This window comes from Nitrospirota bacterium, assembly GCA_020851375.1.
Taxonomy (GTDB): domain Bacteria; phylum Nitrospirota; class 9FT-COMBO-42-15; order HDB-SIOI813; family HDB-SIOI813; genus RBG-16-43-11.
On the sequence record JADZCV010000026.1, the window covers coordinates 1 to 57,671 of the forward strand.

Annotated in this window: 42 protein-coding genes, 1 tRNA gene and 13 pseudogenes (1 of these 56 running past the window's edge); 39 read left to right on the forward strand and 17 right to left on the reverse strand. The window is 47.4% G+C overall.

The annotated features are described in order from the left end of the window. The first annotated feature begins 637 nt into the window (after positions 1 to 637). Together IT393_05920 and IT393_05925 are read left to right on the forward strand one after the other, a co-directional pair. A complete protein-coding gene (locus tag IT393_05920; GenBank protein MCC7202191.1) occupies positions 638 to 1,006 on the forward strand; it encodes a hypothetical protein in 369 nt (122 codons plus the stop codon). A 12-nt stretch (positions 1,007 to 1,018) separates the two neighbouring features. After that, entirely contained in the window at positions 1,019 to 2,065 is a 1,047-nt protein-coding gene (locus IT393_05925) for a sensor domain-containing diguanylate cyclase (GenBank protein ID MCC7202192.1), read from the forward strand. 9 nt (positions 2,066 to 2,074) lie between these two features. Here the strand turns inward: IT393_05925 and IT393_05930 are convergent, their stop codons facing one another. Beyond that, the gene (locus tag IT393_05930) at positions 2,075 to 2,233 is read right to left on the reverse strand and encodes a hypothetical protein (protein MCC7202193.1); all 159 of its coding nucleotides are present in this window, start codon (positions 2,231 to 2,233) and stop codon (positions 2,075 to 2,077) included. Positions 2,234 to 2,358: 125 nt separating this feature from the next. Here IT393_05930 and IT393_05935 point away from each other — a divergent pair, with 125 nt between their 5' ends. From IT393_05935 to IT393_05945, 3 genes are all read left to right on the forward strand, one after another. Further along, the gene (locus IT393_05935; GenBank protein ID MCC7202194.1) at positions 2,359 to 4,617 is read left to right on the forward strand and encodes a phosphatase PAP2 family protein; all 2,259 of its coding nucleotides are present in this window, start codon (positions 2,359 to 2,361) and stop codon (positions 4,615 to 4,617) included. 242 nt (positions 4,618 to 4,859) lie between these two features. Further along, positions 4,860 to 5,819, forward strand: a complete 960-nt coding sequence (locus IT393_05940; GenBank protein MCC7202195.1) for a glycosyltransferase family 2 protein — start codon at positions 4,860 to 4,862, stop codon at positions 5,817 to 5,819. Continuing rightward, a complete protein-coding gene (locus IT393_05945) occupies positions 5,816 to 6,718 on the forward strand; it encodes a flippase-like domain-containing protein (GenBank protein MCC7202196.1) in 903 nt (300 codons plus the stop codon). Before IT393_05940 ends, IT393_05945 begins: the two co-directional genes overlap by 4 nt. Before the next feature lie 21 nt (positions 6,719 to 6,739). Here the strand turns inward: IT393_05945 and IT393_05950 are convergent, their stop codons facing one another. Then, entirely contained in the window at positions 6,740 to 8,293 is a 1,554-nt protein-coding gene (locus IT393_05950) for an NCS2 family permease (GenBank protein MCC7202197.1), read from the reverse strand. Positions 8,294 to 8,320: 27 nt separating this feature from the next. Continuing rightward, positions 8,321 to 8,524 carry a hypothetical protein gene (locus tag IT393_05955; protein ID MCC7202198.1) on the reverse strand — a complete coding sequence of 68 codons (204 nt, stop codon included), beginning with the start codon at positions 8,522 to 8,524 and terminating at the stop codon, positions 8,321 to 8,323. A gap of 54 nt (positions 8,525 to 8,578) precedes the next feature. Here IT393_05955 and lipA point away from each other — a divergent pair, with 54 nt between their 5' ends. The 7 genes from lipA (at position 8,579) to IT393_05990 (ending at position 14,167) form a co-directional block, all read left to right on the forward strand. Continuing rightward, entirely contained in the window at positions 8,579 to 9,472 is an 894-nt protein-coding gene (lipA, locus tag IT393_05960; protein ID MCC7202199.1) for a lipoyl synthase, read from the forward strand. A gap of 103 nt (positions 9,473 to 9,575) precedes the next feature. Beyond that, complete coding sequence (locus IT393_05965; GenBank protein MCC7202200.1) at positions 9,576 to 9,821, forward strand: rubrerythrin; 246 nt, start codon at positions 9,576 to 9,578, stop codon at positions 9,819 to 9,821. Between the two features lie 27 nt (positions 9,822 to 9,848). Next, positions 9,849 to 10,817 carry a thiamine pyrophosphate-dependent dehydrogenase E1 component subunit alpha gene (locus IT393_05970; protein MCC7202201.1) on the forward strand — a complete coding sequence of 323 codons (969 nt, stop codon included), beginning with the start codon at positions 9,849 to 9,851 and terminating at the stop codon, positions 10,815 to 10,817. Positions 10,818 to 10,994: 177 nt separating this feature from the next. Beyond that, a complete protein-coding gene (locus IT393_05975; GenBank protein MCC7202202.1) occupies positions 10,995 to 11,969 on the forward strand; it encodes an alpha-ketoacid dehydrogenase subunit beta in 975 nt (324 codons plus the stop codon). 3 nt (positions 11,970 to 11,972) lie between these two features. Then, a complete protein-coding gene (locus tag IT393_05980) occupies positions 11,973 to 13,229 on the forward strand; it encodes a 2-oxo acid dehydrogenase subunit E2 (GenBank protein ID MCC7202203.1) in 1,257 nt (418 codons plus the stop codon). Then, on the forward strand, positions 13,213 to 13,887 hold the full coding sequence (lipB, locus tag IT393_05985) for a lipoyl(octanoyl) transferase LipB (protein ID MCC7202204.1): 675 nt from the start codon (positions 13,213 to 13,215) through the stop codon (positions 13,885 to 13,887). Before IT393_05980 ends, lipB begins: the two co-directional genes overlap by 17 nt. Continuing rightward, positions 13,868 to 14,167 (forward strand): hypothetical protein, encoded by a 300-nt coding sequence (locus IT393_05990; protein MCC7202205.1) that lies wholly within the window; start codon positions 13,868 to 13,870, stop codon positions 14,165 to 14,167. Before lipB ends, IT393_05990 begins: the two co-directional genes overlap by 20 nt. A gap of 3 nt (positions 14,168 to 14,170) precedes the next feature. Here the strand turns inward: IT393_05990 and IT393_05995 are convergent, their stop codons facing one another. Then, the gene (locus tag IT393_05995; protein MCC7202206.1) at positions 14,171 to 16,483 is read right to left on the reverse strand and encodes a PAS domain S-box protein; all 2,313 of its coding nucleotides are present in this window, start codon (positions 16,481 to 16,483) and stop codon (positions 14,171 to 14,173) included. Next, positions 16,480 to 18,432, reverse strand: a complete 1,953-nt coding sequence (locus IT393_06000) for an ABC-F family ATP-binding cassette domain-containing protein (protein ID MCC7202207.1) — start codon at positions 18,430 to 18,432, stop codon at positions 16,480 to 16,482. Before IT393_06000 ends, IT393_05995 begins: the two co-directional genes overlap by 4 nt. A gap of 322 nt (positions 18,433 to 18,754) precedes the next feature. Between IT393_06000 and IT393_06005 the strand changes: the two genes are divergently transcribed. Continuing rightward, positions 18,755 to 19,393: an SUMF1/EgtB/PvdO family nonheme iron enzyme gene (locus IT393_06005; GenBank protein ID MCC7202208.1), complete on the forward strand. Its 639-nt coding sequence runs from the start codon at positions 18,755 to 18,757 to the stop codon at positions 19,391 to 19,393. A 3-nt stretch (positions 19,394 to 19,396) separates the two neighbouring features. Here IT393_06005 and zwf read toward each other — a convergent pair whose 3' ends face one another. The 12 genes and pseudogenes from zwf to typA all read right to left on the reverse strand — a co-directional run bounded on the left by zwf (position 19,397) and on the right by typA (position 35,558). Further along, positions 19,397 to 20,917 (reverse strand): glucose-6-phosphate dehydrogenase, encoded by a 1,521-nt coding sequence (gene zwf / locus IT393_06010; GenBank protein MCC7202209.1) that lies wholly within the window; start codon positions 20,915 to 20,917, stop codon positions 19,397 to 19,399. Then, on the reverse strand, positions 20,914 to 22,338 hold the full coding sequence (gene gndA / locus IT393_06015) for an NADP-dependent phosphogluconate dehydrogenase (GenBank protein ID MCC7202210.1): 1,425 nt from the start codon (positions 22,336 to 22,338) through the stop codon (positions 20,914 to 20,916). Before gndA ends, zwf begins: the two co-directional genes overlap by 4 nt. A gap of 43 nt (positions 22,339 to 22,381) precedes the next feature. Continuing rightward, on the reverse strand, positions 22,382 to 24,076 hold the full coding sequence (gene glgP / locus IT393_06020) for an alpha-glucan family phosphorylase (GenBank protein MCC7202211.1): 1,695 nt from the start codon (positions 24,074 to 24,076) through the stop codon (positions 22,382 to 22,384). Positions 24,077 to 24,247: 171 nt separating this feature from the next. After that, positions 24,248 to 26,175: pseudogene (locus tag IT393_06025) on the reverse strand (agmatine deiminase family protein). 245 nt (positions 26,176 to 26,420) lie between these two features. Next, the gene (locus IT393_06030) at positions 26,421 to 27,596 is read right to left on the reverse strand and encodes a hypothetical protein (protein ID MCC7202212.1); all 1,176 of its coding nucleotides are present in this window, start codon (positions 27,594 to 27,596) and stop codon (positions 26,421 to 26,423) included. Between the two features lie 4 nt (positions 27,597 to 27,600). Beyond that, complete coding sequence (locus IT393_06035; protein MCC7202213.1) at positions 27,601 to 28,098, reverse strand: cytochrome c; 498 nt, start codon at positions 28,096 to 28,098, stop codon at positions 27,601 to 27,603. Continuing rightward, entirely contained in the window at positions 28,095 to 28,598 is a 504-nt protein-coding gene (locus tag IT393_06040; GenBank protein MCC7202214.1) for a DUF3341 domain-containing protein, read from the reverse strand. The genes IT393_06035 and IT393_06040 overlap by 4 nt, the downstream gene beginning before the upstream one ends. Continuing rightward, a complete protein-coding gene (gene nrfD / locus IT393_06045) occupies positions 28,599 to 29,924 on the reverse strand; it encodes a polysulfide reductase NrfD (GenBank protein MCC7202215.1) in 1,326 nt (441 codons plus the stop codon). A gap of 14 nt (positions 29,925 to 29,938) precedes the next feature. Continuing rightward, complete coding sequence (locus IT393_06050) at positions 29,939 to 30,697, reverse strand: 4Fe-4S dicluster domain-containing protein (GenBank protein ID MCC7202216.1); 759 nt, start codon at positions 30,695 to 30,697, stop codon at positions 29,939 to 29,941. Next, a complete protein-coding gene (locus tag IT393_06055; protein ID MCC7202217.1) occupies positions 30,694 to 32,949 on the reverse strand; it encodes a molybdopterin-dependent oxidoreductase in 2,256 nt (751 codons plus the stop codon). Before IT393_06055 ends, IT393_06050 begins: the two co-directional genes overlap by 4 nt. 17 nt (positions 32,950 to 32,966) lie before the next feature. Continuing rightward, positions 32,967 to 33,473 (reverse strand): cytochrome c3 family protein, encoded by a 507-nt coding sequence (locus IT393_06060; protein MCC7202218.1) that lies wholly within the window; start codon positions 33,471 to 33,473, stop codon positions 32,967 to 32,969. 273 nt (positions 33,474 to 33,746) lie between these two features. After that, positions 33,747 to 35,558, reverse strand: coding sequence for a translational GTPase TypA (typA, locus tag IT393_06065; protein ID MCC7202219.1), 1,812 nt, complete (start codon positions 35,556 to 35,558; stop codon positions 33,747 to 33,749). A gap of 205 nt (positions 35,559 to 35,763) precedes the next feature. On the opposite strand from typA, the pseudogene IT393_06070 reads away from it, so the two are divergent. From IT393_06070 to IT393_06195, 26 genes and pseudogenes are all read left to right on the forward strand, one after another. After that, positions 35,764 to 36,858 (forward strand): annotated as a pseudogene (locus tag IT393_06070) (SBBP repeat-containing protein). Between the two features lie 3 nt (positions 36,859 to 36,861). Beyond that, positions 36,862 to 37,074, forward strand: a pseudogene (locus tag IT393_06075) (SBBP repeat-containing protein). A 102-nt stretch (positions 37,075 to 37,176) separates the two neighbouring features. Then, positions 37,177 to 37,476: pseudogene (locus IT393_06080) on the forward strand (SBBP repeat-containing protein). A 126-nt stretch (positions 37,477 to 37,602) separates the two neighbouring features. Further along, positions 37,603 to 38,226: pseudogene (locus tag IT393_06085) on the forward strand (SBBP repeat-containing protein). A 1,065-nt stretch (positions 38,227 to 39,291) separates the two neighbouring features. Next, a pseudogene (locus IT393_06090) lies at positions 39,292 to 39,729 on the forward strand (hypothetical protein). Between the two features lie 195 nt (positions 39,730 to 39,924). Continuing rightward, positions 39,925 to 40,395: pseudogene (locus IT393_06095) on the forward strand (hypothetical protein). An 84-nt stretch (positions 40,396 to 40,479) separates the two neighbouring features. Further along, positions 40,480 to 40,977, forward strand: a pseudogene (locus IT393_06100) (M4 family metallopeptidase). Between the two features lie 312 nt (positions 40,978 to 41,289). Next, a pseudogene (locus tag IT393_06105) lies at positions 41,290 to 41,688 on the forward strand (thrombospondin type 3 repeat-containing protein). Between the two features lie 312 nt (positions 41,689 to 42,000). Next, a pseudogene (locus tag IT393_06110) lies at positions 42,001 to 42,450 on the forward strand (putative metal-binding motif-containing protein). A gap of 462 nt (positions 42,451 to 42,912) precedes the next feature. Continuing rightward, positions 42,913 to 43,158 (forward strand): annotated as a pseudogene (locus IT393_06115) (putative metal-binding motif-containing protein). Between the two features lie 177 nt (positions 43,159 to 43,335). Beyond that, a pseudogene (locus tag IT393_06120) lies at positions 43,336 to 43,680 on the forward strand (thrombospondin type 3 repeat-containing protein). A 677-nt stretch (positions 43,681 to 44,357) separates the two neighbouring features. Then, positions 44,358 to 45,530: an aminotransferase class I/II-fold pyridoxal phosphate-dependent enzyme gene (locus IT393_06125; protein MCC7202220.1), complete on the forward strand. Its 1,173-nt coding sequence runs from the start codon at positions 44,358 to 44,360 to the stop codon at positions 45,528 to 45,530. Further along, positions 45,530 to 46,840 (forward strand): homoserine dehydrogenase, encoded by a 1,311-nt coding sequence (locus tag IT393_06130; protein ID MCC7202221.1) that lies wholly within the window; start codon positions 45,530 to 45,532, stop codon positions 46,838 to 46,840. Before IT393_06125 ends, IT393_06130 begins: the two co-directional genes overlap by 1 nt. Positions 46,841 to 46,853: 13 nt before the next feature. After that, entirely contained in the window at positions 46,854 to 47,909 is a 1,056-nt protein-coding gene (locus tag IT393_06135; GenBank protein MCC7202222.1) for a threonine synthase, read from the forward strand. Positions 47,910 to 48,039: 130 nt separating this feature from the next. After that, entirely contained in the window at positions 48,040 to 49,275 is a 1,236-nt protein-coding gene (locus tag IT393_06140) for a cofactor-independent phosphoglycerate mutase (protein MCC7202223.1), read from the forward strand. A 4-nt stretch (positions 49,276 to 49,279) separates the two neighbouring features. Then, complete coding sequence (locus IT393_06145; GenBank protein ID MCC7202224.1) at positions 49,280 to 50,506, forward strand: aspartate kinase; 1,227 nt, start codon at positions 49,280 to 49,282, stop codon at positions 50,504 to 50,506. Between the two features lie 12 nt (positions 50,507 to 50,518). Beyond that, on the forward strand, positions 50,519 to 52,096 hold the full coding sequence (locus IT393_06150; GenBank protein ID MCC7202225.1) for a citramalate synthase: 1,578 nt from the start codon (positions 50,519 to 50,521) through the stop codon (positions 52,094 to 52,096). Next, entirely contained in the window at positions 52,097 to 52,522 is a 426-nt protein-coding gene (locus tag IT393_06155) for a SoxR reducing system RseC family protein (GenBank protein MCC7202226.1), read from the forward strand. 52 nt (positions 52,523 to 52,574) lie between these two features. Next, on the forward strand, positions 52,575 to 52,874 hold the full coding sequence (locus IT393_06160; protein ID MCC7202227.1) for an integration host factor subunit alpha: 300 nt from the start codon (positions 52,575 to 52,577) through the stop codon (positions 52,872 to 52,874). After that, positions 52,871 to 53,185 carry a MerR family transcriptional regulator gene (locus tag IT393_06165; GenBank protein ID MCC7202228.1) on the forward strand — a complete coding sequence of 105 codons (315 nt, stop codon included), beginning with the start codon at positions 52,871 to 52,873 and terminating at the stop codon, positions 53,183 to 53,185. Before IT393_06160 ends, IT393_06165 begins: the two co-directional genes overlap by 4 nt. A 6-nt stretch (positions 53,186 to 53,191) precedes the next feature. Beyond that, positions 53,192 to 53,268 (forward strand) — tRNA-Pro (locus IT393_06170). A gap of 4 nt (positions 53,269 to 53,272) precedes the next feature. Continuing rightward, complete coding sequence (surE, locus tag IT393_06175; GenBank protein ID MCC7202229.1) at positions 53,273 to 54,046, forward strand: 5'/3'-nucleotidase SurE; 774 nt, start codon at positions 53,273 to 53,275, stop codon at positions 54,044 to 54,046. A 148-nt stretch (positions 54,047 to 54,194) separates the two neighbouring features. Next, positions 54,195 to 54,839 (forward strand): protein-L-isoaspartate(D-aspartate) O-methyltransferase, encoded by a 645-nt coding sequence (locus IT393_06180; GenBank protein MCC7202230.1) that lies wholly within the window; start codon positions 54,195 to 54,197, stop codon positions 54,837 to 54,839. Between the two features lie 346 nt (positions 54,840 to 55,185). Then, positions 55,186 to 56,676 carry a cysteine--tRNA ligase gene (locus IT393_06185; protein MCC7202231.1) on the forward strand — a complete coding sequence of 497 codons (1,491 nt, stop codon included), beginning with the start codon at positions 55,186 to 55,188 and terminating at the stop codon, positions 56,674 to 56,676. Then, entirely contained in the window at positions 56,673 to 57,422 is a 750-nt protein-coding gene (gene rlmB, locus IT393_06190) for a 23S rRNA (guanosine(2251)-2'-O)-methyltransferase RlmB (protein ID MCC7202232.1), read from the forward strand. The genes IT393_06185 and rlmB overlap by 4 nt, the downstream gene beginning before the upstream one ends. 119 nt (positions 57,423 to 57,541) lie before the next feature. Then, a pseudogene (locus IT393_06195) lies at positions 57,542 to 57,671 on the forward strand (type II toxin-antitoxin system HicA family toxin) (it continues 41 nt past the right edge of the window).

Sequence of the window (57,671 nt, forward strand, 5' to 3'; positions counted from 1 at the left end):
ACAGATCCAGAGACTGTCGTCCTGCCATTAGACGATCCCCCAGTTTTAGTTGTTTTCGCTGAAAAATGCGGGGTACCCATTGCGCCGAAGGCAAATGCAATGGGTCCTGCGGCGTCAGGACTTAAGATTTGAGCTCCAACGTACAACACAGTACGCCTCAGCTCAAATCTTAAGTCCTTCCTTGCACCTGGGCATTTTTGAGCTAAAACTGTATTGTTGCTGTATGCTCATACTTACCGTCCAGCCATTCTCAGGTTATGACTTTACAGAAAAAATGCTTTTGTGTCAATAGTTGAAAGACTATCTGTAGATCTACCACAAGCACGGTATAAGAACTTTCCCACAAGGATAGTGGATAACCTGTGGATAACACGCCTCCTGATGCCATTCAGCCCTCTTGTATGTTGACCTGCATGGTCAGTGCACATATTTTAAGCAGGTCAATTATCCTGTATTATCAAATAGATGCAAGTTTTCAACAAGGAGTGAAATTGAAACATCCAACATATGGGTGTCTTCATATTTTCTCCACAAGATACTTTCTGAAACGTTCAAATACAGTTATTTATTTTTAATCTGAGGTGTGATAAACTACCCCCACTTTTTGTATATGCAACCCGGGTAAGGAGTAAAATTTATGCGGCTGATCACAAGAAGTTTTGACAATGCGCCTGCTGATTCACTTGGTTATTCTGTTTTTGCCATTTCCACAACAAGACCTCAGCGGCACAGGGATGTAACGATCCTTTGGCTTTTTACCCCAACCTTTGATGTACAGATTGAATACAATAAGACAAGGGATTCTGAAAAACTAAATGAAAGGATGTCGGCCATTCTGAAACAGCGTGCTTCAGCAGTTGAGGAGTGGGTAAAATCCAATGCAAACGCCAGGGTATGCCTGCTCTGTTGGGAGAATGTAAATTCCTGTCACAGGAAACTTGTGGCAGAGGCCATTAGGGATGCAGGTGAAAAGGCAGGTGTGCCTGTATCAATAGATATTGCCTGATAAACAGTACGAATGGAAAGCAGAGTCAACAGTAACGAAGATGATTTGCTGGACATAATCCTGAATGTCAATAAATCCCTGTTCTCCACACTCGAAACCAGAGATTTATTGTTTCTAATCGTTCAGAAAATATCTGAGGTAATCCCTGTCACGCGGTGTTCAATAGTGAATGTTGAGGCGGACAGGAATGTTGGAAATGTCCTTGCTACATACGAAGATCCATCCCTTGATTCCATAACATTAGACCTTGAAAAATATCCTGAGATTTCGAGGTCTGTAATTGACAATGATATCGTATATATCGGAGAAGTAGAAACAGATCCTATTCTTGACGGAGTCAGGGAAAAGATCCTCTCTTTAGGCATAAAATCAATCGTTATCATGCCTATACGTTATTATGAAGGCGATAGGGGGTCACTTTTCCTGCGGACGTCAAGCAGGGGGAGCCGTTTCAGTGATAATGAGCTTAAACTGTTTCAGATCATAATAGAAGGTGCATCTGTGGCCCTTAAGAATGCCCATATGTTTAATGTAATGAGACAGGAGAAACTATCCCTTGAAAAAATGGTAATAACAGATGACCTGACACGATTATACAATCACAAATATTTTGTAAGGAGACTCGGCGAGGAGTTTAAACGCACAAAAAGATACAGCGGTTCACTCTCCTGTATGATGATTGACCTCGATAATTTTAAGCGGATTAATGATACTTATGGACATCAGGCAGGTGATAAGGTCTTAAGGGATGTGGCAAAGGTGCTAAAGAAGAGTGTCAGGGAAACTGATGTCATTGCAAGGTATGGAGGCGAAGAGTTCGGTGTAATCCTGCCGCATAGTATAAGAGAGGATGCCCTGAGGCTGGCAGAGCGCATCAGGACTTCAGTCAGAAGCTTTAAATTTGACAGTGTTAAAGAGGGGGAGGTGATAACTGTCAGTATTGGTGTTACAACATACCCGCATCCTGAAATAACCGACAATGACGACCTTGTCCGAAAGGCTGATAAAGCGTTGTATAAAGCCAAGGAGGGTGGGAAGGATCAGGTTGTCAGTTTGTGACACAAATCATTATTTTCCTTCGGCCGCTGCCTCCTTTTTTGCAGCTTCTTCTCCAGATTTATAGATATCAATTATGCTGATTACTTTGATATTAGCAGTTTCAAGGGCCTTTTTTATCTGAGCCATCTTTGCGTCTTCCACCTTTACTATATAATTAATTGTTGCCATTCAATCGCCTCCGTATGGAATAATAATTTATGATGTTGTAGAATGTAGCAATATTAGTAGTGGTTGTCAACCAATAATGGTAATGCGCAGCAGGTATCCGTACCTGAATGAATATTATTAACTGAATGAAAGTTATCATACCTTTAATCTTAGTCTTGCTGTTTTTTACTGATAATCGCGCGGCCGGTTTAGCAGAGTTATTTAATAATTCTTTAATGAAAGACTTCATGTCATGGATGAGTTACCTCGGTCTGGGGTGGATTCAGGTTTTGTTTTGTTTTGTTATTATATTAATTGGTTTGATCATAAAAAGAGATGAAAAGATAATTGATGCAGGGAAAAAGGGCATTTATGCCATTGCTGCATCAGGCGTGCTGGTTCAGATCATCAAACATATTATTGGCAGGCCCCGTCCAGGGGTGATGAAGGAATTTGGATTTACCCTTGGTCCATCCATTATACCGGGATATGATTCTTTTCCATCAGGGCATGCCACCTCGGCTTTCGCATTTGCATACGCCTTGTCCAAATTCTTCCCATGGATGAGATATCTCCTGTACAGTTATGCCATCCTTGTTTGCGTTTCAAGGATTTATGTAGGCGCCCACTTTCCGTCTGATGTCTTTGCAGGGATTCTGCTTGGCACATGGACAGGGCATGCAGTGGTTAATAAAGGGATGGGGTATCTCAGGGAAATTGTCAGGAAATATGGTGTGCCAATTGGTATTGCTGCACTTAGCTTTTTCATCTTTTTCTACAATCTTGACAACACCGGCCTTTTTGATGTTGATGAGGCAGTCTATGCTGAGGCTTCGAGGGAGATGATAGAGACTGGAGATTTTATAACACCACAATATAATTACACAAACCGGTATGACAAGCCGGTCTTCTATTACTGGCTAATGTCAGCGGCGTTCAGGGCCTTCGGTGTTACGGAGTTTGCCGCACGTCTGTGGTCTGCTGTCTTCGGTGTCCTGCTTACATTAATGTGTTACTATGTAATCCGCCGCATCGGGCATCCTGCCTGGGGTGCTATATCTGCCCTCATATTTGTTACATCTCTTGAGGTGATTGTGCTTGCACATGCCTCTATTACTGACATGACGCTTACTTTTTTTATTACGTCCTCCCTGTTCTGCTTTTTCCTCGGTTATGCAGGAGTTCGTAATGCGGTTAATAAAGCATCACACAGTATAAATTGGTGGTATATTGGTTTTTATGTAAGTCTGGCCTTTGCTGTTCTTACAAAGGGGCCTGTTGGAGTAGTACTGCCAGGCGCCATTATATTTATATTTCTTGTTATTAAGGGGGATTTTCTTAAGACATTTAAGAACCTGCACATCGTCTCAGGTATGATCATATTTCTTGCCGTTGCCCTTCCATGGTATCTGACAGAGATTAGTATTAATGGATGGGAATACATAGATGCCTTTTTCCTGAAACACAATGTCACCAGATTTACAGGTGTTGTCTCGGGACACAGCGGCCCTGTCTATTATTTCATTCCTGTCATCCTGATTGCCTTTTTTCCCTGGAGCGCCTTTCTGCCGCAGGCGTTATACAAATATTTCCCGCGATCAGGGCATAGGGGCAGGAATGAGCCTGCTGTGTCAATCACAATATTCTCTGTGATATGGTTTCTGGTAATTTTCATATTTTTTTCTGTATCAAAGACCAAGTTGCCTGGATATATTGGCCCTCTGTCAGCGCCGCTTGCCATTATGATCGGCAGATTGTGGTATGATTATGCTTATCCTGATATTGCCGGTGTGGAACAGTCAGATAGAAAGGGAATAAGGTTCTCCTTAGTCTGCCTGGTTATACTATCACTGATAATTGCCGCAGGAGCCGTGATATTGCCGGCCTGCTTATCCGGCTCTGCCATAATGCTGAGGCAGTTTCAGTGGCCCGTAGAACTGGGAAATGGATTCTACTATATAGCTGCGGTTATAATTGCAGGGATGTCTATATCTCTCCTTGCACTCTGGCGGGAGAGGAGGGGCGTTGCTATTGGCATATTGACAGGTATGGCTGCGGTTGTATCTTGTATACTATTCTCCTCTGTAATCCCACTTGCTGATAAACATCTTCAGTCAACATTAAGGGATTTCTCAAGGATTGCATCTGCCCAAATGGATGCGCATGACAAACTTGTTGTCTTTGGCCTTAATAAACCAAGCATATTGTTTTATGCTCAGCGTCCTGCTACCATAATGTTGTCGCGTGAGAGGGACAAATTGACTGAAATGATAGAGTCACAGGATAGGGTTTTCATAATTTCAAAGACATCAGCGATAGAAGATTTATCCGGACATCCTCATCTGTATGTCCAGTATGAGAAGGGTGGATACACCCTTGCAACTAACAGGCCTGTTAACAGGTGAGCCGTCATGAGCCGGTGGCTGACAAGGGGTTATGAAAACGTCATTCCCGCGTAAGCGGGAATCCAGACCTATGGCCTGGTTCTGGATTCCACTTCCGTGGGAATGATGTGTAGACAGGAGCATTTTAAGGTGAGAGTCTGTAATGAAGGCAGCGCCGGTACTGATGGCCTGCCTTATGTGGCAGATACCCGCCATTTCAGGGCGAAGGAGGCAGGTTGAAAATACAGGAAGGGAAAGTGGAACTGGTTAAGGATAAACCATATTTATCTGTTGTCATCCCTGTCTACAACGAGGCAGATAATATCCCGGGATTGAACTCGTCTATTATGGATGTCCTCTTTAAGACAGGACAGATATTTGAGATTATTTATGTGGATGATTGCAGCACAGATGAGACCTTTTCCATACTCAGGAAGATTTGTGCTCAATATGGATATGTGAGGGCCGTTAGATTAAGGAGGAACTTCGGACAGTCTGCCGCCATGTCAGCAGGGTTTGATTTTGCAAGGGGAGAGATAGTAGTTGCCATGGACGGTGATATGCAGAATGACCCGGCAGACATACCTGCATTGCTGACTAAGCTGAATGAAGGATATGACGTTGTTAATGGGTGGAGAAAGGACAGGAAAGACCGTCTGTTTTCAAGAAGGATCCCGTCTGTGATTGCAAACTGGATAATCGGGAGGACTACAGGAGTAAGATTGCACGACTATGGTTGTTCACTCAAGGCCTACCGTGCAGAGGTCATCAAGAACGTGCCGCTGTATGGCGGGTTGCACCGTTTTATACCTGCCCTTGCAAGCATCTATGGGGCAAGGATTACTGAGATGGCTGTAAACCACCACCCAAGGCTTCATGGAAAGAGCAAGTACACCATCTCCCGTGCATTCCGGGTTCTGATAGACCTCATTGCAGTTATTTTCCTCAAGTTCTTCCTTGAAAGGCCTCTCCATATATTCGGGTGGTCAGGCATCGTATTATTACTGAGCGGCACACTGATTGATGGTTACCTGGCTTTTCAAAAGATATTCCATGCTGCCAGTCTGTCCAACAGGCCATTGCTGCTGTTCGGAACCCTGCTTATCCTGGCAGGCCTTCAGTTATTCAGTATGGGGATACTTGCAGAGATACAGGTGAGGACATATTATGAATCGCAGGGTAAACCTATTTATAGTGTACGGGACAGGATTAATCTCGAATGAAAAAGGTCATAATTACTTTGCTGAAGGCGGGTGTCAGCATTGCCATCATTGTCTACCTCTTCAGGACTATAGACTTTGCCGAGGTCTGGCAGCTATTTAAAAATGTGCATGTTGAATATCTTATTTTTGCCCTCTGTCTTTATCTGGCAGGGCAGGTGTTATGTGTCTACCGCTGGAAACTGGTGGCATCCCTGATGGGATTTCATAACAGTTTCAGAGAGTTCTTTATTTACTATTTTATAGGTATGTTCTTCAACCTGTTTCTGCCGACAGCTATAGGAGGGGACGTCGGCAAATGTATTTATCTTGCCAGGGGAAACAAAAAGGTCCTTAGGGCAGCCGTATCTGTCCTTGCAGACAGGGGGGCTGGACTTATAGTGATGGTAGCAATTGCCGGCGTTTCACTTATGCTGATCAACGGGATTTCACTCCCATCATCCCTGCCTGCAGGCATATTAGTGGGGAATGTTGCTATGGTGGTAGGGCTTTTCACACCCCTGTTTGCAGGTAAATTGCTCTCAAGGCTTGGAGAGAAGGTCAATCTCCTTTTAACATACTGGAAACAACCGGCGCCGCTGATAAAAGCAATCGGGATATCTGTAATCTTCCATGCACTGATTATAATAATCCATATCCTGATAGGGATGTCTCTTGACATGTCTATCCCGTGGAAATTCTATCTTCTGGTAGTACCCCTGGTTGTTTTAGTGAGCATGATTCCTGTCAGTTTAAGCGGCATAGGTTTGAGGGAAGGGGCATATGTCTTTTTTCTCGCATTTGTAAATGTACCCAGGACAGAGGCTCTTACATTTGCATTTGGATGGTTTACGATATTGATAATCTCAAGCCTTGCCGGCGGCATTGTTTTTGCCATACATTCATTTGTCAGTAAAAAGTAGCACCGTCCTTTATAACGGGCATTACGCCCTGCTCCTTACCTGAAGAAGGAGCAGTAAAATTCCGACAGCCGCGTAGCATAAAGCAAACTCTCCTGCCGCCCCCGGTCCGAACCTGTTTGTGATGCCGGTTGGTGTAAGCGTATAGGCATGTATTATCCCGAAGTAGGATAGTATTGCGGCGCTGAATGCCCACAGTGATGCCTTCCAGTAGTATCTTTCTATGACATGTACTGACATTGCTGCAAGGATCATGGATGTGAATATGAACCCCTGGCTGAGTGAAATGGCGCCGGTAATCGGCAAAATTCCCTGAAAAGAGCCACTGGTAACAGTGTTGTAGAGATTGGTGCCTGCTGCCCGCAGGCCTGTGTCAACCATATTCAGTCCCCACGATGCAAAGGCCGGGAACAGTCCCATGGCGACTGCAAGGGCGTGCTGTTTAGGCGTTTCCTGAAAGGCCTGTGCTGCGATAACAATACCTATCCATAACAGGATGCCTATGCCTGCCTCAATAGGTATTATCCTGAGGACGGAATCCATTGTGCCTGTGAGGCATATTGCCACGATGAATATGCCGTTTAAAATCGAATATCCGGTGCGTGCGCCAAGGGCCTTCCACCCGGGATGCCCGATGTAGATGGTAGTTGGAAAGCAGCTCCCGAGGAATGAAGCAAGGATGCTGCCGAGGCCGTTGGCAAGGAGTGATGACGATGTGTCATATTTGTCACCGGCTGCCTCAGCGCTCTCGAGGTTCTGTAAAGAGCCGACTACATTAAACAGTCCCATAGGGATTATGACAGACATGTAGCGCCAGACATATTCACTTGTGATGAGGCTAAATATACTGTCAACCACAGGGATTGGAAGGTGGAGACTCACCTCTATACCCTTGCTCCAGTCTGGATCAAAGTAACCGCTGATCCCTGATAGTTTGAGGAGCCATGCAACTGCAGTTCCTGTAATGATGGCAAGCAGTCCCCCTGGTAGTCCTCCCGGCATCCTGACATGAGACATGTAATAGAAGAGTATGATGGCCATTGGGACAAAAGTCAGGGCTGGCTTTGCAAATATCTGGAATGTGAATTCCATCGAAATAAAGGTTACTGCAATACCGGCGAGTGTCGATAGCAGGGCGGCCCTTGGCGTAACCTTGCGTATCCAGCCTCCGACCAAAGCGCCTGCAGTCTCAATAATGCCGCTGAACAGACAGGCAACGAGTCCTATCTTCCAGGTAAAGACCGGGTCTTTGGTCTCGTTATATACGGGCGCCATTATAAAGAAGATGTAAGCGAAGAGGCTTACCGTGTTGATCCCGTAGGGGAGTGCGGTCACGTCATCCCTGCCTGTTCTCATAGCGAGTTTACGCGCCTGTATTGAGTAGAAGATGTTGCCGCTTATGATAGAAATGGCAGCCCCGGGCAGGATATATTTAAATATGATGTCTTCAGGAATTCCGGCTACCCTGTTTGTCAGGGTAACGATCAGCATCAACTGGATCAGATTGTCAATGGCAAGACCAAAGAAACCGTCGAGGTCTTTTCTGACAAACCACGGATATGATGGGTGCGAGGCCATGTTCAGGCGATAGTTATAGCACAGTTGTCATTTTTCTTCCAGACTGTCAATCCTGACATTGAAACCTGTGACGCAAATCTTCATGTCAAAACCAAATATAGAACTACTGATGCAGACAAGAGAGTTTCGTGCACTTACCCCAGGTCCGGCGAGGATTGCAGCCATTTTAAAATTTGTGTAGATGGGAAACCAGTTTAGAAGGCTGAAATTCTTCAGTATATCGTCGGACATTTGTGTCAATTCCGGAATTGTCCCATCTGCCCAATTTTGCTATAGTATATACAAATGCAACAGCACAAATATCAAAGAAGGCCTGAATGGCTTAAGACAAGGTTGCCGGTTGGTGACAATTACAACGATATAAAGAGACTGCTCAGGTCATCAGAACTCCATACGGTTTGTGAAGAGGCAAATTGCCCGAACATAGGTGAGTGTTTCAGTCAGAGGACTGCCACATTTCTCATCCTTGGGAGTGTCTGTACCCGTGGCTGCAGGTTTTGTAATGTAGATAGCGGGATGCCCCTGCCCCTTGATAGTGAGGAGCCTGAGAGGGTTGCAAGGGCGGCAAAAGAGATGGGGCTTAAGCATATAGTCGTGACCTCTGTTACGAGAGACGACGTTCCTGACGGCGGCGCGGCTATGTATGCAATGACAACATCAGCGATCAGAAGGCATAGCCCTGACAGCACAATCGAAGTCCTGATTCCGGACTTCAAGGGATCTGATGATGCATTATATACCGTCGTTAGGGAAAGGCCGGATGTAATAAACCATAATATTGAGACCGTCCCGCGGCTTTATACGACTGTCAGACCCGGTGCTGTCTATGAGCGGTCGTTAAGGCTCCTTAAGACCGTAAGCGGGAGCGGTTATAAGATCACTGTTAAGGCCGGTTTAATGGCAGGGCTGGGGGAGGAATTTCAGGAGATAGTTGAAGCTATGAGAAATATCAGGGATACCGGATGTGAAATACTGACGATAGGTCAGTACCTGAGTCCGACAAGAAACCACCTGCCTGTCCTGCGGTATTATCACCCTGATGAGTTTAAAGAGCTAAAGGCCATTGGCCTGGAACTGGGATTCAAATATGTAGAATCAGGGCCGCTGGTAAGGAGCTCGTATCATGCAGTTAAACAGATGCAGATGAAGGTCTCTCCGGAAGGGCAGAATGGGAGCTGAAGCTCCGGGTATAATGATAAATTGTTCTATTTGACAACAGGTATTGCAGCTGTTATTCTGATATTCAGTTTCAAATCATGCCAGATAAGAGGAGGTTCGATCAATGAACGGTTCCGGTGCCTCTGAAAGTGTTACCCTGATTGATATAGTCAGGGAGGCAATTCAAAAAGAGATAGATTCATACAACTACTATTATAATGCTGCATCAGTTGCTGTTAAGCCTGCTGCAAAGAGGATGTTCCTGAAACTCGCTGCCATGGAAGAGGGGCATGCCGCCGAGCTTGGGAAACACCTGTCAGATCTTGAAGCGCAGTTGCATATAGATAAAGCCATATCATCAAGCTTCTAATCTCCTTTCCCTTTTCACGGAGGGCATATGGATATAGAAAAAGCAGACCTGCTCAGATTATACCATTTCCTTAAACTGACCCGCCGCTTTGAAGACCGGATAACTGCGCTGTATCGTCAGGGCAGGATACTTGGCGGTGTATGGACCAGTAATGGGATGGAGGCCATATCCGTAGGTTATGCCTGTGCCCTGGACAAGGATGATGTCATTGCGCCATATTTCAGGGACATGGGGGCGTATATTGTCAGGGGAATTACCGTTAACAGGATTATGGCGCAATATTTTGGGAAAAAGACAGGTGTTACAGGCGGCAGGGAAGGCAACGTGCATGTAGGTGACATCAATCTTGGTGTCCTCGGCTACCCAAGCCATCTGGCGGATAATTATCCGGTTGCGGCCGGCGTTGCCCTTTCATTCAAGATCAGGGGAGAGCGGCGTGTTGCAGCAGCATGTACAGGCGACGGCGGCACGAGCAGGGGGGACTTTCATGAGGCAATGAACATGGCCTCAGTATGGAAGGTGCCTGTTGTATTTGTCTGCAACAACAATCAGTACGCCTATTCCACGCCCTTAAGCCTGCAGATGGCCATCAATAATGTTGCGGAAAGGGCCCTCGCCTATTCTATACCGGCTGAGACCGTTGATGGCAATGATGTGATTGAGGTCTTTTTGGCAATGAAACGTGCATGTGAGAGGGCCAGAGAAGGGAATGGACCATCGTTTATCGAATGCAGGACCATGCGAATGCATGGACACTCGGAGCATGATGCAGCTAAATACGTCCCGCGGGAGTTGCTTGAGGAATGGAAAAAGAAAGACCCGGTTATACGAATGGAAAATTATCTGTTGTCAAATAATGTGGCATCTCAGAAAGATTTGTCTGATATTGACGCAGGGATAATGAAGGAGATTGCAGAGGCTGAGGAGTTTGCTGAGAAGAGTCCTTTGCCGGAAGGAGAGGATGCCGTAAAAGGAGTTTACGCTACTCCTGTATGAAGGGGATTTCAAGGTGAACCGTCATGAGCCCTTCGACTGTTCGACAAGCTCACAGCTCACAGCTCAGGGCTCACAAAGGCAGATGAAAATCCCCCTTGGTCCCCCTTTACAAAGGGGGAAATCAGTTCCCCCCTTTAGTAAAGGGGGGAGAGGGGGGATTTGAATGGAGATTTTCAGATGAGTGAAATAACTTACTTACAGGCTATTCATGATGCACTTGATGAAGAGATGTCTGATAACAAAGATGTCTTTCTTATGGGTGAAGACATCGGATACTATGGCGGTGCATTCAGGGTTACAGAAGGATTATATGATAAATACGGGCGTTGGCGGGTTATAGACACCCCCCTGTCAGAGTCCGGATTTACAGGGGCTGCAATAGGGGCATCGCTTATGGGAATGAGGCCTGTTATTGAGATGCAGTTTGCTGATTTTATCTCCTGTGCCTTTGACCAGATTGTTACAGTAGCTGCAAAGAATTACTTCCGGTGGGGAGGGAAGACCCCGATTGTAGTCAGGTCACCGTTTGGCGGCAATGTGCATGGAGGCGCCTTTCATTCTCAATGCCCTGAAGGGTGGTTCCTGAATGTTCCCGGCCTTAAGATAGTAGCCCCGTCAAATCCATATGATGCCAAGGGGTTGCTTAAGTCTTCTATCCGTGATGATGACCCTGTCTTATATTTTGAACACAAATTCCTCTACAGGCGGATAAAGGGAGATGTCCCTGATGAAGACTACACAGTACCCATAGGTAAATCGAGGATAACAAGGGAAGGAAAAGATTTAACTGTTATTACCTATTCTGCAATGGTTCATGTTGCGTCAGAGGCTGCTGAGATACTTGAAGGGGAGGGGATAAGCACAGAGATAATAGACCTGCGGACACTGATGCCATTGGATAAGGATGGGATTCTTGCTTCTGTAAAAAAGACAAATAAAGTGATTATACTTTATGAGACACCCAGGACAGGCGGGATAGGGGGAGAAATAGCCGCACTGATCTCTGAAGACGTCTTTGACTATCTTGACGGACCAATTATAAGGATCGGGGCTAAGGATACGCCGGTCCCATACAGCCCGCCGATGGAAGAATGCTATTTGCCAAATGTTGATGATGTGGTTGTTGCAGCCAGAAAGTTAATAGCCTATTAAATCATGACTACCAAAGTAATAATGCCGCAGATGGGGGAGAGTGTTGCTGAGGGGACTATCCTCAAATGGCTGGTAAATGAAGGGGACAGGATAGAGAAGGACCAGTCCATAGTCGAGATAAGCACAGATAAGATTGATACTGAAATCCCTTCACCTGTGAGCGGGGTCCTGACAAAGATTCTTCATGCGGTTGATGAAACGGTGCCTGTTGGCAGCATTATTGCTGAAATCCGTGAGGAGGCCAGAGGGACTGCAGATGAAAAAACAGGTGAGGTTAAGACGCCTGCGATGGAGCCTCCGTCAACAGTTAAGTCAGAGGGAAAGGCCATTCAGGTTGAAGGTGAGAAACGGTATTCCCCCCTTGTGAAAAAGCTTGCACGGGAATACGGGATAGACCTGCAGAGTGTAAAGGGATCAGGAATAGGCGGGAGGGTGACAAAGGAGGATTTGGCCGTTTACACCGGGGGCAGGAAAGATAAGATGGTGCCTTTGGCAGCGGAAGGAAAAAGGTCTTTAGAGGACGAGAAGACGAGGGAAGTGATGGTTCCGCTTACACCTGCCAGACGAATAATAGCCGAACGAATGGTTCAGAGCATAAAGACTTCTCCTCATGTAACAACTACGTTTGAGGTGGATATGTCGGAAGTTGCAAAGTATCGTGAGACTAACAGGGAGGTTGTTCAGAAGGGGCAGGGTGTGCACCTGACATATCTGCCGTTTATTATCATGGCAGCAGCGTCAGCCCTCCGGGAAAATCCCCGGCTCAATTCATCATGGTCTGATAATGGCATAGTTATAAAGAAATATATAAATATCGGTATCGCAGTGTCTCTGGAAGATTCCCTTATTGTACCGGTAATCAGGAATGCTGATACAAAGAATCTTATCGGGCTTGCCAATGAGAGTCAGTCTCTGGCTCAGAAGGCAAGGGACAAGAAATTAAAGCCTGAGGACGTACAGGACAGCACATTTGCAATTACTAATTATGGCATCTCCGGGAGTCTGTTTGGCACGCCGATAATCATGCCCCCGCATGCGGGTATCCTTGGCATTGGGGCCATTGCTAAAAGGCCGGTCATAATTAATGATGCTATTGCAATAAGGCATATGGCATATATAAGCCTTTCATTTGACCACAGGATAATTGACGGCGCACAGGCTGATAAATTCCTGTCAGGGATAAAGGATTTTCTGGAGGGATGGGGAACTAAAAGTGAAAAGGTGCATGTTACTGAAGCCGGGTTTGGTGGAGTATGGTAGGGCGTGGTCTCTGCAAAAAAGGCTTTTTGATGAGCGTCTGAACAACAAAATGCCTGATGTACTGATAATAATTGAGCACCCTCCGACTTATACATTTGGCCGCCGCAGTATTATGAAACAGCGTGAATTCAGTGAGGATATCAGAGAAGCAGCGTCCTTCGATGTTGACAGGGGGGGAGGCGCTACATATCACGGTCCGGGACAACTTGTTGCATATCCTATCCTGGGCCTCAGATCATATACCCAGGATTATCACAATTATCTTAGGATGCTTGAGGAAGTGATAATTTTGACACTTGAGGACTTCGGTATCATGGCTGAGAGAGCCCGGAACTTTACAGGGGTATGGGTAGACGGAAAGAAGATAAGCTCAATTGGTGTCAGGATCATAAAGGGAATTACAATGCATGGGCTTTCACTAAACATCAATAATGACCTGACCCCTTTTAACAGGATTATACCATGTAATATTCATGGAGTTGAGATTACCTCAATGTCTGAAATTGCTGGTACTGAATTAAGTATGCTTGAGGTTGAAGAAAATTTCGTGGATAACTTTTCCAGTGTGTTTGAAGTTGAAATGGGTGAATTCATGATGTACAATATACCTCCTGAACATCAAATAGGAGGATTCTTCAATGCATTTGGTTTTTCTTGAAAAAGAGCTCAGTGACGGCAAGTTTGAGATAACAATCAGACAGGGGAGGGATGAGCTTAAGAGGTTAATCGGCAGGAAGTATACCTTCCCTGAGAAACTGGTCCTTACGAAGCAGCAGAGGGAGGAGAATAAGGATTGTATGAAAGACATCCTTACCGGCGCCTTCTGCCTGCAGGAGCACGAGGGTATTTCCTTTGTTGTAAAGAATGAGAAGGGTGATACGATAGAGGATTATTACAAGAGCATTTATGATGATATAGAGGGCGGCGTGAGGATGTAACCGCTAATGTTTATTCATTATTTCCCTGATAGCTGTCAGGACATCTTTAATATCATAAGGTTTACTTAAAAATAATATACCGGACTTTTCTATTTCAGATTTGTCTATAGGTTTGTCAATGTACCCGCTGTTAAGTATAGCTTTGAGGCCGGGATTAATCTTGAGAAGTTCTTTGATCAGATGAAGACCGTTATGGCCTGGCAGTATAAGGTCGCTCATAACTATGTTGAATCTTCCGTTTTCTTCCTGAAATATTTTAAGGGCCTCCGCTGAATTCTCCGCTTCAAACACCTCATATCCTTCTTTTTCAAGCGCCATCCGTGTTGATATACGGACGATACTGTCATCTTCGACCAGCAATATCCGCTCGCCGCGAATGCCCCTGCTCTCTTCTGAAAGTTTCTTCTCAGCGCACGGTTCACATGAATCGGCGACTGCCGGCAGGTAGACCTCAAAAATAGTCCCTGCCCCTTCCTCGCTCTTTACATTAATCCATCCCTTATGATCATTAATGATGGCATAGACAACAGAAAGACCAAGCCCGGAACTGAAGCCGCTCTTTTTCGTAGTAAAAAAGGGTTCGAAGATGTGGTCCATATTTTTCCGTGATATGCCGACACCTGTATCCTCAACAGAAAGTCTGACAAACTGTCCCTCACGTGAGTAGGGAATACCCTGTCTTTCTGCGTTATCTATAACAATGTTTCCGGTCCTTATTGTGATGGTTCCACCCCCTGGCATTGCATCCCGTGAGTTGACTATAAGATTCGTAATTACCTGCTCCAGCTTGCCGCTGTCGCCGGAGATACTCCAGAGACCGGAGCCGCATTCTGTCACAATGTTAATGTCTTCTCCAATTATATGGTTTAACATATCAAACAGGTCATTGATTATTTTGTTCAGGTCAGTATTGACGATCCTTGTAAAGTCCTTACGGCTGAAGGTCAGCAGCTGTCTAATGAGATTCATCGCACGGAACGAGGCCGTATTTATATGATCGAATATGTTGCAGGCATAAGGGGCTGATTCTCTTGTCCCTTTAATGCCGAGTGAGCTGAAATTACTGATGGCTGTCAGTATGTTGCCGAAATCGTGAGCTATGCCGCCTGCAAGTCGTCCTATAGCCTCCATTTTCTGTGAGTGCAGGAGTTGAGCCTGCAGCCTTTCCCTCGCTTCTTCCGCCTTTATCTGTTCAGTGATATCAGTGATTACTGCTATGAATCCTGTCACGTCTCCTGCTGAATTACGCTTATAGTTCCAATCAACCTTTACATCTATAATACTTCCGTCCTTGGTACGATTTTTTGTAATGTGCGGGGACGGAACAGGTTGTTCCTTTATCAAATGTTTCAGCAACTGACGCAGATTTATCCTTTCCTCTTCAGTGCGCAGGAATTCCCCGATGGGTTTTCCCTGCATTTCATCGCGCGTATAACCGAGTATCTTGCAGTGTGAGTCATTGCTGAATGTTACATTACCGTCATTATCATTTTCCTGAATTCCGTAGGGTATGGTCTCTACAAGCGTGCGGAACCTCTTCTCACTCTGTATTAATGCCGCTTCAGCGCGTCTTCTTTCTGATATGTCATGAAATATCTCAAATTTTGAGATGGTTCCGTCTGCATTCCTGATTGGCATGTCAAAGAGCTCATATGTCCTTTGTTTATCCTCGAATGTGAATTCCCATTTGACGGACTTTCCTTTAAAGACCTCTTTATTCTTACACCAGGGACAGACAGTGTTTCTGCCATAGAAAAAATCATAACACTTTTTACTGATGTCATTGCCAAACTCTCTCTTAATCACAGGGTTAATATATTCAATGTCATGCGTTTGATTGACTATATAGGCGCCGTCATCCATATTATCGAGAATATTTATCAGCCGGTCTTTTTCATTTTTCAACTCGGTTTCAGCCTTCTTCCGGTCGCTGATATCCCTGACCATAACGACCATATAGTCCATATCTGGTCTTTCAACATAACGTATGCTGACCTCAACAGGGAATATGGTCTTATCCCTGCGTTTATGATTTCCTTCCATAATCAAAGAACCGGTTTCCCTTACTTTTGTCACGTGATTAATCCATGATTTATGGTTGGGGATATTATCTTCAAAATCAGTTACATGCATGGAGAGGAGTTCTTCTCCGGTATAACCAAGATTCTTGCATGCCATGTCATTGACATACAATAACCGGCTGGTCTCTGGGGCTACTACAAAAATAGCATCATTTGACAGATTGATAAGCTCCATGCAAAAAAGTAATCTGTCTTCTATCGTCATTGATATGTCTGTGTTGTTGTCTTCCTTCATGATAGTATTCCTGACAGTTTTTCCCACTCCCTGGTTAGTTCCTCAATCTTCATCTTTGTGCGGTTGTGGGCTTCCATTGTTTCATAGAACCTGTTTTTGTCGTTGTATAACCCGGGATCAGAGAGGGCCAGTGTGAGTTCCTGCAGTTTATTCTCTGCCTCAGTAACTTCTGACTCTATTTGCGATAACCTTTCTTTGAGGTGGTGCATTTCTCTGTGCTGGCGGTTTCGCTCTTCCGCCTCAGCCCTTTTTTGTTCCTTAGTCTTACGGACCTTAAGAGGAGAGGTGCCGGTCATTGGTGCAGGTTCAGCTTCAGGGGTGCCGGTTTCTGTAACTGTTGACCCTCTCCCGGAAATCTGAGTCTTATAAAGGTAGTAGTCATAATCGCCGTCGTAAGACGTGATGCTGCCGTTACGGACTTCGATAATCCTGTTGGCGACTGCCCGTATGAAGTGCCTGTCGTGGGTGATGAAGCAGATGGTTCCCTTGAAACTCTTCAGCGCCTCTTCCAGTACATCCCTTGATGGGATATCGAGGTGATTGGTAGGCTCATCAAGCAGCAGCAGGTTTGCCGGACGGACGAGCATCTTTGCAAGGGCCAGCCGGCTTTTTTCACCTCCTGAAAGGACAGCGACCTTCTTATCCGCATCATCGCCTGAAAAGAGAAACCTTCCAAGGATCGCCCTTAGGAATGACTGCTCTTCCAGAGGCGCTGCCAGCAATATTTCCTGAAGGACAGTGTTGTTTGGATTTAATAAATCCAGCTGATGTTGAGCATAATAGGCCATGGTTACATTATGCCCGGGCCTCCTCTCGCCCTTATCAAACGGGATGGCATCAGCAAGCAGTTTGAGCAGGGTGGATTTTCCGGCCCCGTTTGCTCCGACCAGTGCGACATGTTGCCCCCTGCGAAGTTCTGCATTAAGTGCCTGGTAGACCTTGTTTCCATCATAGGACTTGTCAATATCAATCAGACGCATAACGGTCTCACCGCTGCGGGGAGGATCGGGAAAAGAGAAGCGAACCGTCCTCTTTTGCTGCTGTACCTCAACCTTATCCATCTTCTCAAGCATCTTTATACGACTCTGGACCTGGCGTGCCTTTGTGGCCTGAGCCCTGAAGCGGTCAATGAACTGCTGTGTTTCATCAATCTTTTTTTGCTGGTTCCTTGCCGTTGCATCTATCAGTTGCTGTGCTTCCTCTTTGGCCGTGATGAACTGGTCGTAATTTCCTGTATAAGAAATGAGTTGCTGCCTGTCAACCTCTACAACACGTGTGACAATCCTGTTCATGAAATCACGGTCGTGAGAGATGAGGAGTACTGTGCCAGGGTATGCGCAAAGAAAATCTTCCAGCCACTTTATAGATGGTATGTCAAGATGATTAGTAGGTTCATCAAGAAGCAGTATATCAGGTTCAGTAAGAAGGAGCCGCGAAAGCAGTACGCGCATACGACGGCCGCCTGATAACTCTTCTACAGGCCGTGAAAGATGTTTTTCCTGAAAACCGAGTCCAAATAATATCTCACGTGCCCGTGCCTCATAGGAGTATCCGCCAAGGTGTTCATATTTGGCCTGAAGCTCACCATACCTTTCAAGAAGATTTTCTGCCATTTCCGGTGAGGCTGTTGCAATCTCTTCCTCAAGAAGCCGGAGATGATGTTCAATGGAAGAGACTTCGGTGCCCCCCCCCAGCACTGTCTCAAGAACGGTCTTTCCATCATGGGATTCCAGTTCCTGGGCTAAGTACCCAATTACAGCCTTTTTATTGACGATGATGTCACCACTGTCAGGATACACATTTCCGGCTATCATCCCGAAGAGCGTAGTCTTTCCGACACCGTTAGGACCGACCAGGGCCACACGTTCTTCGAGTCCTATCTGTATAGAGGCTTCCCTGAACAGCACACGGCCGCCAAAAGACTTTGAAATAAGTTGCAGTGAAATCATTAAATCAGTATAAAGTTTCTATGGATATGATGTCAATCAATGGATAAAGATTGATGGATTATGAGTTATGCATAAGGAGTACGACGTTTGTGGCCGATACATTAATCCAGGTCAGATTCCTGTATCTCATCACAGGATATCCTGCAAACGTTATTGACGATATATCAGAATGGCATTTTTTAAACGCATAATCTGTATCCCCGCCATTTTAATACTATTCCTGATGCTTAGTATGACGGGAAGTCCGGTTTTGCAGGCGTCAGGGCAGACAGGTCCGCCTGACGTACAAGGAATGGTCTTTGTAAAGGGGGGTTGCTTTGATATGGGTGATATATTGAAAGATGGTGATCCGGATGAAAAGCCTGTTCACGAGGTATGTGTCAGTGACTTTTATATCGGCATGTATGAGGTAACCCAGAAACAGTGGTTTAAAATGATGAATACATATCCATCGTCATTGGTAAGATGTGAAGAGTGTCCTGTTGAGAATGTCACTTACCCGGATGTTCAGGAGTTTATTAAGAGACTTAACCGAACAAGTAGTGTAATGGAGTATCGTCTGCCGACAGAGGCTGAATGGGAGTATGCGGCAAGGGGTGGTGAGGGAAAATATAAGGGATCAGTATTAATAGGTGATAATGATCTGAACAATTATGCATGGTTTAAGACAAACTCAGACAACAGACCACACCCTGTCGGGCAGAAAGAGGCAAACAGCCTTGGGCTTTACGATATGTGCGGCAACGTACAGGAATGGGTCAGCGACTATTATGAGGCTGATTATTACGGAACCAGTCCCGTGAATAACCCAAAAGGCGCGTCAGTGAGTCAATACCGTGTTGTCCGCGGCGGCTCCTTTCTGAACAGCTCATGGGGAATCCGTACAACAGTACGGTACCATTTTACCAGGGACGAGCGGGGGCGTGAATTTGGATTCAGGCTTGCAGCAACACAGAAATGATTACTATTCCCAATGACCCCTGAAATGTGTGGGTAACGGCCAGCCATGTCCCTGTTGAGCAAGCAGACTGTGTGCGGCTTCCGGTCCCCAGGTACCGGCTGCGTAATTGGGGAAATTGTCAGGGGGGGTGGTTTTCCACACCTCAATCACAGGCATCAACAACTGCCACGCTGCTTCGACCTGATCGGCACGCATAAATAACGTGGCATCGTTTTTCATCACGTCCCAGAGCAATGTCTCATAAGCATCCGGCGACGGTACGTCAAAGTTTTCGTGATAATTGAACTGCATGTCCACTGTCTGTAACAACATCTTTGTCCCCGGGTATTTTGCCTGAAAGTATAACACAATGCCTTCTTCGGGCTGAATCGAGATAACAAGCCTGGACGGCTGCCAGTCCAGGGCGGCCTCGGTTGGAAACGATTGATGCGGCACAGCGTGGAATTGAATGGCGACTTCCGATGCCCTCCTGGAAAGACGTTTGCCTGTACGGAGATAAAACGGCACACCCTGCCAGCGCCAGTTGTCTACGAACAATTTTAGCGATACAAACGTCTCTGTTTGTGAATCAGGCGACACGCCATCTTCTTCCCGGTAACCACACACTTCTTTGCCGTTGATCCGGCCCCTGCCGTACTGCCCGCGTACCACGCTCTGCTGGACTGCGTCATGAGGAATCGGCCGAACCGCGTGGAGGACATCCACTTTCTTGTTGCGAATCTCGTCGGCATCGAAGGAGACCATCGGTTCCATCGCCACAAGACAGAGTAGTTGCATTAAATGATTCTGCACTATGTCGCGGAGCGCACCCGCCTGATCGTAATAGCCGCCGCGATGTTCGACACCCGCCTCTTCGGCGACTGTGATGGTCACATAGTCCACGTAATGCCGGTTCCAGATCGGTTCGAACATGGGATTGGCAAAGCGAAACGCCAGAATGTTTTGCACAGTTTCTTTGCCCAGATAGTGGTCTATCCGGAAGATTTGGGATTCATGGAAGCTGTCGTTGAGCGTGCGGTTCAGTTCCTGTGAGGATTTCATGTCATATCCGATCGGTTTCTCGACTACAAGCCGCGACCATTCCCGGTCCCGGGACAGCCCGGCTTTACAGAGATATCCCGGTATTTCGCCAAACAACGACGGCGGTGTGGCCATGTAGAAAATACGGTGTGCTTTGGCATTCCATTCTTTTTCCAGCTTTGCGCATTGATCGCTCAGGGCCGAATAGGTCTGAAGTTTTTTAAACTCACCCTGATGGTAGTGGATATGCCTCGAAAACCGGTCCCATTCATTGGCTTTCACATTGCCCCGGCGTGAGAACCGGTTGACTCCATCATGAAACCGCAGGCGTATTTTGTCCTCGTTCAAATCAACACGGTCCACGGCAATGATAGAAAAAAGAGGGGGCAGGCGGAGGTCCAAGGAGAGGTCATACAAAGCCGGTATCAGTTTCCGGTAGGCCAGATCGCCTGCTCCGCCAAAGATGACAAACACGGTGGGTTCGGGTTGTTCATGCGATTTCATAGATATCCATCCTTCTCCCATTCTGTGTGAAACGTGCCTTTGACGTCAATACGCTCATAAGTATGCGCCCCGAAAAAATCCCGCTGGGCCTGGATCAAATTCGCCGGAAGCCAGGCGCTGCGATAGCTGTCAAGGTAGGCCAGTGCCGTCATTAAACCGGGTATGGGCACACCCGATTCGGCCGCTGCGCAAACTACGCTGCGCAACCCCTTCTCGCTGGACATCACGCGGTCCGACAGGTTTTCATCGAGCAACAGATTCGGCAGATCGGGCTGGGTGCTATACGCCGGCCGGATCTCATCCAGCAATGCTGCCCGGATGATGCAGCCGCCCCGCCAGATACGGGCCACCGCTTCGAGATCAAGGTGATACCCGTACTTCTCTGATGCTACGGATAGCAGTGCCATTCCCTGTGCCCAGGTAATTATCATCCCTGCATAAACAGCCTGGTGCATTTGATCGAGGAACAATTCACGGTCTCCTTTGATGCCCTGTACCTTCCGCCTCAAAATTGAACCGGCCCTCTTGCGTTGGTTCTCAAGCACTGAAATGTCCCGCATGGCGACGGCCAGGTCAATGGTCGGGACCGGCACATGCAATTCCATCGCACTTTGCGAGGTCCACATGCCGGTGCCTTTCTGTTTTGCCACATCAACTATTTCATCAATCAGCCGCGCGCCGGTATTTTTATCCACCCTGCTGAAGATGTGGCCGGTAATTTCCAGCAGGTAGCTATTGAGTTTCCCTTTGTTCCAGGAGGTATATACATAGTGCAGTTCGTCGTCGTTCATCCCAAGGCCCCGCTTCATCAGGTCATAAGTTTCAGCGATAAGCTGCATCACAGCGTACTCGATGCCGTTGTGGACCATTTTGACAAAGTGCCCGGCCGAGCCGGGGCCAAGATAGGTCACGCATGGATCTCCGTTGACCCTGGCAGAGATGGCTTCGAAGACCTGGCTGACCCGCTCGTACGCTTCATGAGGCCCGCCGGGCATGATGCACGGACCGTGGCGCGCCCCATCCTCGCCGCCGGACACGCCTATGCCAAGGAATTGAATATCTCTCCCGGTCAGCTTGCCGGCCCGGAGGTTGGTATCCTTGAAGTAAGAGTTGCCGGCGTCAATGATGAGATCACCCTTCTGCAGGTACGGAAACAGATCATTGATGACCGAATCCACAGGAGCGCCGGCAGGCACGAACATCATCAACGTGCGTGGCCGGTGTAGTAGAGCAATGAACTCACGGATATTCGCTGCGCCGCAGATATCCCGTTCCTTCGATTCCTGGCGCAGGGCTTCGACCTTGAGCGGATCCTTGTCATAGCCCGCCACCTGGAATCCGTGGTCTGCCATGTTCAGCAACATATTGCGCCCCATCACGCCCAGGCCAATCAAGCCGATTTCATAGTTTTGAGTTTTCATGTCAGAGTTCCCCCTGGTGCGGTATTTCTACAAGAACATCCCTCTAATGAAAATATGCATTCAGAACATACTGTTGTATCATCCTGTGAGTATTAAAGAATGAACCATTGATTGCAATGGAGTGGCACATTATATTAATGAACATGTCCCGTTCATTATAGAACATAGGAATAATTGCCTGCTCTAATTTGTCATAGAGAGACAAGGCATCCTTTGAACGGTCATCAATACTGCCATCACCGCGTCCGTCTTCTCCAATGGCCCATCCTGTCACTCCTTCGATGTGTCCCTCAATCCACCATCCGTCCAGGATACTCAGGCTGGGAATCCCGTTAAGGGCAGCCTTCATCCCGCTAGTTCCCGATGCCTCAAGGGGTGGCTGCGGGGTATTAAGCCACAAGTCAACGCCTGAGGTCATCATCTGCCCGAGCTCGATATCATAATTCTGGAGATAGGCTATCCTGACACTTTTCTTGAGCGATTCTTTTGCCTGAAAGATATGCTTAATGATTTCCTTTCCCCCCTGGTCTGCCGGATGGGCCTTCCCTGCATAGATGACCTGAAGGAGACCGGCCTTTGACGAAATCCTTTTAAGCCTTTCGATATCCTGAAAGAGGAGGTCTCCGCGTTTGTATGTTGCGGCACGTCTGGCGAATCCGATTGTAAACACATCCACATCCATCCCGGCATTAGTCTCGTGGTTTACATACTGTATCAGCGTTCTTTTGGTCTGCATGTGCGCCTCCCACACCTCTGTCCTGGGAATGTTCAGGGCATATCTGAGGCTGAAATTGTCCTTCCTCCAGCCAGGGATATAATGATCGTAGAGATCCATGAACTCTTTTGATGTCCATGTGGCAGCGTGTACCCCGTTTGTGATCGCTTCTATCACATAACCGGCAAACATATGGCTTGAGACTTCACCATGCCTTTTGGCTACGCCATTGATATAGTGGCTGAGATTAAGGGCCAGAAAGGTCATGTTCAGGAGACCTGCATGGCAGAATATTTCCTTCATGTCATACACCGCCCGTCGTCCCAAAACGCGATTCACAAGATCCATCTGGAACTGGTCGAGTCCGGCAGGGACAGGGGTATGGGTGGTAAACACGCATTTTTTCCTTACGGCTTCGATATCATCCTGGAGAAATTCTTTCCTTCCTGCCTTTTTAGCCTCTTCATCCAGAAGCTCTAATGTGAGAAGTGCCGCATGCCCTTCGTTCATGTGAAATCGTTCAATGTGATCATGTCCGAGGGCCTGCAGCATCCTGACCCCGCCAATCCCAAGGACCACTTCCTGGCAAAGCCTGTAATGGCTGTCCCCCCCATAAAGAAAGTGGGTGATTGTTCTGTCCCACTCAGAATTCTCCGGAAGGTCTGTATCCAGGAAATAGACCGGTATCTTAAAACCCCCTATCCCTGTGACTTCATATTTCCAGGAACGAAGCCAGATGGTACGTCCCTCTATAGTAATAACAGCCCTCTGGGGCATTTCGATCAGAAAGTCCTCAACCGGCCAGTCCACAGGCTCCTCTATCTGCCAGCCACTGAGATCAAGCCTCTGGTAAAAATACCCCTTCCTGTAGAGCAGGGTGACCCCGGCCATCGGGACTTTCAGATCAGCCGCAGCCCGGATGGTATCACCCGCCAGCACCCCAAGGCCGCCAGCGTATGTCGGCATTTCACTCTCAAATCCAATTTCCATTGAGAAATAGGCGATTGTCAATTGACTGTTCATCGGTTTTTCTCCTGTGAGGCTATTCAGGTTAATGCTTAACCCTGCGAAATCATGATGAGTGATGCGAATAAGATTTGAAGATAAATTATGCTGCTTCAAGATTAGCAGAGTTGGGAAGGTAATTCAATTCCCTGACATCCAACAGTGGTTTATTAATCTCTCCAAACCGTTTTATTTTTCAGGCTGTTGTTGAGTAGCGCAATGGATAGCGCCTGCGCCATAGACAAACGGCACGGAGTAGACAGGGACTATTTCCCTGTCCGGGAAGACCTCCTGAATTATGGTCAGTGCCTTATCATCTGCCCTGCATCCAAAGACTGGGACAATGACGCAGCCATTTCCGATATAGAAATTTGCATAACTGAGAGGAAGGCGTTGTCCTGCAAATGGCCTTTTGGGATAGACAACTGGATCAGGCATGGGCAACTTTATGATTTCAATCTTTTCGCCCTGAGAGGTCCTGGCCTTTTTCAGGAGTTTGTAGTTGTGCTGCAAGACCTGATAATTACGTTTGTCTTTCGGATCAGTCTCAAAGGCACATAGGACTATGTTCTTTCCCACGAACCTTGCAATATCATCTACATGGCCGTCAGTGTCATCGCCTTCAATCCCATCCTTAAGCCAGATTATAGTATCGGCTCCAAGATACTGTCTCAGATATTCTTCAATCTCCCTTTTTTTCAGGTGAGGATTCCTGTTCTTATTTAACAGGCATTGCCCGGTGGTTAAGATGGTGCCGGCCCCGTTTGATTCGATTGCCCCGCCCTCCATCACAATATCGGGTTTGAATATCCTGACTCCGGAGAGTCTTGCAATCTGCATCCCGGCCTTATCGTCAGGTATCAATGCCTTATATTTTCCACCCCAGGCATTGAATCTCCATTTTACAGCGGCTATTTCACTGGTCTGCCTGTTTTTAACAAAGGTCGGCCCATAATCCCTCACCCAGACATCCATACTTTTTATTTTATGAAAGAAAATGTTTTTTATAGCTGCACCGGATGCCAGCAGCCTGTCTTTAACGTAATCCTCACGGTCTTCACTATTAATCAGGATAAATACCTTTTCTCCGGACTGAAGGGATATTATTGCTTTTATAAAGACCTCTTCCACAGCATCCAGAGATCTTCCGGGGAACGTTACCGGATCCTTTGGCCATGAAAGCCATGTGCCTTCATGCCGCTCCCATTCTGCAGGCATTGTAAATCCAAGTGAGGCTGGTATGTTGTTGCGTCTAATCATTTTCTGTTGCTCTCCATCAGTTTCTTGTAACTCTCCGGCCGTCTGTTGTAGAAGAAGCGCCATCCTTCCCGCACTTGTCTTGATAAGTGCAGGTCAATCTCAGCAATAATAATCTTCTCCTTATCCCCGCCTTCGGCGATGATTTTCCCAAACTGATCCGACACAAACGAGCCACCGAAGAAATTCATGTTTGCCTCTTTTCCGACTCTGTTCACTGCTGCCACAACCAAGCTGTTGGCCACTGCATGTCCCCTCTGGACGACAGTCCACGCCTCCTGCCAGTTGCCTTCGTCCTGAGTATTTCCTTCAGGGACGCCGATAGCTGTCGGGTAGAAGATCATGTCCGCACCCATAAGGGCATTGATCCTCGCTGCTTCAGGGAACCACTGGTCATAGCAGATCAAAACGCCGATGGTCCCGTATTTTGTCTGGAAAACCTGGAATCCGTCCCTGCTTTCTTCAAAGTAATCTTTTTCATAGAAGAATGGGTCATGCGGGATGTGCATCTTCCTGTATTTCCCAATCATCTCCCCGGTCTCATCAAAGACAACTGCGGTGTTGTAGAATCTGCCTTCCGCCTCCTCATAAATTGACCCGCCGATGAGGACAACATTATTTTCCCTTGCGGCCTTTGACAGGGCCTCCGTTGTCTTTCCCGGGATCGTTTCAGCAAGGCCGGAGGCGTCTCTCTTTTCTTCCCTCGGGAAATAGGGGGTCGTAAAAAGTTCCGGCAGACAGACAATCTGAGTGCCTCTTTCTGATGCCTCCTGAATCATCCTGACCGCCTTCCTGCAATTAATGTCAGGGTCAGAAGACATCGCCATCTGGATCAGGCCGAGTACAATATGATCTTTCATGTGAAGGATTATAAACTCAGGAACGGGCTTTTTCAATGGGATATTTAGTTAAGATTAATAAAAAGATGACACTATGGTGACTGTCCGGAATAATGGACTTATTCATGTCTGCTGACCCTGATCATCCTGTTAATACCTGATTAATACAATTCTGACAAAGAAAAGATGCAATAGAAATGACTGCAAAAAAAGATCATTGTCGTACTTTTGTTGTCTCCATGAAGGAAATGAAGGCGATGAAATAGTCAGAGAGAGTTGATATGACACTTTGGGGTCGGGTCGTGACGTATAAGGGGTAAGACAGACACAGACAACATGGCTGCTGATGCCAGGGCAACCATGAGGGAGATGCCTGTCCATGACAGGATCAGGTGTGTCGCATCATTTGAGTAGACGGGTAATATCATAAGGAACCGGTTCAGCCATATCCCGATGCAAATCAATAATGAAACAATCAGTAATGCAATGGCTGAGGTCCGTATCCTTTTTTGAATCAGGAGTATAAAAGGGATGATAAAGGTAATCATCAGCATCAATATGAATGTCCCGCCGTAGGTCCCGCTCATTTGTCTCAGCAAAGGTCCGGTCAGACGCGGTATATCTCCATACCAGATGACGATATACTGAGACCAGAGCATGTATGTCCAGAGGAGTGTAAATCCAAGGAGGAGTTTACCCATGTGGTCTGAACAGTTTATCCATCCTGCATGTATCTCATGATGTAATAAATGATGTGACCTGTAATTGCATTCTTCCGGTGGCTTGGAATGGCGTCCGGCCATGGATATTAAGTGAACGATAAAGATAAGCGCTGTACCGGCAAAGATCCCGCCGGTCCAGTAATAGGGAGGGAAGATAGTGCTTTCCCACTCAGGGATGATCGTCATGCCGAGGTCCCATGCCAAGATGGTATTGTGTATGACATATAAGAGAATTACTGCGAAGGTGAGTATGTTCAATCTCTTCTCCATATTGCCTTTTGTTGTAATATTATTTTCCTTTAAGGCACAGGCATAATAGTAGTAATAACTTACTCCGTAGAACATACCCATAGTTAAGATATTTCTCCAGAAGTTGGATGGCGGTACTGACACTTTGGAATAGATATGAAATATCCCTCCTGCATAAAGGATCACGAACATAATCAGACAGAGTGGTGCTGTTGACAGGGTGATCATCTCACCTGTCTTTGCAAAAGAGCAGTCCCATCGTGCCCGTACAACACGCATTATTGCGGAGAAGATAACGCCGGACTGCGTCATACTGCTGATAAAGAGGAAGTTTACTGAAAACAGGGCCCATAAGGTCTCCGGAGAGTCCCCTTTGAATGCAGCATAGGCAAAGGATATGATGCCGTTTAATGACAGAACAATCCATATCAGGGACAGTATGATATTTGTTTTAGGTTTGTGCCGTATCACGTTATTATTCAGATAATCTGCCCTTGATATAATTTATTATATGCCAGCGGTCTGCCGGCGGTATAGCGTCTCCATATCGCGGCATGACAGCGAGGCCACCATAACGGATGGTGAAGTAAATGTCACCATCCGGTTTCATCTGAACATAACTGCCGGATAAATCCGTCGGCGGAACAAACTTCTTTCCCACGATGCCGTCGCCTTTCCCTGTCTTGCCATGACAAACAATACAATAGATGTTGTACATGGCCTGTCCTCTTGCAATGGATGCGTCGTCTGGTTTCACAGGATTGATAATATTTGCTGCACCGCTCCTGTTTTTAATTTCTTTTTCCATGCCCTTGCTGTTTACCGTACCTGGCGGAACCGGCAGGGGAGCGGTCTCCTGCGGTTTGATTGATGGTTGATTGAACATGTCTTTTGACCATGGCAGGGCCTGGGATGAAACAGGTGCAATGATGATGAATATCAGTAAAAACAGCCGGATCAGGAAATCATTCATGGAATTTTAATAACCTCTTCTGCCCCGCTGGCTGTGAGGATTGATTCAATAGGCGTTAACATTTCTTCTTTAACTTTGACCACGATCCCAAACCTGTCCTCACCGATACGGTCATGGTATGGCCGCTTCCTGAATGCCGGAAGCTTCGTTAGAATAAGAAACCCTCCGAATGTTGCAACGATTCCTGCAAGTATTAATGTCTCAAAAGATATGATCAGGGTGGGTGGTCCGTTTAAAATAGGTCTGCCTGCGCGGGGCAGCGGATAGGAAACCGATGTCCATATTGTAAACAAAATACCTGCAATGACTCCGGCGACGCTGCCGAAAAATGTAAAAAACTTCAGGAGGTCCTTATTGCTGACCGTCATCCGGTCTGTTTCTCCGGTTAATGGTACAGGAGACAGAAGGGATACTTCTCTGACGCCATGTTCCCTGATTTTTGCAGCCGCAGAGAGGAGTTGATCCGGCCTGACATATACTCCCAACACCGTTTGATTCACTTATCTCTCCTTATCCGGTAACAGACCTCTTTCCTCTTTAACCTCTGTAATGGAGATGACAGGGAATATCTTCATGAATACCATGAACATAAGGATAAAAAGAAAAAAAGACCCTGCTGTAATCGCAATTTCCACCCACCCGGGATGATAGTCATGCCATGCATAGGGCAGAAACTTTCGCGGAAGGGCTGTGCCGAATATCAGAAACCTCTCAAGCCACATACCGGTCAGTATGAATATGGAAATGATACACTGACAGGTGGTGGATAACCTGATCTTTCTAATGAAGAGAGACAGCGGCAGGACCGTATTGGAAAAAATCATCAGGGCAGTCAGGGCTGAAAGGCGGGGATTGAACAGTTTGTACCGCAAATGTTCCAACTCAAATGTTGAATGAGATGTGAACCCCATGGTGATATCCAGAATGGTCTGGTAGCTCCACAAGAGGGAAAGTACAAGGAGCATGATGCCGATCCTGTCATAATGCGTCTCTGTGATATACTTTCCCAGATTTTGTACCCGACTGATGACGGAGATGAGAAGTACAACGCCTGCAAAACCGGAATAGAGCGCCCCGGTTACAAAGTATGGGGCAAATATCGTTTTATGAAATCCAGGCACGATGCCGAGGGCAAAGTCCCAGGACACGACGCTGTGGACAGATACCACAAGCGGCATTATAAGGACTGAGAAGAGCATATATGCCTTATCACGGATATACCACTCACGGTCAGTTCCCCTCCATCCAAGGGACAGGGTTTCATACACGCTCTTCCTCCATCCGCTTACCCGGTGTCTCATGGCCGCGATATCAGGGATTAATCCGAAGTAGAGGAATAACAGGCTGCTCAGAAAGTAAGTCCCTACAGCAAATACATCAAACGTCAGAGGTGATATGAAGTTGGTCCAGATGGTCCTCTGATTTGGATATGGCAGCACCCAGTAAAAATTCCATACCCGTCCCAGATGTACCATAATAAAGGTTACTGCTATTATCAGTGCAAATAATGTCATTGTCTCGGCGCTGCGCTGTATGCTCCTCCTCCATGGGGTATGCGCTATATAAAGCATGGCAGATATGAGTGTCCCGGCATGAGCGACACCGACCCAGAATACAAAGTTGACGAGATAGACACCCCAGTACGACGGGTTATTCAGGCCTGTAACGCCCTGTCCTGTCTTAATCTGATAAATCCACGGGAGAAAAAATAACAGGATGGTGAGGATCAACACGATGGCAAGGACGGCATAGTAGCGTGGGCCTGTACGTGTAATAACATTGACTACATCATCGTTTATTTCTTTAAATGTTGTATTGCCTGCCATTTGCCAGTCTCAGCCTATTTCATAACACGTTTCAAATAAATCACAGATGGGTCTGTATTAAGGTCTTCAAAAAGTCTGTATCGCCTCTCATTCTTTGCAAGTATAGAAACCATACTTCCATGATCATTAAGGTCGCCAAATGTCATTGCCCCTGTAGGGCAGGTCTGTACACATGCAGGCTGTATCTCTCCATCTTTTACAGCCCTTCCCTCATCCTTTGCATGGTCTTTGGCAGCGCGTATCCGCTGGATGCAGAAAGTGCATTTTTCCATAACACCCTTTTCCCTGACAGTGACATCCGGGTTTAGCTGTTGCTCAAGAGGTGCATCCCATTTGTAGCTGAACCAGTTGAAGTGGCGTACGTCATAGGGACAATACGTCGCACACGTATATGTGCCGATGCACCGGTTATATACCTGGACATTAAGACCGTCCTGATTGTGATACGTTGCATATGTGGGGCAGCCGGCCTCGCACCGGGCCCTTCCGCACTGCTGGCACAATATGGGTATGAACTTTACCTTTACATCCGGATACTCACCCTCCACATACCGTTCGATACGTATCCAGTTAAATGCGCGGTTTTTCGAACATTCATCTTCACCAACCACAGGGAGGTTGTTTTCTGCATGGCATGCGATGACACACGCCTCACAACCATCGCACTTATCAAGGTCAATAACGATGGTCCACTTGTAGTCATATTTTCCGTAGTAGCCTGGTTCACGGTAGACCCTGAATCGTGCAAAGAGTCTGTCGAGAAGTCTGCTCAATATTGTCTCCTTCCACTCAGGATTCCATTCCCTTCCGGCGGTATCGTCTGTACGATCTTTCTGTCGAACTCCTTTGTAATCCCTTCCATCTTTACAAGGGTACCTTTCAGATTGCCCTTTGTAATCCTGACCCGCGTTGAATTCAGGGGAATAGTGCCGGTCTCTTTTCTGAAAGTTCCCGGCAAAAGGTCAAGGGGATTGGCCCCCCGCCTGCTTGCATATCTCCCATAGGTCCTGTGCCCCTGGCCTATGGGTATGCTTATGGTATCAGGTCTGATACCAGGATAGAGATAGGCAGGGGCCTGCAACTTTCCATAGGGTGATTCCACAAGGACTATATCACCCTCTTTGATCCCCATTTTACCGGCTGTCTCCGGATTGATCTCAACCCATGTCCCCCATACTACAGATGTCATGGGGTCAGGCATCTCCTGAAGCCATGGCAGGTTTGCATGCCTTCCGTCGAGATAGCCTGAATGGGCATATAGGATCAGATAATATGGAAATTCCCTTTCATCCCCGTGGAACATAGAAGGGGAGGAGGATACGTGGTTCATTACATTGTCTGCTCTGAGATGTAGGGGTTTTGGTTTTCCCTGCCCCCACCATCCCCCCTCTGTCAATACCCTGTTCCAGAAGTCTTCAAAGGCAGGTTCTCTGAAACTTCTCTGCCCCTGTTTTTCATATATCCCTTTCCATGAGTACATCAGAAAATCCCTGAAATTATTCCATGGCATTCTATCCTGCAGTCCATTCCCCAACATCTTCGCGATAGAGAGGAAGATATCTCCGGCGTTATTGGTAGCATATAAAGGGGATACAGCCGGCTGCATGATCGTTGCGGTATGAAGGCCTGCTGCAGGTTCGGTAAAATCATCCCCCCAGTCTTCAAGGCAGGTATGTGTGGGGAGGATAAGGTCAGCATTTGCCGTTGTTTCATCCATAAAAGATGACATGCTTACAATGAATGGGATATGGTCAAGTGCCTCACGGACTTTAGTGTCAGCGGGTAGAGTAAAGGCCGGGTTTGTGTTATAGACGATCGCTGTATCTACATTCCCTGCCAGTGCATCCTGAATGAATGTATCTATATCCTTAACAGGTTGTAGCCTCTTGATGGGTGATTCAGTGTTTGGAATGATTCCGCCTGTTTTTTCTATGTTATCAGCCAGGTGATTAAGGATGTTAATGGCGACTATATGATTTACGCCATCCGTATAGGATGCTATATTTTCTCCTCCGATAGCAAGGCTGGGCCTTGTTACTGCAAATTCCTTTGCAAGTGTCCGGATCCTTTCGCTGCCTGTATTCGCCAGTCCGGATATTTTCTCAGGCTTAAATGGGCTTAATATGTTTTTCCACCCGTTGATGTCTCCACCTTTGTAGAGACCTGTTTCAAGGATTGTATAGGCCATCCCAAGGGCAAGGATACCTTCTGTCCCTGGTCTGACCGGGACCCACTCATCTGCGTTTGCTCCTGATATGGAGAGGCGGGGCTCGATCTGTATGACGCGGCCCCTTACAGGAGGCCTCCCCTGTCTCATCCTTCCGTAACCAAGGCTGTGATTGACAGGTGAAATCCAGGTGTTCAGGAAGTCAGCCCCAAAGGACAAGAGGAGGTTTGTATTCCCGATATCATAATAGGGTAGCGTATTCATCCCCATACTGATTTTATTGGCAAGTATAAGTTCCTTGTGCTGGAAGAGGTCGTACTGCATATAATTCGATGAGCCGAAATGGGTCATGAACATCTCAAACAGACGATTCATATGACCCCTGGAAGCAGAAGATAGAAGATATAGCCTTTCTGTTTTATTTGCCCTTTTCATCATAGCGAGTCTTTCAGAAAGCAGTGATAATGATCTTTCCCATGTGATTTCCTGAAATTCTTCATTCCCCCTCTTGCCTTTTCTGATTAGAGGTGTTTGTATCCTGTCGGGATTGTAGAGCGCCTGCAGCCCTGCCTGTCCCCTTACACAAAGGCGTCCCTGGTTAACAGGGTGATGTGGGTTTCCTTCTATCTTTTTTGCCCGGCCTTCCATTACCCTGACCATGATGCCGCAGCCTGAGTTACATTGGGTGCAGAGGCTTGAGTACCAGTCGGCAACACCGGGGATGATGTCTTCAGGAGGCACGACGTACGGGATGAGGTGTGCAGCAGGGTTTTTTGTTGACTCTCCCAGCATAAAACCAAGGCCTGTCCCGATTCCACCAAGGCCAACTATCTTTAGAAAATCGCGTCTCTTAAGCACTTCATTCCCCCTGAACGCTATTTATGACAGGTCCAGCAGTCCCTTCCGTTCTTTACATTATATGATGTATGGCAGCCTATACACCACCCCATCTTGAGAGAGGATACGCGCGTGACAACATCCATCTCAGGGATATTGCCGTGGCATAAATTACACTGTACCCCTCCCCTGATATGTCTCTTATGTGGAAAGGTGACGAAATCAGGCAGATTGTGTACCTTGATCCACGGTATCGGTTCCTGGCGCTCCCAGTAGCCGTTTAACTTCACGACCTCAGGTGCCTCCCTCTTGATGATTTTGTGGCATCCGATACATTTTTGAACACTGGGGACACCTGCGACTGCGGACCTTTCTGCATAAATATGACAATCGAGACATGGGATACCGTTATCACCGGCATGAATCCTGTGACTGAATGCTATTGGTTGAGCAGGGTGGTTATCTGAGAACCAGACCGTGTTTATCATGTAACCGGATATAAAAGTTGTGACAAAGATAAAGGCGAACAGAAGTAACTTCCACATAGCAGCGAGAAGAATGTTGTTATACCGCTATAAATCGAATAAGCAAAGAATGATATTCAGATACGGGATGACTTATTATTACTAATGATGTCTATGCAGTTCGAATTCAGCATATTACGTGAAGCAGTCAAAGTCAAGCTAATAACCTTCAGGCCGTCATTGGTTTCGAAGGCACGATTGATTATTTCAAGGATACGGTATTTAACTATCCTACCCTTAGTGATGCCTGCAAGGATGCGGCACTGAATGGCCTGAACAGGTTGTGATATCAGATCAGATTTGTTCCTTCCACACCTTCGGTCTCTTGTTAGCCTCTAATATCTTTTTTCTGAGCCGGATTGAGAGAGGGGTTACTTCCACAAGCTCGTCTTCTTTAATGAACTCTAATGCCTGCTCAAGGTTTAATATCTTGGGCGGTATGAGCTGGATGTTGTCGTCAGCGCTTGAGGCGCGCATGTTTGTCTGTTTCTTTTCCCTGACGGCGTTTACGTCAAGGTCATTGTCCCTTGAGTTCTCTCCGATGATCATCCCTTCATAAACATGTGTGTTTTCACTGATGAATATGGACCCCCTTGGCTGGAGGTGAAAGAGTGCATAGATGGTGGAGGTTCCCTGTCTGTCTGAAACGAGTGCCCCTGTTTGTCTGTTTGACATAGGACCATGCCACGCCTCGTATCCATCGAAGAGGTGATTTAATAGTCCTGTGCCTTTCGTGTCTGACAGGAACTGGGACCTGAAGCCTATCAGCCCCCTTGATGGTATCCTGTACTCAAGTCTTACTCTGCCGTGGCCGTTGTTCTGCATCTTCTGCATCTTGCCCTTTCTCATCCCTATCTGCTGTGTCACGACACCGGTAAACTCCTCCGGCACATCAATCACAAGTTGTTCCATAGGCTCCTGAAGGACTCCGTCTATCTCCTTTGTAATTGTCTCTGGCATGGATACAGAGAGCTCATATCCTTCACGTCTCATCATCTCGATCAGAATGGAAAGCTGCAATTCACCGCGCCCCATGACCCTGAAGGAGTCCGTGTTGTCAAACTCTACCCGGATCGCCACATTGTAGAGAAGTTCCTTCTCAAGCCTCTCCCTCAGATTCCTTGAGGTGACTAACTTGCCTTCCCGTCCTGAAAAGGGGGATGTGTTAACTGCAAAGACCATGGAGATGGTCGGTTCATCCACGATGATCCTCGGCAGGGGTGCTGGCTTCTCCGCATCCGTGATCGTATCGCCGATATTTATTCCCTCTATCCCGGCGAGCGCTACAATATCACCTGCCGACGCCTCTTTTGCATCCATCCGCTCAAGTCCCTGGAATGTATACATGGAGGTGATCTTTGTCTTGAGGGCGTTTCCTTTCACGTCTATTACTGCTACCTGGTTGCCGGTGTTTATTGTCCCTGAAAAGACCCTTCCTATGGCAAGCCTTCCCACATAATCATTATAGTCAATGTTCGTGACGAGTATCTGTAATACCCCGTTTGGATCGCCCTTAGGAGGTGGTATCGTCTTTAGGATAAGATCAAACAGCGGTTTAAGGTCTTTTGAATCATCATCAAGACTCATCTTTGCGATACCGGCCTTTGCAATGGTGTAGACTATGGGAAAATCAAGCTGATCTTCTGTTGCATCAAGATCAATAAAGAGATCATATACCTCGTTTAAGACCTCCTGAATCCTTGCATCGGACCTGTCAATCTTGTTTATCACAAGAAGCGGGAGGAGTTTCAGCTCAAGCGCCTTTTTGAGAACAAACCGTGTCTGAGGAAGAGGCCCCTCTGATGCATCAACAAGGAGAAGCACTCCGTCAACCATCTTGAGTGTCCTCTCAACTTCTCCCCCGAAATCAGCATGGCCGGGCGTGTCTACTATATTTATCTTGACGCCTTCATACTCAACAGCAGTATTCTTTGCCATGATGGTGATACCGCGTTCGCGCTCAAGGTCAATATTGTCCATGACCCTTTCCTGCACCCTTTCATTGGAACGAAAGATGCCTGCCTGTCTCAGCATCCCGTCAACAAGGGTTGTCTTGCCATGGTCAACGTGGGCTATGATTGCTATGTTTCTTATATTTTCCTGCATAATATCCTCCTGGTAAACTTTATATTATAACCAGATCCGGTTAAATAAAGCAAATTTCAGCAAAATGGGGTTGATGAACGACAATTTATAATAAAAAAATATCGAAATATATTTGAAATAAAACTTCCTTTTTGCTCAGGATAGGTTTATAGTAAATAATGAGTATAGTCATCCCTTGGATACATGCCATATTTACGGGGTTGATATGAAAAAGCTCCCTTCCTTAATTTCTGTTCTGATTAGTTTTATCATTGGTCTGGCTGCTATACAGACAAAGGCAGAACCACGAATCCCTGCCACTACCGTCCATTCAGAAGAACTGCCCAGGAGTAAAAACGATATATCCAAACTGGCGTCTAATCCAGGCGCATATTCAATGGTCTTTGTTGAGAACAAGGGACAGGTTGATTATTACGTCAAGTATTATACAAACAGAGACAATCAGACACTATGGTTTACAGAGGACGGTATTGTATTTGACCTCTTCCGTATTAACAAAGAAGAAAATCGGGAGCGGCTGGTCATTCGGCAAAAACTGATTGGGGCAAATAAAGACATTAAGGTGGATGTCAGGGCGCCTCAGCCTGGTATCTATAACTTCCTGACCGGCAATGACCCTGCCAAATGGCAGACACGGGTAAAGAGTTATGGTGAGATAGTTTATAAGGAGGTCTATCCAGGGATTGACCTGAAATTGTATGGAAAAGGCCACGCTCTTGAACAGGAGTTCGTTGTAAGGCCAGGAGGCCATCCTGAAGAAATCCGGGTGGCATATGAAGGGATCGAGGAGATTCAGGTGGCCGGAGACGGAGCCCTCCGCATACGGACCGCCTTTGGCGAGATGACAGAGAGCCCGCCCCATATCTATCAGGAAATTGAAGGAGAGCGGGTTGAGGTGACAGGTCGGTTTAAGCTTACGGGCAAATCCGCTTATACCTTTGAAGTCGGGCCTCATAATACGCAATATGCCCTTGTCATTGACCCAACCCTGGATTATTCCACCTACCTTGGAGGAACAGGCACTTATTCAGTCAGTGATCTTGCAGTGGGTATTGATGGAAGCGTAACGGTGACTGGAGTTACGAATGCCCTTGATTTTCCGGTGACCGGAGATGCCTTCCAGCCCTCCTATGCCGGCGGCAGTTTGGACGCCTTTGTAACAAGGCTCAGTCCGGACGGCTCTACGCTCATCTTTTCCACTTATCTGGGAGGGAGCTCTGTGGATGAAGGGCAAGGTGTTGCTGTGGATGGGGCCGGCAATGTGTATGTAACCGGACGGACTGATTCGTCGAACTTCCCCACAATGAACCCTATCCAGCTCGATCCCTCCAGTCTTCTGCGTGGAGATCCGACTGACACGGATGCCTATGTCACTAAACTGAATTCCGATGGAACGGACCTCGTCTATTCCACGTATCTTGGGGGACGCAGTGGCACTGAAATTGGATATGGGATTGCGGTTGATAGCGCCAATAATGCCTATGTAACAGGATATACCAGCTCAATCAACTTCCCGACGCGGAACCCGTATCAGGCGGCCAGGTCAGGCACACTTTACTGGGATGCCTTTGTCACAAAGATTAATGCCGGTGGAACGGACTTCGTTTATTCGACATATCTGGGCGGTAATGGTGATGATATCGCTTTCAGTATCGCCGTTGACCCGGAGGGTCATGCCTATGTAACCGGAAGGACAGTTTCCATTGCCGTTTCGCCGGACTTTCCTACTCAGGCTGCTTTTCAGCCGGCAAGGCTCAGTTTCAGGGATGCCTTTGTCACAAAATTAGATGTCAGTGGTTCGGCCCTTGTTTATTCTACGTTCTTAGGTGGTAACCTGGATGATATCACAAGCGATATTTCAGTTGATTCATCTGGCAATGCCTATGTGACAGGAAACACGGCATCTACAAACTTTCCCTCTGTGAACCCTGTTCAGCCGGGCAACCCGCCTGACACCGATGCCTTTGTCACTAAATTTAACGCTGCAGGGGCAGTGGCCTATTCTTCCTATTTAGGTGGGAGCAGCTATGACAGCGGCAGTGGTATTTTTGCGGATTCAGTTGGTAATGCCTATGTTACAGGTAGCACAAGTTCAACAAATTTTCCGACATCAAATGTAATTCCGGGCACAGGTCCGGACGCAGGCATCTCGGATGCCTTTATCACAAAGATCAACGCAGCCGGCACGGCCTTTGTATATTCATCTTATTTAGGAGGAACCAACAGCGAAACAGGTAAACGAATTGCCCTGGACTGCACCGGCAGGTCCGCTTATCTGACCGGGACAACCTATTCCAGTGATTTTCCTGTGACTCCAGGAGCCTATAACACGAGCTTTGATTCCACTTATGAAATCTTTGTATCCAGGATTACTGATGAGACCATATCCCTGAACGTGACAGACCTGTCTGTTACAAAGACAGACTCTCCTGACCCTGTTGAGGAAGGTCAGCCATTGACCTATACAGTTCATGTCTCAAATCTATGCGTTAATACTGCTACCGGTGTGACTCTCACAGATACGCTCTCTGCAGGGGTAACGTTCCTATCTGCAGACTCAGATCGGGGAAGTTGTCAGGAGGTAAATCATGTCGTCAGTTGCAACCTGGGGGTCATGTCCTCGCAGGATAACGCCACGATTACCATTGTCGTTGTACCTTTAGTGTCAGGCCTGATAGAGAATACCGTCACCATAACGGCTAATGAGCCGGAGGCCAACTATGATAACAATGTTGCAGTTGCAGAGACAACAGTCCCCTCTCCAAATTATACCCTGACAATAACAATGGAGGGGACAGGAGGCGGCACGGTCGCCAGTCTGGAACCGCCGGGAGGGATTATCTGCGGAAATGACTGCACAGAGACATACCCTGACGGCACTTCTGTAACATTGCAGGCAATTCCGGGTGACGGCGGTAATACGGGAATAGAATTTGAATTTGCAGGATGGGGAGGAGACCCGGATTGCTCTGACGGCGTAGTTACTATGAACAGCGACAAGACCTGCACGGCTATATTCAACATCACGACCTATAGCATTACCATTGCCAGGGCAGGCGGCGGTAATGGGACAGTTATGATTGATGCGCTTCATGACGCTGACTATATCTGTGGTCCGGATTGTTCAGTTATCTATAACTCCGGTACGGAGATTACCCTGGATGCACTGGCTGACCAGGACTCTGAATTTATTGCGTGGGGAGGGGATGCGGACTGCCTGGACGGATCTGTCATTGTGGATGCGGACATCACATGCACTGCAATATTTAACCTTCAAACGCATTTTCTTATCGTGGACAAGGTTGGCAATGGAAGCGGGACAGTGGTCAGCGCCAATGTCGCCGGGATTGATTGCGGACCAGATTGCTCGGAACTCTATCCGGCAGGGACGTCCATCACGCTTGAACCCACACCCGATCCCTGGAATGAGTTTTCAAACTGGGGAGGAGACCCGGACTGCGCGGATGGCACTGTTACCATAGGCAATGAAGACACGGTCTGCTTCGCAGTGTTTACCATTCAAACCTACACGCTGACACTGAACAAGTACGGCTCAGGGAGTGGGATTATCCAGACAAATGAGCCGGGAGGGATCAACTGCGGACTGAATTGTTCGTCAGCGGATAAGACATACAATGGCGGCGCTGAAGTAACTCTGATTGCCGGTACAAATCTTCCCTGGATATTTACTGGCTGGGACGGCGACCCGGACTGCGAAGACGGGGTCGCCCTGATGGACACGGACAAGACCTGCACAGCGACATTTATAGATATCGGGGATCTTCAATTCAACGCGTTTCTCATGTTAAAAAGTCAGTCAGAGAAGCCGGTTCAGATCCGTTTTGAGAGAGGCATCCCACGGTTTATAGATATGCGCGTGCCAATCCCTGCGGCGTTGCAGGATAATCCTGTGGCAGCGGCGCTTGATTTCTTTATCCGCTATAAAAATCTATTGACCGATACCACTCCGCGGGAACACCCACTGAAACAGTATTATCTAAGACGGATTGTGACAAATTCGTTGACAGCAACAGGCGGCGGAAATCCGGATCCTTCCGACAGAGGACAACACCTCTTTTTTGGACAGCACATTGATGGAATCCCGGTATATGCCGCTTCCCTCGCCCTTCATATGAAAAACGGGAAGATCACCGGCTATAACGGCAATTACCTGGCAGAGCTGCCAGAGCTACCCCCTGCGTCCATTACACTTCTTACCGCCAATGAGATTGCCCTTGCAAATGTGCCGGGGAGCGATCTGAAGGTGACGGGCGTCACAAGGCTGATATACTACAACCGCGGTCTTACTGCGATAGGCGGGGGACAACCAGACCCCTCCGATAAAACTCATCTCGCCTGGCGGGTAATGGTAAGAGGTCTGGGTAATTCAGATGGCATGGGCACTTCATGGATGTATATTATAGATGCTTATGATGGGGCGGTCCTCAAGGTATTGGATCTGTCTACGGAACATAACGCGCCTCCGAAAGACTTTGAAATCTATACGGCCAGGCGCAGCACCTCTGACTGGTGCTGGAACTGGCCTGATGACAGCAGCATTGATCAATGGTTCAGTGAAGAAGGTCCGACAGAGCGGTATCCCGGAGGTGACGCCGACGGCGACAATGCCTTTACATTCAGCCATCAGGTCTACGACTTCTTTCACGACACCTTCGGCCGCCACTCCTACGATAATGACGGGGAAGAAGTAGAGGACATGATCCATGTTGGCCGGGACTGGCGCAATGCGAGGCACGATCCTTTCTGCGACCATTTCATATTCGGAGACGGCTATACTACGCTTGACGTCATGGCCCATGAATTCACACATGGCATTGATGAGAATAAAGATGGAGATGGACTCCTTTATGAAAATCAGTCGGGTGCACTTGATGAGAGTTATGCAGACTTCTTCGGTGCGATGGCCGATGGCAACTGGAAGATTGGTGAGGATATCCGTGTGAGAGGAGAAGACGGGGATGCAGGCGGGGATGCGGGTGATGGTGAGCCGGAGAGCGGCAGCCAGTGCGGAAACAACGACGATGATGACGATGACGGAGAAATTGATGAAGGATGTCCCGAGACAGGGGCTCAATGTGGAAATCTTGAGGACGATGACGGGGATACATTTATTGATGAGGGTTGCCCTGGAAGCTGTCAGGACGGCATAGATAACGGTGGCGGTGGTGCATTGGACAGCGACGATACAAATTGCCTGTTGCGCGACATGTCTGATCCGGCACGAAAAGACGACCCTGACCATATGAATAACTATGTAGATACCAATGACGACAACGGCGGGGTGCATACGAACAGCAGCATCATGAACAAGGCGGCTTATCTGATTACCGAAGGGGGAACCCATTCCGGCATTGATGTCTCCGGCCTCGGGAGGGGAAAGACAAGGCCGCTCTATTATGATGTCCTGGTCTACCGCCTGCACGAAAATGCAGATTTTACGGATGCGAGGGAGCAGACTATTGCCCAGGCATGGGAATACGTAGATGAAAATCGGCAGTATGGTCTTGACTATCGCTATGGTTTCACTGCAGAAGATATCTGCAGTATCGTCAATGGTTTTGCCGCGGTCGGTATTGGTTCGGCTGACCGGGATTGCGATTTTACGCTGGATGATGTGGATGATCAGGATGACGACGGAGATGGAGTGCCTGATGCGGACGACAACTGCCACAACCACCCGAATCCAGGCCAGAGAAATATTGATGGAGACATGTTCGGCGATGCCTGTGATACAGACAGGGATGATGACGGATGGAATAACGATGTTGACAACTGCCCGGACCTGGCCAATCCGGACCAGTCAGATACTCATCTGGTGGGTGACGGCATCGGGGATGTGTGTGATGACCGGGAAAGTTGCAGCGATGGAACTTCAGGTGATGGAAAACCATGGGCAGAGGATAACTGTCCCAACTTTTGCAACCGGGACCAGTTGGATACTGACAACGACGATATTGGCGACGTTTGTGACAGTAATGATGATAATGATTCAAGATACGACTGGGATGATAACTGTCCTGCTGTTGCCAACAGTGATCAGACTGACGCTGACTCCGATGGCGTGGGGGATGCGTGCGACAACTGCCCTGACATTGCAAACAGCGATCAGTCGGATATTGACGGGGACAATGACGGCGATGCATGCGATGATGACGATGATGATGACGGCGTTCCGGATGCGGATGATGTCTGTCCAGTTGACTTTGATCCGGAGCAGTTTGTCTTCAACGGCCTCGGATTAAACTGCTATCCGGACCTGGAGAATATCCTGACAGGACCGGATGGTTTTCAGGGACTCATAGCCTTCAGTGACCCGGCTCTGGCTGTAAGAATCCCATTGTTTCCCTGCGTGGGAGATATCTGTCCTGACTGGCTCCCTGAGAATTATCAGACAGATGTCCACATAAAACTCTCTCACGAGATGCCTGTAAGAATTGTTGATGACCGCGGGTTTGTTGTCCGTAAGGGGGTTACCGGCACTTTGCCGGGGGATGCCAGCGGAACGCAATGGGTGGAGAAGTCTCTCAAGTTTCATCCGGCGGCGGATTCCTTCTTCAGACCTCCGGCCGGACTGGAGACAGCAGGACTGAGTCAGGTCAGCGGGGAAATCCCGTTTGCACTGACTTTGGGTCCTCCTTCATTCCAGGGGAAGCGTTATTTCCTTGAGATACTCCCTGCTGGCGTTGCCACACCAGGACAGACGTATCCCTTTGAAATCAGCGTACAGAGCAGGCTGATTAATCCGGCTGACCAGGACGATGACGGCTATATCGCAGAAGACGACTGTGATGATGAGAACCCGGCGATACACCCGGCCGCACCCGAGATATGCGATGGGGCGGATAACGACTGTGATGGAAGTATAGATGAAGATCTTTCCCTGGATGATGGAAATGCGTGCACTGAAGACCGGTGTGACCCAGGCATAGGTGTATATCATGTGCTGATTAATCCTGATGATGGTAATGCCTGTACAGAGGATCGTTGCATCCCCGAGCTGGGTGTTTTCCATGAGATCATTAATCCTGATGATAGGAACGTGTGTACTGATGACCGGTGTGATCCAGGCATAGGTATCTATCATTTGCTTATTGATCCTGATGATGGAAACGCGTGCACAGAGGATCGTTGCATTCCGGAACTTGGTGTGTTCCATGCACTCATTGATCCTGATGATGGTAATGCCTGCACAGAAGACAGGTGTGATCCCGGACTTGGAATTTTCCATGCGCTGATTGACCCGGATGATGGGAACGCCTGTACAGAAGATATATGTGATCCTGTCAACGGTGTTCAGCATATACCACTGAATCCTGTCGAGGTCTGCGATGGTCTGGACAATAATTGCGATGGACAGATTGATGAAGGGGTGACGGAAACCTGGTACCGGGATGCGGACAACGACGGATACTCCAACGGGTTCAGGACAGAAAGCTGTGATCAGCCTGAAGGATTCCGAAAGGTATGGGAGCTGACGGATGTCTCGGGTGATTGCGATGACACCAATGCGGCAATCAATCCATCCGAGGCAGAAGTCTGCGGAAACGGTGCAGATGACGACTGCGATGGTGTCACCGATCCATTGGACAGTGACTGTATTCATGTATTAACTCTCCCGGGACAAAATGTTGTGGTTACACCAGTAGACCCCTCTACCTGGACAACCCCTGTTACCATTCAATTCAGCGATGTGACAGGGAGCGGCATTACCGGGGTTACTACCAGCGGAACAGGGCAGGCGCCCCCTCCCGGATTCATGCCGGGTGCTCCGCCGCTCTACTATGAGATTTCAACAACTGCTGCTTATCAGAATGAGATTGAGATATGTATCAATTATAGCGGGATTAGTTTTGTCGCTGAATCTGCCATTAAAATGTTTCATTACGAAAATGGGAATTGGGCAGATGCGACCACATCACTCGATATTCTGAATAATATTATTTGCGGAAATGTATCATCTCTTTCACCCTTCGCGATCTTTGAACCAGACTGCCTGGATACAGACGGCGATGGTCATACAGACTGCGTTGACAATTGTCCGCGTATTGCTAATCCGGATCAGAGGGATACTGATAGTGATGGGAGAGGGGATGTCTGCGATCATACTCCCCTTGGAGTCTGTTTGGGCAGACCTGTGACACTCCGTGGGACAGATGGCAATGACATCCTCACAGGTACACCAGGTCCGGATGTGATAGATGGCCTTAATGGAGATGATTTGATTAATGGCCTTGGCGGTAGTGATGTTATCTGTGGAGGCAATGGTGCAGACATCCTTAATGGTAATGCCGGTATTGATTACCTGGACGGCGAAGATGGACCCGACACCCTGAACGGCGGAGATGGCAGCGACTGGTTGTCCGGCGGCGCTGGAGACGACAAGCTATACGGAAATAACGGATATGATATATTGTCAGGAAACGCCGGCGATGATTTACTGGATGGCGGCGCCAATCTTGATATTTGTATCGGGGGGGCTGATGTCTCTGCTGATAAGGGAAAAAATTGCGAAATTTCGATCGGCATACCCTAAGAGGGCGATTTTATTTATGGATTTTTGTGATCTGGAATGCAAATATGCAAGATTTCCTGAATCTGAATCAGTAGATGGTTCTGGGAGCTGCAGGACATTTGTTGCCCTTTATTGTAAGTTAAAAAAGAGATTAGTTTACAAGAATCAATCCTGCCGGGACAAGAAATATCCTGAAAAGAAGGTTTGACAATCCGTCGAAATATCTTTAATATTTAATAATTTAAGGAGGGTACAGGGACAATTATATGCGAGAATTTACAAGAATACAGAGACTGCCGCCGTATGTGTTCAGCATCGTCACTTCGATGAAAATTGATGCCCGCCGGAGGGGTGAAGACATTATAGACCTTGGTATGGGAAACCCTGACCTTGCAAGTCCGGAGCATGTAGTGAATAAACTGTGTGAGGCAGCGAGAAACCCAAAGAACCACAGGTATTCTGCATCCAAGGGTATCACCAAACTCAGGACTGCCATGGTTGACTGGTATAAACGCCGCTATAATGTTGATCTGGACCCTGAGAACGAGGTTGTTGTAACGATTGGCGCCAAAGAAGGAATATCTCACCTTGCCCTTGCCACAATAAATCCAGGTGATGTTGTAATGGCTCCAAGTCCTACATATCCGATTCATCCTTACAGCGTGATAATCGTAGGCGGTGAGGTCAAGAGCATTCCCCTGAGGGACGATTCGGACTTTTTTGAAGACATGTGCAGCGCATATAAACAGATGTGGCCGCGTCCTAAAATGCTTATCATCTCCTTTCCGCACAATCCTACCACTGCTGTAGTTGACCTGGGCTTCTTTAAACGTGTCGCAGACTTTGCAACAGAAAACGATATTATGGTTGTTCACGACATATCTTATGCAGACATAGTGTTTGACGGATATACCGCCCCAAGTTTCCTTCAGGTTCCAGGCGCTAAAGATATAGGGGTTGAATTCTTTTCAGTGTCAAAAAGCTATAACATGCCGGGGTGGCGTATAGGTTTTTGCGTTGGGAACAGGGAAATGGTCGGAGCCCTTACAAAGATTAAGAGTTATCTCGATTATGGTGTTTTTCAACCCATACAGATTGCCGGAATAATTGCTCTTAATGGCCCGCAGGATTGTGTGCAGGAGACGGTCAATACATACAGAAAGCGCCGGGATGCGCTTGTAGATGGTCTTGCAAGGGTTGGATGGGATATTAAGAAACCTTTGGGCACTATGTTTGTCTGGGCAAGGATACCTGAGCAATTCAGGCATCTTGGTTCTCTCGAATTTTCCAAGCTGCTATTAACGGATGCAAAGGTTGCTGTCTCCCCCGGCATTGGTTTTGGTGAGTACGGCGATGATTATGTAAGATTTGCCCTCGTTGAGAATGAGCGGCGTATAAAACAGGCTGTACAGGGGATTAAGAAGGTTTTGTGCAAATAATGAAGGATAAGATCGGCATAGGTCTCATAGGTCTCGGCACAGTCGGCTCCGGTGTGGCGGACATCCTGCACAGGAACGGGGAATTGATAAAACGCCGGTTGGGTGTGCCTGTTGAAATTGTGAAGATCCTTCGCAGGAACCCTGATAAACCATTACCGTCAGGTTTATCAGGACAAATGGTGACCTCAGATATAAAGGATATTGTGGATAATCCGTCGGTTGACATAGTAGTTGAGGTAATGGGAGGTCAGGAACCAGCCAGGAGTTATATATTAGCTGCTATAAAAAATGGTAAACATGTGGTAACGGCTAACAAGGCCCTTCTTGCCATGAGCGGAGAAGAGATATTTCATGCAGCCTCTTCCGTGAATATTGACCTCTACTTTGAAGGAAGTGTCTGCGGCGGCATCCCGATTATCAAGGCCATACGGGAAGGTTTGGCTGCCAACCGGATTGAGAAGATTTACGGGATAGTAAACGGTACCTCAAACTATATAATGACTAAAATGACGAATGATGGCCGGGAGTTTGGAGACGTCCTGCGGGAGGCGCAGACTCTCGGGTATGCAGAGGCTGATCCTGTGTTTGATGTGGATGGAATAGATGCTGCGCACAAGCTTGCTATCCTTGTGACTATTGCCTTTGGCACTCCTGTAAGTTTTAAGGAGATATATACGGAAGGAATCTCCGGCATATTACCTGTGGACATAAGCTACGCAAAGGAATTTAATTACAGGATCAAGCTCCTTGCAATCGCAAAGATGAAGGATGACAGCATAGAGGTCAGGGTGCATCCGACCCTGATTCCCTGGAATCATCTGATAGCAACGGTTGATGATGCATTCAACGCGGTTTATTTAACAGGAGATTCAGTTGGGCCTACGCTTTTCTACGGCAGGGGGGCAGGGGATTTACCTACAGGCAGCGCTGTAGTGGCTGACATAATAGATGTTTCGAGAAATATCCTGAACGGCGGGTGCGGGAAGATCCCTCCGGCCTCTTTTAAGGAAGGCATGAGGGCGCCTCTGAAGATATTAAACATATCTGAAATTACTTCAATGTACTACTTCAGGTTTACTGTGGTTGACAAACCCGGGGTATTGTCAACTATATCCGGGATACTTGGGGAGCATAATATCAGCATTGAATCTGTCATACAGAAGGGCCGGAAGGAAGGATGTAATGTCCCGCTGGTAATGATGACGCACATGGCGCGCGAGCGGGATGTGCGAAACGCCCTTGCGAAGATTGACCGGTTATCGTATGTGCCGGAGAAGACTGTCATGTTAAGGGTTGAAGAGGGCAACTAATGAGGAGACGTTAATGCATTGGAAAGGCATAATTGAACAGTACAGGGAATACCTGTCAGTTTCTGACAATACACCGGTTATTACACTTAATGAAGGTAATACGCCGCTAATTGCCTGCAAGAACCTTACAAAGGCTATCAATCCGGACATTTCCATATTCTTAAAGTTCGAAGGGGCCAACCCAACAGGATCATTCAAAGACCGGGGTATGACTATGGCCATATCAAAGGCCGTTGAAGACGGGGCACGTGCAGTCATCTGTGCATCTACAGGCAATACCTCTGCTTCAGCAGCGGCCTATGGCGCAAGGGCTGGTATAAAGGTTTTTGTCCTTATTCCTGAGGGCAAGATTGCCATGGGGAAGCTGGCACAGGCAATGATCCACCAGGCCTGCGTCATCCAGGTAGACGGTAACTTTGATGAGGCGCTCTCCATTGTCAAGGGGGTGGCAGAGGAATATCCTGTTACCATAGTAAATTCAATAAATCCCTACAGGCTGGAAGGGCAGAAGACAGCGGCCTTTGAGGTATGTGATCAGCTCGATGGTTATCCTGACTATCACTTTCTTCCGGTTGGGAATGCAGGGAATATCAGTGCATACTGGATGGGTTATAAGGAATTTAGCAAGATTGGTAAAATCAATGGTCTGCCGAGGATGATGGGTTTTCAGGCAGCTGGTTCTGCACCGATTGTCCTGGGACATGTAGTTGAACATCCAAAGACTATAGCAACAGCGATAAGGATCGGGAATCCTGCAAGCTGGAAGATGGCGGTAAATGCTGCATCTGAATCCAAAGGTGCGATTGACATGGTGACAGATGAGGAGATACTTGAGGCATACAACATGCTGGCATCTCTTGAAGGGGTTTTCTGTGAGGCAGCATCAGCGGCTTCAATAGCCGGTGTAATAAAGAAGAATAAGGCAGGTGTTTTTTCCGGAGGGGAAAGGGTTGTATGCACCCTTACCGGACATGGTCTCAAAGACACTGAGATGGCAATCAATAGGTCAGCGGCTCCCGTTACAGTTAAAGCGGATAAGGGAGAGGTGTTGAAGGTATTAGGCTATTAAAAGAGGATGAAAATCCCCCTTAGTCCCCCTTTACAAAGGGGGGAAGTATTTCCTCTCTGCATAAAAGGGGGAAATCAGCTCCCCCCTTTAGAAAAGGGGGGATAGGGGGGATTTGAACGGAGATCATAAGATGAAATACATAGTTCTCGTAGGTGATGGCATGGGTGACTATCCTGTGCCGGATATTGGCAACAGGACGCCGCTGCAGGCTGCGAACAAGCCCAATATGGACAGGCTTGCAAAAAATGGCGTGTTAGGACTGGTCAAACTTGCGCCGGATGGATTTTATCCAGGGAGTGACGTGACTCAATTAAGCCTTCTTGGATATGATCCGGCCATCTATTATACCGGCCGCTCACCACTTGAGGCTGCAAGCATAGGTGTATCGCTGGGAGAGGATGATGTGGCTTACAGATGCAATCTCGTAACGCTTACGCGAGATGGGCAATATATATCCACGAATGTTGCGGCTGATGCAGTTATGGATGACTACAGCGGCGGGCATGTTGGGACTGATGAAGCCAGAGAGCTCATCTTAAGCCTGGACAAGGAGCTTGGCAGTGAGGTCCTCCGTTTTTACCCAGGTATAAGTTACCGTCACCTTATGGTGTGGAAGGGTGGAGAGACAGATGTAAGGTGTACGCCGCCGCATGATTTTACAGGAAAGCCCCTTTCAGGCCGCCTTCCTGCAGGTCAGGGGGTGGAAGTGCTGACTGACATTATGGAAAGGGCGCTCCACATCCTGTCATCGCACCCAACAAACAAGAAAAGGCTTGACAGGGGCGATAAGCCGGCTAATGGTATATGGCTTTGGGGTCAGGGCAAGGCGCCGAAATTAAAGACATTCCACGAAAAATACGGCCTTAGCGGTTCAATGATAGCGGCTGTTGATCTTATGAGGGGAATAGGGAAGTATGCCGGTTTTGACATCATTGATGTACCAGGGGCTACAGGCTATATAGATACTAATTACAGGGGTAAGGCAGAATATGCATTGAAGGAACTTGAGTCTAAGGATGTTGTATATATTCATGTGGAGGCTCCTGATGAGGCCGGACACAACGGTGATATATCCGGCAAGGTTAAGGCTATCGAGGAGTTGGATAATAAGGTCATTGGCACAGTCCTGAATGGCATGAAGGATAAAGGGCCTTTCAGGTTCCTGATACTTTGCGATCACTGGACGCCGGTCAGCACCAGGACGCATACACCTGAGCCTGTCCCGTTTATCCTCTATGACAACGGTGAGGGCAGCAAGTCAGGCCGGTGTTATGATGAAGCAAATGCAGAGGCCAGCGGTCTGTTTGTAGAGGATGGGACTAAACTGATTGATATGCTGGTAAGAGTGTCACCTTCAACAGGATAACAATATGCTGATAGTCCAGAAATATGGCGGTACATCTGTAGGCAATGTCGAACGTATAAAGAACGTTGCAGCCAGAGTGGCAAAGACCCATGCGGAAGGTCACGATGTCGTGGTGGTTGTGTCTGCGATGAGCGGGGAGACAGACAGGCTTGTTTTACTTGCACATGAGATTACAAATTCACCTGTGGAAAGGGAGATGGACCTGCTGCTTTCATCCGGGGAGCGTGTAACAATCGCACTGCTTGCAATAACATTAAACAGCATGGGTCATGCAGCCAGGGCATTTACAGGAAGGCAGGTCGGTATTATTACGGACAGTACTCATACCAGGGCGAGGATTGAGCATGTCGGAGCTGAAAGGGTCCGTGAGGCGCTTAATAGTGGTATAATACCTGTAGTGGCCGGTTTTCAGGGGATAAGCGGGAATTCAGATGTAACCACGCTTGGCCGGGGAGGGTCTGATCTTACTGCTGTGGCCATTGCAGCGGCGCTAAAGGCAGACCTTTGTGACATTTATACCGATGTTGATGGCGTTTATACGGCTGATCCTAATGTTGTCATGGAAGCAAGGCGGCTTGACAAGATCTCATATGAAGAGATGCTGGAGCTTGCGAGCCTTGGCGCAAAGGTGTTGCAAAACAGGTCTGTGGAATATGCGGCTAAATACGGGGTTAAGGTGCGCGTCTTGTCTTCATTTAAGGATGGCAATGGCACACTGCTGGCAGAGGAGGATGAAGATATGGAGAAGGTCGTTGTCTCCGGTGTTACATGTGACAGGAATCAGGTCAAGGTTACAATTGTTGGAGTACCTGACAAGCCAGGTATTGCGGGAAAGATATTCGGGACTGTCTCTGATGCCAGCATTGTGGTAGATATGATAATCCAGAATGTAAGTCAGGAGTCGCTGACAGATATATCCTTTACTGTTCCCCGTGCAGACATAACAAAGACTAAAGAGATTATGACCGGCATTGTAAAGGATATCGGAGCCAAAGAACTTGCTGTCAAAGAAGACATTGCAAAGGTCTCTATTGTGGGAGTGGGCATGAGATCACATTCCGGTGTTGCAGCCAAAATGTTCAGTACGCTGGCTGCAGAAGGTATAAATATTATGATGATCAGTACGTCTGAGATTAAGATTTCCTGTGTTATTGATTCAAAATATGCAGAGCTTGCTGTAAGGTCCTTACACAGGGAGTTTGAGCTGGAGAAAAAGATTCACACTATGTGAGGATATTTTAAAGTGAGAGATGTTGAAATATATGATACAACTCTGCGTGATGGCGCTCAGGCTGAAGATGTTTCGTTCACCCTTGAAGATAAAATAAGGATCACTGAGCAGCTCGACAGCCTTGGGATACATTTCATTGAAGGGGGGTTTCCCGGGGCAAATCCCAAGGATACAAGGTTTTTTCAGGAGGTAAAGTCACTCAGACTGAAGAAGTCCAGGATTGTTGCCTTCGGAAGCACTCGCAAGGTTTCGAACAAAGCAAAGGGCGATCCAAATATCGAGGCGCTTCTTGATGCAGACACAAGCCATGTTACCATAGTCGGCAAGAGCTGGGATTTTCACGCTACCGAGGCCCTTGGTGTTACATTAAAGCAGAACCTCGATATGATTGCAGACTCCGTATCATACCTGAAGTCAAAGGGTAAAACGGTCTTTTTCGATGCAGAGCACTATTTTGATGGTTTCAAATCAAATCCTGAATATGCGATACAAACACTCAGGACATCTCTGCAGGCCGGCGCCGATTGCCTTGTATTGTGTGATACTAATGGCGGCACACTGCCCGGCGACATAGGCAGGATAATAAAGAAGACCCGCAGTGAATGCAAGGCTGCTATGGGCATTCATTGCCACAATGATTCTGACCTTGCAGTGGCCAATTCAATTATCGCAGCAGAAGCAGGCATAAGACAAATACAGGGGACCATCAACGGACTTGGAGAGCGATGCGGAAATGCAAACCTGTGCTCTATAATACCCAACCTGAGGCTGAAACTCGGTATAGATTGCCTGTCTTTGGAACAGTTAAAACATCTGCGCCGCGTATCACATTTTGTCAGCGAAATAGCGAATATTACACCGGACAGGCATCAGCCCTATGTTGGAGATAGTGCATTTACGCATAAGGGCGGTCTGCACGTTCACGCAGTCAGGAAGAAGGCGATGACATACGAACATGTAAATCCTGATGCTGTAGGCAATGTCAGAAGGACTCTTGTATCTGATTATTCAGGCATCAGCACAATCGTACAAAAGGCCGGTGATTATGGCATAGCAATAAAACAGGATGACCGTCCAAAGCTAAATGAGGTCTTAAAGGTCTTGAAAGAGATGGAAGAGCAGGGATATCAGTTTGAGGGTGCAGAGGGATCGTTTGAATTACTGATGAAGAAGGCGCTCAATCTGCACACGAGATTTTACAATCTGATAGGTTTCAGGATTATTGTTGAGAAAAGGCGTGAGGATGAAGCGCCGATTTCCGAAGCGACAATTATGCTGAATGTTGACGGTGAGACGGAACATACGGCGGCAGTGGGAAATGGTCCGGTCAATGCACTTGACAATGCACTCAGAAAGGCGCTTGAAAAATTTTACCCATCCCTTCGGGATGTTTCCCTGTTGGATTATAAGGTGAGGGTGCTGACAGGAATGAAGGGGACTGCGTCGAGGGTCCGCGTTCTTATCGAGTCAGGTGATAAAGATAAAAAATGGGGAACAGTAGGAGTATCAGAGAATATCATAGAGGCAAGCTGGCAGGCCCTGGCTGACAGTATAGAGTTCAAACTGCTCAAGGATAGTGAGAGGTCATAGATGGACAACAGCATGATTGAAGAAGGTATTGTTGTATCGGTCTCAGATGGCATGGCAAAGGTGCGTGCTGTCCGCGGGAGTTCCTGCGGGGGATGTGCGTCCCGGTCCATGTGTCATTCCTCTGAGACCACTGATGTCATCATAGAAGCAAAAAATGAGGCAGGCGCCCATGTTGGTGAAAGAGTCGAAGTTGCAGTCGGGCCAAAGACCTTCTTAAAGGCGTCCTTTATAACTTATATGCTTCCCCTGATTACTTTTTTCATAGGCGCCATTGCCGGTAAATATATCGGCGGTAGTGATGTCTGGGCAGCGCTCGCAGGTATGTTTACGATGCTGTTATGTTTTATTGGTGTATGGCAATACAATAAGACACTGCAGCGGGGGAGCAAGTACCACCCTGTAATAAAGACGGTCTTATCTTCTTGACAGTGAGAACTGTTTATAATAATATTTTCAAGACGTTAAGGGAGGGTCTGATGTGAAAAAAGTTGACATAGCCAATGAACTTTATGAGAAGATCGGGATTTCAAAAAAAGAGGCGTTGAATATCGTAGAACTTGTATTAAATACCCTCAAGGAAGGTCTTAAAAACGGTGAGACAGTAAAAATTGCAGGCTTTGGAAATTTTGTTGTCAGGAGCAAGAGAGAGCGCAAGGGGCGAAACCCAAAAACCGGCGAGGAGATTGGTATAAAGCCGAGAAGGGTAGTTACATTCCGGCCCAGTCACATCTTCAAACAATATATCAGTGAGGCAGGGGACAAAAGAGCTGATAAGTGAAATTGTTTTACAAAATAAGTGAGGCCAGCAGGATAACCGGCCTTGAGGCATATGTTTTACGTTTTTGGGAGACAGAATTCCCTGAGATTGCCCCGAGAAAAAGCAAGGGTGGGCAGAGGGTTTACGAACAGAAAGATATTGAAAGGATTCTTAGAATAAAGAAGATGCTTTATGAGGAAGGTCTTACGATTGCAGGCGCAAGAAAGAGGCTTGAGGAACTAAAAGGTAAAGCTGTACCTGCCGCCCCCCCTGTAAATGTAATTGACAGGGCAATAGATGAGTTGGAGGGGGTGCTTAATATACTCAAATAAAGAAATCGGGGCGTGGCGTAGCCTGGTAGCGCACTCCCTTGGGGTGGGAGTGGTCGGCCGTTCAAATCGGCTCGCCCCGACCATATCATGCTTATCTTAGTCTCCAATGATGATGGTGTTCAATCACCCGGTATTCGTATTTTAGCCGATGCACTCAGATGTATGGGGGATGTCTACATTATTGCACCTGACAGGGAGCGGTCTGCAGCAGGTCATGCACTGACACTCCACAAACCGTTGAGGCTCGATAATCTTGGCAATAATATATATGCCGTTAATGGCACCCCAACGGATTGTATAAACCTTGGTGTAAATGGCATTCTTCACAGAAAACCGGATCTGGTGGTCTCAGGTATCAACAGGGGAGGAAACCTCGGTGATGATGTTACTTACTCAGGCACTGTTTCAGCTGCATTTGAGGGAACGCTTCTTGGAATTCCCTCTTTTGCAGTCTCGCAGGTAGCTGACAGCGACTACAAATTTGAGACCGCTGCAGGATTTGCCCTTCAACTGGCACAGATGATCAAGGAACGGTCGCTCCCACCGGGAGTCCTCCTGAACGTGAATGTTCCAAATGTTGATGCAGGCAGCATCAGGGGTATCAAGATCACCCGTCAGGGTAAGAGGATATATGATGAAAATGCTATTGTCGAGAAGGTTGACCCGCGCGGCAGGAAATATTACTGGATCGGGGGGAGCAGACTATCCTGGGAGGATACAGATGACAGTGATTTCTCGGCAATTGAGCAGAATATGATTTCTATTACTCCATTGCGGCTCGATCTGACTGAGTATAATGCCATAAAGGAACTCCGCCACTGGGAATCTGTACTTGATGAAAGAATGAAGGAAAAGGCATAGAATCAGGGATGAAATGTCATGAGCCGGGAGCGGGAATCCAGACCGATGGCTTGATTCTGGATTCCCGCTCCCGGCTTAAATCCTGCGGGGACATGTTCCGTGGGAATGACGGGTACCTGGGGGCATTTTCAAGTGAACCTATATTACAATGACTGATTTTGAAGAACAGCGCAACGCCATGGTGGATGAGCAGATTATACCGCGGGGCATAAAGGACGGACGCGTATTATCTGCCATGAGGAGAGTCCCGCGGCACATCTTCGCAGGGAAAGAGCTTGAATGGAGGGCATACGGGGATAATGCCCTTCCGATTGGCGAAGGCCAGACGATATCGCAGCCCTATATGGTTGCGGTTATGACTGAGGCCCTGGAGTTAAAGGGGGATGAGAAGGTGCTGGAGATAGGGACAGGCTCAGGTTACCAGGCTGCTGTGCTTGCTCAACTGGCCCGGTCTGTTTATACAATGGAAAGGATTGTGTCTCTTTCAGTACGGGCTGAGACACTAATGAATGATCTCGGGTATTTCAATGTCATTTTCAGGGTATCGAACGGCACATTAGGCTGGAAAGAGGAGGCGCCGTTTGATGGCATCATAGTAACAGCCGGCGCTCCGGAGATCCCGGAAACCCTCATTGAACAACTTTCAGACGGGGGCCGGCTCGTCATTCCTGTAGGAGACCGGTATTCACAGATGTTAACAAAGGTAGTTAAGACGGCTAAAGGTATAGTTACCTCACATCTACTTTCATGTGTGTTTGTGCCGCTGATAGGTGATTACGGGTGGGATTTATAGTGAAGTCCAAATCCGTTAATTTACGGAATTAAGTATGGATGTCCCCGAAATTTTGAGTGTCCCGAAAATGTCATTCCCGCGTAAGCGGGAATCCAGACCGAGGCCTGATTCTGGATTCCCACTCCCTGCTTAAATCCTGCGGGGACAGGTTCCGTGGGAATGACGGGTACTTAGGGGTGTTTTCGAGTGAACCGTCATGAGCATCAGGCTCACCAAGGTTAATGAAAACGTTATTCCCGCGTAAGCGGGAATCCAGACCGAGGCCTGGTTCTGGATTCCCACTCCCCGCTTAAATCCTGCGGGGACAGGTTCCGTGGGAATGACACGTAGATAGGGGCGTTTTCAGGTGAGGATATATAACACATTAACAGGCAAGAAAGAGATATTTGAGCCATTAGTCCCAGGCCACGTTGGCATGTATGTCTGTGGTGTGACTGTCTATGACGTCTGCCACATCGGGCATGCGCGGAGCGCCCTCGTCTTTGACGTCATAAGGAGGTATCTCGAATATAAGGGATTCAGGGTCTCATTCGTAAAAAACTTTACAGACATAGATGATAAGATCATCGCAAGGGCCCATAGGGATGGGCTTGACTGGAGACTTGTTGCAGAGAAATATATTAATGAATATTACAGGGACATGGAGTTGCTTGGTGTCAGGAAGGCGGATATAGAACCAAAGGCAACTGAACATATTAATGAGATGCAGAAGATGATTGGGTCGTTAATGGAAAGTGGATATGCCTACACAGTTGACGGCGACGTATATTACAGGGTAAACAGATTCAACGATTACGGAAAGCTCTCAGGACGTGATACAGAGGAGATGCTGGCCGGCGCCCGCGTTGAGGTGGATGAAAGGAAAGAAGACCCGCTTGATTTTGCACTCTGGAAGTCTTCTAAGGAAGGTGAGCCTGTATGGAACAGCCCCTGGGGGGGAGGGAGGCCGGGGTGGCATATTGAATGCTCTGCCATGTCAATGAAATACCTTGGACAGACATTCGATATCCATGGCGGCGGCAAGGATCTGATATTCCCGCATCACGAGAATGAGATCGCACAAAGCGAGGCAACCACAGGAAAGCCATTCGCCAGATACTGGATCCATAACGGCTTTGTCAATGTAAATCAGGAGAAGATGTCAAAGTCTCTGGGGAATTTCTTTACCATCAGAGAGGTGTTTGACAAATATCCGTATCCAAAAGAGATCACTGCTGAGGTGTTAAGATATTTCCTTATCGCAAACCATTACAGGAGTCCGGTTGATTTTTCAGATTATGGCATGGATATTTCACACGCAGCGCTTGACGGGTTCTATGCAATGCTTCAGAAGGTCGAAGAGGCAGGTAATGGCGATGTGACAATGGCATTGCCGGACGAGGGTATCAGGTCTGCTATAGAAGTATGTAAGAAAGAGTTCACAGAGGCCATGGATGATGATTTTAATACGGCTGCTGCTATAGCAAGTCTGCAGATGTTAAGGAAAGAGGTAAATACAAAAATTGAACATGGGATTTCACGGAATATTTCAAGTGAGATAAGAGGTCTGTTCAGGACATTTGGCGGAGTCCTTGGTCTGTTTTTTATTGACCCATTTAAGTGGAAATTTATTAAAGTTGAAATTAAACCAAAGGCAGGGCATTTGATCTCTGAAGAGACTATCCCCCGGATTAGTGTTTCTCTGTCAGATGCAGAGATTGAAAAACTGATAAAAGACAGAGAGGATGCGAGAAGGGGAAAAGACTGGAAAAGGTCAGATGAGATAAGAAAACAGTTGTCAGATGCAGGAATAGTCCTGGAAGACAGACCGGATGGCACTACAAGGGTAAAACGTTGAGCAGGGACAAAGATGCGTTATTTGGGATCAACACACTCCTTGAGGCGCTTAGGTCCGGCACAAGGGATTTTGACAAGGTATATATTGCAAGAGGACTGCATGGCAAGGCTATAGATGAACTAATCAGGTTGTGCAAGACAAAGAACATTGTCATCCATTATGAGGGCAGGGATGCAATTGACAGGCTGTCAGGTACGACAAAAAATCAGGGCGTATTTGGCGTGGCTGCTGCCAAAGAATACTCAACTGTTGAAGATATCCTGGAATTATCACAGAAGAGGAATGAAAAGCCTTTCATCCTGATTCTTGACGGGGTCGAGGACCCCAGGAACCTCGGGGCCATAATAAGGACTGCAGAAGGGGCCGGCGTGCACGGCATTATCATACCCAAACACCGGGCGACCGGTCTTACTGATATAGTAGCACGGACATCGGCCGGCGCCATAGAATACATACCCATAGCAAAGGTGACCAATATAACTCAGACGATTGAGCGTCTAAAAGAGCAGGGTATATGGGTTTATGGCCTCGATATGACCGGGGAAAAGATGTATTACGATATGTCATATTCCACCCCGCTGGCCATTGTGATTGGCGGAGAGGGTAAGGGAATAAGGGAGCTGGTCCGCAAGGCATGTGATGAGGTAGTAAGGATTCCGCTTTTCGGTCAAGTAAGCTCATTAAATGTATCTGTTGCTGCCGGAGTAATCCTGTTTGAGATAGCGGCACAAAGAATGAAAGCCTAAATAACCCAACGTATGTGCTAACAGCAACATACTCTGAGTACCCATAGAATGCATATTGACAATAATACGGCTAACTTATAGGATAGTCCTCAACGAAAACGAACCGTTTGAGGTGGCGGTTGGCTAAACTCCGTGTTCTTTCCGGCAAAGAAGTATGTGCTATTCTTGCCAAACACGGTTTCCTTGAGGTGCGCAGACGAGGCAGCCACATCATAATGCAGAAGAAATTGCCTCAGGGGACGACAACAG

Coding starts and splice junctions, on each gene's coding strand:
- IT393_06035 (MCC7202213.1), bottom strand. CDS start 28,098: ATGAATGATTTCCTGATCCGGCTGTTTTTACTGATATTCATCATCATT.
- IT393_05925 (MCC7202192.1), top strand. CDS start 1,019: ATGGAAAGCAGAGTCAACAGTAACGAAGATGATTTGCTGGACATAATC.
- IT393_06000 (MCC7202207.1), bottom strand. CDS start 18,432: ATGATTTCACTGCAACTTATTTCAAAGTCTTTTGGCGGCCGTGTGCTG.
- IT393_06130 (MCC7202221.1), top strand. CDS start 45,530: ATGAAGGATAAGATCGGCATAGGTCTCATAGGTCTCGGCACAGTCGGC.
- IT393_06060 (MCC7202218.1), bottom strand. CDS start 33,473: ATGTGGAAGTTACTTCTGTTCGCCTTTATCTTTGTCACAACTTTTATA.
- gndA (MCC7202210.1), bottom strand. CDS start 22,338: ATGAAAACTCAAAACTATGAAATCGGCTTGATTGGCCTGGGCGTGATG.
- IT393_05990 (MCC7202205.1), top strand. CDS start 13,868: ATGCATTTGGTTTTTCTTGAAAAAGAGCTCAGTGACGGCAAGTTTGAG.
- IT393_06180 (MCC7202230.1), top strand. CDS start 54,195: ATGACTGATTTTGAAGAACAGCGCAACGCCATGGTGGATGAGCAGATT.
- IT393_05955 (MCC7202198.1), bottom strand. CDS start 8,524: ATGTCCGACGATATACTGAAGAATTTCAGCCTTCTAAACTGGTTTCCC.
- IT393_06005 (MCC7202208.1), top strand. CDS start 18,755: ATGGGTGATATATTGAAAGATGGTGATCCGGATGAAAAGCCTGTTCAC.
- lipA (MCC7202199.1), top strand. CDS start 8,579: ATGCAACAGCACAAATATCAAAGAAGGCCTGAATGGCTTAAGACAAGG.
- IT393_06135 (MCC7202222.1), top strand. CDS start 46,854: ATGCATTGGAAAGGCATAATTGAACAGTACAGGGAATACCTGTCAGTT.
- IT393_05975 (MCC7202202.1), top strand. CDS start 10,995: ATGAGTGAAATAACTTACTTACAGGCTATTCATGATGCACTTGATGAA.
- IT393_05930 (MCC7202193.1), bottom strand. CDS start 2,233: ATGGCAACAATTAATTATATAGTAAAGGTGGAAGACGCAAAGATGGCT.
- IT393_05950 (MCC7202197.1), bottom strand. CDS start 8,293: ATGGCCTCGCACCCATCATATCCGTGGTTTGTCAGAAAAGACCTCGAC.
- IT393_05965 (MCC7202200.1), top strand. CDS start 9,576: ATGAACGGTTCCGGTGCCTCTGAAAGTGTTACCCTGATTGATATAGTC.
- IT393_05945 (MCC7202196.1), top strand. CDS start 5,816: ATGAAAAAGGTCATAATTACTTTGCTGAAGGCGGGTGTCAGCATTGCC.
- glgP (MCC7202211.1), bottom strand. CDS start 24,076: ATGAACAGTCAATTGACAATCGCCTATTTCTCAATGGAAATTGGATTT.
- IT393_05995 (MCC7202206.1), bottom strand. CDS start 16,483: ATGAAGGAAGACAACAACACAGACATATCAATGACGATAGAAGACAGA.
- IT393_06145 (MCC7202224.1), top strand. CDS start 49,280: ATGCTGATAGTCCAGAAATATGGCGGTACATCTGTAGGCAATGTCGAA.
- IT393_06125 (MCC7202220.1), top strand. CDS start 44,358: ATGCGAGAATTTACAAGAATACAGAGACTGCCGCCGTATGTGTTCAGC.
- IT393_05970 (MCC7202201.1), top strand. CDS start 9,849: ATGGATATAGAAAAAGCAGACCTGCTCAGATTATACCATTTCCTTAAA.
- surE (MCC7202229.1), top strand. CDS start 53,273: ATGCTTATCTTAGTCTCCAATGATGATGGTGTTCAATCACCCGGTATT.
- IT393_06155 (MCC7202226.1), top strand. CDS start 52,097: ATGGACAACAGCATGATTGAAGAAGGTATTGTTGTATCGGTCTCAGAT.
- zwf (MCC7202209.1), bottom strand. CDS start 20,917: ATGAAATCGCATGAACAACCCGAACCCACCGTGTTTGTCATCTTTGGC.
- IT393_05920 (MCC7202191.1), top strand. CDS start 638: ATGCGGCTGATCACAAGAAGTTTTGACAATGCGCCTGCTGATTCACTT.
- IT393_05935 (MCC7202194.1), top strand. CDS start 2,359: ATGAAAGTTATCATACCTTTAATCTTAGTCTTGCTGTTTTTTACTGAT.
- typA (MCC7202219.1), bottom strand. CDS start 35,558: ATGCAGGAAAATATAAGAAACATAGCAATCATAGCCCACGTTGACCAT.
- nrfD (MCC7202215.1), bottom strand. CDS start 29,924: ATGGCAGGCAATACAACATTTAAAGAAATAAACGATGATGTAGTCAAT.
- IT393_05980 (MCC7202203.1), top strand. CDS start 11,973: ATGACTACCAAAGTAATAATGCCGCAGATGGGGGAGAGTGTTGCTGAG.
- IT393_06140 (MCC7202223.1), top strand. CDS start 48,040: ATGAAATACATAGTTCTCGTAGGTGATGGCATGGGTGACTATCCTGTG.